The following is a 57,671-nucleotide window of genomic DNA, read 5'->3' as shown; positions in this document are numbered from 1 at the left end:
TCGGCTTGATCGTCTGGGTGCAGTTCATGACCCAGGCGTGGCTGCCGCTCAATCCCGATGACATCCCCAACATGCGCTGGGACCTGGCGCTGCACACGATGGTGTCGTTCCTCACCAACACCAATCAGCAGCACTATTCCGGCCAGGCGCAGCTGTCCTACCTGTCGCAGATGGTTGGCATCGTCGGCCTGCAGGTGGCGACGCCGATGATGGGCTTGGCGATGGTCGTCGCGACCTTGCGCGCCCTGTTTGGCGGCCGCCAGGAAATGGAGCGCGACGCCGCCGAAGCCACGCACGGGCACGCCGCTGAGAACGAAGACCGCGACGTCGGCAACTATTGGGCCGACGTGACCCGCGCCACGTTCCGTTTCATGCTGCCGCTGTGCCTGATGCTTTCCGTGCTGCTGACCGGCCAAGGTGTTCCGTCCACGCTGGAGGCGGGTCCGCAGGTGACGCCGGTCGACGCGGCTGCGGACATGAAGACGCAGAAAATTCCGCTCGGTCCCGTCTCGCCGATGGTTGCGGCCAAGCAGCTAGGCTCCAATGGCGGTGGCTGGTACGGTCCCAACAGCGCGGTTCCGCTGGAAAACCCGACGCCGTTTTCCAATGTCCTGGAAATGGTCGGCATCCTGCTGATTCCGATCGCAGTCGTCTTCATGATCGGCCCGTTCACGCGCCGGCGCCGCCTCACCGCTATGGTGTTCGGCACCATGTTGTTGATGTCCTTGGCGTCGACCGGCCTGTCGATCTGGTCGGAAGCGTATTCGGCCACCAGCGCGGATCCTGCGTTGATGGAAGGCAAGGAAGTGCGCCTGGGAGTGGAGTCGTCGGCGCTGTGGTCCTCGATCACCACGCAAGTCAATAACGGCTCGGTGAATTCGATGCACGACTCGCTGGCGCCGCTCACCGGCATGGTAGCGATGGCCAACATGCTGATCAACTCGATTTGGGGCGGCATCGGCTGCGGTTTGCAGCAGTTCCTGGTTTACCTGCTGCTGGCGGTTTTCCTGGCTGGATTGATGACCGGGCGCACGCCCGAACTGTTCGGCCGCAAGATCGAAGCCCAGGAGGTGAAGTTGCTGGCGCTGTTGATCCTGCTGCAGCCCTTGGTGCTGCTGGGCTTCACCGCCGCGACGATGGCGCTGCCGCAATTCACCGGCAACTCCAATCCGGATTTCCACGGCATCAGCCAAGTGTTCTACGAGTACGCCTCCGCCTTCGCCAACAACGGTTCCGGCTTCGAAGGGCTGGGCGATGCCACTTACTGGTGGAACCTCACCTGTTCGCTGGTGCTGGCCCTGGGCCGATTCCCGGCCCTGATCGTGCCGCTGGCGGTCGCCGGCCTGATGGCCCGCAAGCGCGTCGCGCCGGAAGGCATGGGCACGCTGCGTATCGAATCGTCCACGTTCTCGCTCACCCTGATCGCGGTGATCGTGATCCTCACCGTGCTGCAATTCACGCCGGCGCTGGTGCTGGGCCCGGTCGCCGACCACCTCACGCTCGTCGCGCACTGAGCGGAGAACTCATATGTCCGAGATTGCTTACAAGACAAAAACCCGCGCCGATCATCCGGCGCTGATCGACGCCGACGCGTTCCGCCAGGCCTTGGTCGAATCCTTCGTCAAGCTGGCGCCGCAACACCTGGTCAAGAGCCCGGTGATGGCGGTGGTGATGATGGGCACGATCCTGTCGGCGCTGATCGCCATTTTCGGCGAAGGCAGCTCGGCCTTCGGTTGGGCGGTGACCCTGATCCTGCTGGTGACCGTGCTGTTCGCCAACTTCGCCGAAGCGGTGGCCGAAGCCCGTGGCCGCGGCCAGGCGGCATCGCTGCGCAGTGCTCGCCGCGATCTGACGGCGCGCAAGCTGGACGGCGGCGTCGGCAGCGAAAAGAGCATTCCCGCCTCGCAGCTGCGGCCGGGCGACCTGGTGATCGTGTCGGCCGGTGAACAGATTCCCGCCGACGGCGAGATCGAACGCGGCGTCGCCACCATCAACGAATCGGCCGTCACCGGCGAATCCGCGCCGGTGCTGCGCGAAGCCGGCACCGACCGCTCCGGCGTGATCGGCGGCACCAAGGTGCTGTCCGACGAAATCATCGTGCGCGTCACCGCAGAGCCGGGCCACAGCTTCCTCGACCGCATGATCGCGCTGGTCGAAGGCGCGAACCGGCAGAAGACGCCGAACGAGATCGCGCTGACCATGCTGCTGGCGGCGATGACGCTGACCTTCCTGATCGTCTGCGCCACGCTGCCTGCGCTCGGCGCTTTCGTCGGCGTCAAGGTCGACACGCTGTTGCTGATCGCGCTGCTGGTGTGCCTGATCCCGACCACGATCGGCGGTCTGCTGCCGGCGATCGGCATCGCCGGCATGAACCGCGCGCTGTCGGCGAATGTGTTGGCGAAATCCGGCAAGGCGGTCGAAGTCGCGGGCGATGTGGACGTGCTGCTGCTCGACAAGACCGGCACCATCACCCACGGCGACCGCCAGGCCACCGCGTTCCATCCGCTGGCCGGCGTCGACGCCTCGCAACTGCGCGATGCCGCGCTGCTGTCGTCGCTGGCCGACCCGACGCCGGAAGGCAAGTCGATCGTCAAGCTGGCGCGCGAGCAGGGCTGCACGGTCTCCGAGCCGGAACGTGCCGACTATGTGCAGTTCAGCGCGCATACGCGCATGTCCGGCGTCGACGTCGACGGCCGCACGATCCGCAAAGGCGCCGGCGATTCGATCGTCAAGCACGTGCAGTCGCTCGGCGGCCGGGCCGTGCCGGAGCTGATGGCGCGCATCGACCAGATCGCGCGCAGCGGCGCGACGCCGCTGGTGGTGGCCGAAGGCAAGCATCTGCTCGGCGTGGTCGAGTTGTCCGATGTGGTCAAGCATGGCGTCAAGGAACGCTTCGCCAGGCTGCGTGCGATGGGCGTGCGCACGGTGATGATCACCGGCGACAACCCGCTGACCGCCGCCGCGATCGCCGCCGAAGCCGGCGTCGACGATTTCATCGCCGAGGCCACGCCCGAGGACAAGCTCGCCCGGATCCGCGCCGAGCAGGCCGGCGGCAAGCTGATCGCGATGGTCGGCGACGGCACCAACGACGCGCCGGCGCTGGCCCAGGCAGACGTCGGCCTGGCGATGAACTCCGGCACGCAGGCGGCGAAGGAAGCCGGCAACATGGTCGACCTGGACAGCGATCCGGCCAAACTGCTGGCCGTGGTCGAAGTCGGCAAGCAGCAGCTGATCACGCGCGGCGCGCTGACCACGTTCTCGCTGGCGAACGACGTGTCGAAGTATTTCGCGATCCTGCCGGCGATCTTCGCCGCCGCGATCCCGCAAATGGCGGCGCTCAACGTTATGCATCTGTCCAGCCCGGCCAATGCGGTGCTGGCGGCGCTGATCTTCAATGCGCTGATCATCCCCGCGCTGATTCCGCTCGCCCTGCGCGGCGTGCGTTTCAAGCCGGCCAGCGCAGTGTCGCTGCTGCGCCGGAACATGCTGGTCTACGGCATCGGCGGCGTGATTCTACCTTTCATCGGCATCAAATTGATCGACCTGCTGCTGGCGGCGGTCGTGGGAGCCTGAGATGAGCACTCGTAATTCCGCATTGGGCAACGGCTACGACCTGCGCGGGTCGATCGGGCTTTCGCTCGTCGCCGTCCTGGTAATGGGCCTGTTGTATTCGCTGGCCGGCGCCGGACTGGGCCGAGTGCTGTTTCCGTACCAAGCCAACGGCAGCATCATCGAACGCGACGGCAAGGCGGTCGGCTCAGCGCTGATCCCGCAACCTTTCGTCGCCGATGGATATTTCCAGGCGCGTCCGAGCGGGCCGAATTACGATCCGATGGCGGCGGCAGGCAGCAACCAGGCACGCACCAACCCCGATCTGCGCAAGCGCATCGACGAAGCGCGTGCGGCCGTCGCAGCGCGCGAGGGTATCGTCGCTGCCGACGTGCCGATCGAATTGATCACGCAGTCCGGCAGCGGCCTGGATCCGCACATCACGCTGCGGGGTGCGCAGGTGCAGGCCGCGCGGGTGGCCAAGGCGCGTGGAATGGAAGTGGCGCAAGTCGAGCGATTGATCGCGCAGCACACGGAAAGGCCGCAATTTGGGTTATTCGGACTGCCGCGGGTAAATGTGCTGGAATTGAATTTGGCGCTGGACTCGAGGAAATGAAACCTCTTCGTCCGTCATCCCGGCGAAGGCCGGGATCCAGTGCCTTTGCTCTCAGCCGTCATTCCCGCGAAGGCGGGAATCCAGCGACTTTGACGCCGCCACAGATGCAGGCGGCGCTATCGGCGATATCGCGCGCCCTCACCCAACCCTCTCCCGCAAGCGGGAGAGGGCTTAAGCAAGCCGCTGGATTCCCGCCTTCGCGGGAATGACGGCTCATAGTGCAACGGTGAACCGGCCCGGTGAATGGCGACCTGCCCAAGCGCACAATAGGCTCATGACCGACCCCCGCGAAACCCAGGCCAACGCCCTGCTCGACGAATTGCAGCGTGAGCGCGGCGGGCAATTGAAAGTGTTCCTGGGCGCGGCGCCCGGCGTCGGCAAGACCTACGCCATGCTGTCGCGCGCCGCGGAGTTGAAACGCCAGGGCACGGACGTAGTCGCCGGCATCGTCGAAACCCACGGCCGCGCCGAGACCGCCGCGCTGCTGCAGGGGCTGGAAGTGCTGCCGCGCAAGCAGATCGGGCATCGCGGCCACACCTTGCAGGAATTCGATCTCGACGCGATGCTGACGCGCAAGCCGCAAGTCGCGCTGATCGACGAACTGGCGCACCGCAACGTTCCCGGCAGCCGTCACGAACGGCGCTGGCAGGATGTGGTGGAGCTGCTCGACGCCGGCATCGACGTCTACACCACGATCAACATCCAGCACTTGGAAAGCCTCAACGACGTCGTCCACCGCATCACCGGCGTGCGTGTCGGCGAGACCGTGCCGGATGCGGTATTCGACCGGCTGCGCGACATCGTGCTCGTCGACCTGCCGCCGCGCGAGCTGATCGAGCGCCTCAAGCAGGGCAAGGTGTATGTGCCCGAGCAGGCGGCGCACGCGTTGCAGGCGTTCTTCTCGCCGTCCAACCTCACCGCGTTGCGCGAGCTGGCGATGCAAACCGCCGCCGACCGCGTTGACAGCGACCTGCGCGACGCCAAGGCCGCGCGCGGCCTCGGCGGCATGGGCGTGCGCCGCGGCGTGCTGGTGGCGATCGACGGCCTCGGCCAGTCCGAATACATGGTCCGGGTCGGCCGACGGCTGGCCGAACGCCGCGACGCGCCCTGGACGGTGGTCACGGTGCAGGCCGGGCGCGTGCTCGATCCGCAACGGCAATTGGAATTGGACCGCGCCTTCGCGCTCGCACGGCGCCTGGGCGGCAACGCCGACGTATTGCAGGGCGGGAATATCGTCGACGGCCTGCTCGACCACGCGGCGCGCATCGGCGCGTCCACCATCGTGCTCGGCCGCACCCGCGAGCGGCCGTGGGCGCGCATGTTCAATCGCACCCTGACCCAGCAGCTGATCCAGCGCGGCGCGCACTACGAGCTCACCATCGTCAGCACCCCCGAAGCGCGCGCCCGCGCGCGGCGCTCCTGGCGCGATATGCGCAGCCTGATGAGCGGCAGCGATGCCGCGCTCGCCGTCGCCGCCGCCGGCGGCGCGGTAGGCTTGGCCTGGCTGGCCGAGCGCTGGGTTGGGCTCGACGATCTGTCGTTGATCTTCATCGTCGCGGTGGTGCTGGTCGCCGCGCGCACGCGCATGGTCGCGGCCGTGCTGGCGGCGATGCTGTGCTTCCTGGCGTACAACTTCTTCTTCATCGACCCGCGCTACACCCTGTACATCGGCGCTCGCCAGGGCGTGGCGACGGTATTCCTGTTCCTGCTCGCGGCGCTGGTGGCCGGGCGCCTGGCGTCGAAGCTGCGCGCGCAAGTGCTGGCCTTGCGCGCAGCCAATGCGCATGCCACGGCCTTGCAGGATCTGAGCAGGCGACTCACCGGCGCGGCCGACCTCGGCCAGGTAGTGCGCGCCGGGCGCGAGGCGTTCAAGCGCGCGCTCGGCATGGAGGCGTGGGTGCGCATCGGCGGGCAGGACTTCATCTCGTCCGGCGTGCCGCCGCCGGATGCGAAGGCGATGGCGGCCGCCGACTGGAGCCAGCGCAACCAGCAACCGGCCGGCCGCCATACCGATACGCTCAACTCGTCCGACTGGTGGTTCCTGCCGCTCTCAGACGAACGCGAAGCGCTCGGCGTGGCCGGCTTGCGCTTCGGCGAAGGCATGCGCAAGCCGGGCATCGAACAACGCCGGCTGGCCGAAGCCATGGCCCAGGAAATCGCGCAGGCGATCGTACGCACGCGCCTGGTCGACGACCTGGAGGACGCGCGCGTCGGCAACGAAACCGAACGCCTGCGCTCGGCGCTGCTGTCGTCGGTATCGCACGATCTGCGCTCGCCTTTGGCTTCCATCATCGGCGCCGCCAGTAGTTTGGACAATTACGCCGCGTCGTTGAGCGCAGACGACCGCCACGCGCTGTTGGAAACGATCCGCCTGGAAGGCGAACGCCTGGACCGCTACATCCAGAACCTGCTCGACATGACCCGCCTCGGTCACGGCGGCCTCACCTTGAACCGCGACTGGATCGGCGTCGACGAGCTGATCGGGTCGGCGGTGGCGCGGTTGCAGCGCTATCAACCGAGCGTGCGTTTCGAGCTGTCGATCGAAGCCGGGTTGCCCCCGATCTGGGTGCATCCGGCGCTGGTCGAGCAGGCTTTGTTCAACGTGATGGAGAACGCCGCCAAATTCTCGCCGCCGGGTGCGGCGGTAGGCATCGACGCGCGCATGGCCGATGGCGCTCCCGGATCAAGTCCGGGACAGGTCCTGCGCATCGATGTGCGCGACCGCGGCCCCGGCATCCCCGAGGACGAGCGCAAACGCATCTTCGACGTCTTCTACAGCGTGGAACGCGGAGATCGCGGCCGCGAAGGCACCGGCTTGGGCCTGACCATCTGCCAAGGCATGATCGGCGCGCACGGCGGCAGCGTGGAGGCCCTGCCAGGGTCGGATGGCCATGGCACCACGATCCGCATTACCCTGCCGCTGATCGAGCCGCCGCCCGGCGCTGCGGCCACGGAGGATTGAGCACCGCGTGAACGACGAGCGCGCCACTCCCGCAACGGCCGTACCATCGGCGCCGGCGCCGCGCGTGCTGGTGATCGACGACGAGCCGCAGATCCGCCGCTTCCTCGAAATCAGCCTGCGCGCGCAAGGCTACGCGGTGACGCTGGCCGAAAACGGCGAAGCGGGGCTGGCGGCATTGGCCACGCAGGGCGCGGACCTGGTGATGTTGGACATCGGCCTGCCCGATCGCGACGGCCACGAGGTGCTGCGCGAATTGCGCGGCTGGTCGCAGGTGCCGGTGATCATGCTCACCGTGCGCGCCGGCGAGGCAGAGAAAGTCGCCGCGCTCGATGCCGGCGCCAACGATTACGTCACCAAGCCCTTCGGCGTGCAGGAATTGATGGCGCGCGTGCGCGGACTGCTGCGCATGCATGCGCAACCCGCCGAGGTTGTGCCGGTGTTCGACGACGGCCGCCTGCATATCGACCTGGTCCGGCGCGAAGTGAAACTCGACGGCGCGCCGGTCGCGCTGACCCGCAAGGAATACGCGCTGCTGGCCATGCTGCTGCAGCACGCCGGCCGCGTGGTCACCCAGCCGCAGCTGCTGCGCGAAGTGTGGGGGCCGACCCATCAGGAAGACACGCACTACTTGCGCATCCTGGTCGGCAAGCTGCGCCACAAGCTGCAGGACGATGCCGCCGCGCCGCGTTATATCGCCACCGAGCCCGGGGTGGGCTTGCGCTTCATCGGCGATGCCGGTTCGCGCGAAGCCTGAAGTCGGTTCCACCGGGGCCGCGATAGGATCGGTTTCGACCGGATGCTCCGGCTTGGACGACTGGCCGGTATCGCCACGTGCCGGCGTTTTACCGGATAGGCTTGCGCGCGCCATCGCGCAGTGCCTCGCATGGGAGACGCAACGATGAGATTCCTACTCGTACTGTTCCTCGCAGCCGGATTGTCGAGCGGTTGCGCCACCACCAGCGGTCCCTCCGCCGACATCAGGACCGAAGTGGCCCCGGATGCGGTGTTCAGCGCGTACAAGACCTATTCCTGGCTGACCCAGCCCGAAGGCGCCACGCCGGAAGGATCGCAGTTCATCGTCGGCGCGATCGATGCGCAACTGCAGCAGCGGGGTTGGCGGAAAACCGCCGATGGCGATATCGCGGTGCGCGTGCAGGTGGCGACGGCCAACAAGCAGACGCTGGAAAGCGTCTACAGCCCGGGCGGCGGCGGCCGCGGTCCGATGGCCGGCATGGGCACGATGACCACGCGCGCGGTCGCCTATCGCGAAGGCACGCTGGTCGTGGATCTGTTCGACCTGTCCGCCAAGCGCGCGGTGTGGCGCGGCACCGCGACAGGCGTACTGCCTCCGTCGCAGGATCAGGTCAAAGGCGTGGTCGACAGCGTGATCAAGGATATGTTCGCCCGGATTCCGACGGCGCCTTGATCGTTGCGCCGGCTACCGCGCCGGATACACGCGATAGCGCAGCAATTGCAGACCGATCTCGCTACCGGCGGCGGGTACTGCGGCTTGCGACGCCGCCGGCCAATCGAACTCCAGCGGCTTGGCCTGCCCCTGGACGCGCAATTCCAGCGTGGTGCGGTCGGCGCGCCGGTGCACGGCGGCAACTTCGGCGCGCAGGCCCGTATCGAGCGCCGTGGGGGCGAGATCGTGCGGGCGCACGTACAACTGCGCGGGTCCGCTGTCGTCCGTATCCGCGGGCAGGCGCAAGGCATGGCCGTCGAGCACGAACTGGCCGCCGTCGATGCGACCCTCGAGCGTATTGGCGCGGCCGATGAAGTCGAACACGTAGGCCGAAGCGGGTTCGCCGTAGATTTCGTCGGGCGTGCCGACCTGTTCTATACCGCCGTCCTTCAGCACCACCACGCGGTCGGCCAATTCGAGCGCTTCTTCCTGGTCGTGGGTGACGAACAACGTGGTTTGCCCGGTCTGCTCGTGCAGGCGCCGCAGCCAGCGGCGCAGTTCGACGCGGACCTTGGCATCGAGCGCGCCGAAAGGTTCGTCCAGCAGCAGCACCGTCGGGTCGATGGCCAGCGCGCGCGCCAGCGCGACGCGCTGCTTCTGGCCGCCGGAGAGCTGTTCGGGATAGCGCGCGCCGAATTCCGGCAGCTGGATCAGCGTCAATAGTTCGTCGACGCGGCGTTTGATCGCGGCCTTGTCCGGACGGCGTCGCCGCGGCCGGCTGCGCAGGCCGAATGCGATGTTCTCGGCCACGGTCATGTGCTTGAACAACGCATAATGCTGGAACACGAAACCGACGTTGCGCTCGCGCAGGCTCAGGCTGGTCGCATCGTTCTCGCCGAACAGCACGCGGCCGCTGTCAGGATGCAGCAGGCCGGCGATTACGCGCAATAGTGTGGTCTTGCCCGAGCCCGACGGGCCGAGCAGCGCAACCAGTTCGCCCGATTCGACATCGAGATCGATCGCGTCGAGCGCGGCGACGTTCGCATAATGCTTGCTGAGTTGGCGGATCTTCAGGTCCATGCCGTGTCTCGTGTGGGCGTGCCCATGATGGCCTATTGCCGGTGAAGCAGGCGACGGGGCGGCCAACGGCGCGGCATTCCAGTCGGATCGGATAGCGGCTCTGGCGAGGTTCATGGGTGGCGCCTGTGGGATTTGGCGAGAGCGTCGCCGTGGCGCGCCTCCAACCAAAATTTAACTATCAACGTGATCAAGGCCAGGCCGGTCAGCAGCGAGGCCGCAGCGAAAGCGGCGGTGCTGTCGAACTCGTTGTAAAGGATCTCGATGTGCAGCGGCAGCGTATTGGTCAGACCGCGGATGTGCCCGGAGACCACCGATACCGCGCCGAATTCGCCCATCGCGCGGGCCCCGCACAGCAGCACGCCGTACAGCAGGCCCCATTTGATGTTGGGCAGGGTGACGCGGCGGAACATCGTCCAGGCGCCCGCGCCGAGCGAACGCGCGGCCAGTTCCTCGTCGCTGCCTTGCTGTTGCATCAGCGGGATCAATTCGCGCACGACGAACGGAAAGGTGATGAACAGCGTCGCCAGCACGATGCCGGGCCGCGCAAACAGGATCTTGACGTCGTAATGCGCCAGCAGCGCCGCGAACCAGCCGCTGGAACCGAACAGCAACACCAGGCACAGGCCCGCGACCACCGGCGATACTGCGAACGGCAGGTCGATCAATGACAACAGCACCTGCTTGCCGCGAAATTCGAAACGGGTCAGCGCCCATGCGGCGAGCAGGCCGAATACCGCATTGACCGGAATCACGATCGCGGCGGTGAGCAGGGTGAGCTTCAGCGCGGCGACAGCGTCCGGTTGTGCGAGCGCGGCGAACCAAGTCTTGAAGCCTTCGCCGAAAGCGGCGCCCAGCACCATCAGCAGCGGCATCACCACCAGCAGCGCCATGACCGCGATCGCCAGCACGATCAGCGCCCAGCGCAACCAGGCCGGGCCCTGGAGTTCGTCGCGGTCACTCACGGCGGCGCCCCCGGCGTTCGTGCGCGAACAGCGAGGGGATCGCATTGATCGCCAACAGGCACAAGAACGATGCTGCCAGCAGCAGCGCCGCGATCGCGATCGCGCCGTTGTAGTCGTATTCCTCCAGCCGGATGGTGATCAGCAGCGGCGCGATCTCGGTCTTGTAGGGCAGGTTGCCGGCGATGAAGATCACCGATCCGTATTCGCCCAGGCCGCGCGCGAACGCCAGCGAAAAGCCGGTCAGCAGCGCCGGCAGCAATTCGGGAAGGATCACGCGGCGCAGCGTGGTGAAGCGCGACGCGCCGAGCGAGGCCGCCGCTTCCTCCTGTTCGCGGCCCAGCGCTTCCAGCACCGGCTGCACCGTGCGCACGGCGAACGGCAGGCCGATGAAGACCAGCGCGATCACGATGCCCGTCGGCGCGTAGGCGATCTTGAATCCGGCAGGCTCCAGCCAGCGTCCCATCCAGCCATTGGCCGAATAGATCGCGGTCAGCGCGATGCCGGCCACGGCCGTCGGCAGCGCGAACGGCAGATCGACCAGGGCATCGAGCAGGCGCCTGCCGGGAAAGCGATAGCGCACCACCACCCAGGCCACCAGCGCGCCCGCCGCCGACGCCAACAAGGCGGCGATCAATGCCGCGCTGAAGCTGAGCTTCAACGACGCCATCACGCGCGGATCCTGGATTGCGCGCAGCCATCCGTCGACGCCCAAGCCTGCGGCGCGTATCGCCAATGCCGCGAGCGGCAGCAATACGATCACGCTCAACCACGCCAATCCCAGGCCCAAACTGATGCCGAAGCCGGGCAGGGGGCGGCGCCAGCGGGATGCGGGTAGCGATAGCAAAGCGGCGCTCATCGGTCAGATGTTTCCATAGCTCTTGCTTTTAGCCGTCATTCCCGCGAAGGCGGGGATCCAGTGACTTTCGCTTTCTTGGCGACTTGACGCGATCTGCCACTCCGCGCGCCCTCGCCCAACCCCGCTCCGCGCCCCGGCCCGCACTTGCGTGCGGGCGCTCAGCTGCACGCGCGGCGGTGCCGCGCAAGCGTGTGCAGCCTCGCCCCGCAAGCGGGAGAAGGCTAAAGCCAAATCGCTGGATTCCCGCCTTCGCGGGAATGACGGTTTTGGAACTCGTGGGATCGTGGGTTTCATGGAATGTTCGCATCACTCCGGCCGGTATATCTTGTCGAAGAACCCGCCGTCCGCGAAATGCGCGGCCTGCGCTTTCTTCCACCCGCCGAAAGCGTTGTCGATGGTGACCTGCTTCACCTGCGGAAAGCGGGCAAGCTCGGCCGCCGATACCTTGTCAGGTTCGGCTGGACGATAGAAATGCTTGGCCGCCAACCGCTGGCCCTCGGCCGAGTACAAGAAGCGCAGATACGCTTCGGCTTGCTTCTGCGTGCCGTGCTTGGCGACGTTCTTGTCCACCCACGCGACCGGCGGTTCGGCCTTGATGCTCAAGCTCGGCACTACGATTTCGAACTTGCCGCGGTTGCCCGGTTCGGCCAGCGCCAGCAGCGCTTCGTTTTCCCATGCGATCAGCACATCGCCGATGCCGCGCTCGACGAAGGTAGTGGTGGAGCCGCGCGCACCGGTGTCCAGCACCGGCACGTTCTTGAACAGCCGGGTCATGTAATCGAGCACTTCCGGCGCTTGGCGGTATTGCGTCGACGCCCAGGTCCAGGCGGCGAGATAGTTCCAGCGCGCGCCGCCGGAAGTCTTCGGATTGGGCGTGATCACGCCGACGCCGGACTTGACCAGGTCTCCCCAATCGCGGATCTGCTTGGGATTGCCCTTGCGCACCAGGAACACGATCGTCGAGGTGTACGGCGCACTGTTGTGCGGCAGGCGCGACTGCCAGTTCGCCGGCAGCAGCTTGCTGTTATCGGCGATAGCATCGATATCCGCGGCCAGCGCCAGCGTGACCACGTCGGCTTCCAGCCCGTCGATCACCGCGCGCGCCTGCTTGCCGGAACCGCCGTGGGAGGTGCGTATCTTCAGCGTCTCGCCGGTCTGCTGTTTCCATTGCGCCGCGAATTTTTCGTTCGCTTCGGCGTACAGCTCGCGGGTCGGGTCGTAAGACACGTTGAGCAGCTCGACGTCCTTGGCGACGGCATTGCCGGCGACGAAGAGGGAGAGAACGAACAAGAATGCGGAGGTCTTCATGGGAGTTTCGCCTGTGTCAGAAGGAGAACTGAGCGCGGGTGAAGAAGGCCTTTTCGTCTTCGCGGTCGGCGCCTGCGGCTGCGCCGCCTTCGAATCGCGTTTGTGTGTAGTTGGCGACGAGCTTGAGGTTGCCGGTGAGATACCAGTTCAAGCCCAATCCCCAACCGCTGGCCTCGGCGGCGGCAGCGGCGGGGTCGGCGAAACGCGGGAATGCGCCGTCGTCGATCGCCAGCCGGCCGTAACGCGCGACCAGTTCCAACGCGCCCCAGCCTGCACTACCCAGCGTAAAAGGTTGGTTAGGCTTGACCACGCCGCGGTAGCTCGCGTTCTCGCCGGTGAGCACCCAGCCTGCGGTGAGTTGCCATGCGCTGTGATCCAGGTCGGCGCGCTCGCCGCTCGCCGTCAGCAGCACTTCCTGCTTCGAACGGATGTATTCGCCCATCAAACCGAACGCATTGCGGTAGTAGTAGGCTTGCGGCGACCAGCGCGTATGGCCGCCATCGGCCGTCACGGCGCTGCGGTAATTGAAGAAGGTCGCCTGCCCGGGCGTCCGGTAGCGCGGCAGGAAGTTGTTGCCGCTGCCGCGCTTTTCGCCCGAGCTGGCGCCGATGCCGAAACCCAGTCCGGAGAGCGCGTTGTCCGCGTTCTTCCACGGTTCGGCGAAGATCCGGCCGGCCCATTCGAAATCGTTGTCGGGATTGGTGGTGGCGCCATCGCGTCCATCGACCGTACCGTTGTAGGCGCCGAGCGCATAGCTCAATGCGGAATCGGCGAATTCGCCCTGCAACTGCACGCCGATATCGCGCCCTGGCGCCAATTCGGCCGGGAAGGCCTGCTCGACCATCGCCAGCGAGCTGCTGGATTGCAGGCGCTCCAGGCCGACCGGCACTTTGGTCTTGCCGATTCTCAGCGTGGCCCGCGGGTCGAATTTCAGGTCTACATAGGCGTCGTTGAGCGTGGCGCTATCGCCGGCAAGCTGCGCATTGAGACGGAATCCGATCCATTCGCCCCAGCTGCCTTCGACGGTCGGCTCCACGCGGCGGAACAAGAACGTGTCGTTCTGCGGGTCCTGCCCGTCGTCGAAATAGAAGCGCCCATCGCCTTGCACCAACGCGCGGAACTTGATTTCCGCGCCGCTCGGCGCAGGCGATTTCACCGACAAGCCCTTGTCGGCGCTCAACGCCACGGCCGGTGCCGATGCGGTTTTCGCGGAGGTCTCTCCCGCATGCGATTCCAGCTTGCGCTCGATGATGCGCAGGCGCCGGTCCAAGTCGGCCGCGGTCGTCGCATCGTTAGGCTGCGGCGCGGCGCCGAGCCGCTGTTCGACGGCCTGCAGGCGGCGCGAGATGTCTTCGAGCGAAGGCGCTGGCGACGTTTGCGCCTGGGCGCCGGATGCGGCCAAGGCCAGCGCAAGACCGGCGGGAAGGCGCGAGCGCAGAAGCGAAGGCTGGATCATGGCGAGGGTATCCAGGATGCAGAAGAGAGGGCGAACGAAACGATATGCCGTTCGGGCGAAATCCGCCGCTAGCGCTTTCGCGGGAGCGGCTTCAGCTGCGAGCTTTTGATCTTACCCATTGCCAGTCGGAAGAGCTCGCGGCTGAAGCCGCTGCTAGAAAAGCCCGCTTCAGGCCGCCTCCTGGGCGGCTAAGGATTCCAGCCAGGCATCGTCGGAACCCTCTGCGACGTCCTCGAACAGGAACGTCGACAGGTAGCGCTCTCCGGTATCGGGCAACGTCGCCAGCAGCACCGATCCGGGCGGCGCCCTTTCGGCGACTTGCAGCGCGGCGGCCACGGTAGCGCCGGCGGAGATGCCGACGAACAATCCTTCCTCGGCGGCAAGACGCCGTGCGGTGTCGCGCGCGACGACGTCGTCGATCGGTCGGATCTCGTCGGCGACGTTGCGGTCGAGCACGGCTGGCACGAAATCCGGCGTCCAGCCCTGGATCTTGTGCGGCTGCCATTCCTTGCCGCCCAGCAGCGATGCGCCGGCCGGCTCGGAAGCGACGATGCGCACCTCCGGCCGCGCCACTTTCAACACCTGGCCGACGCCGGTCAACGTGCCGCCGGTGCCCCAGCCGCTGACGAAGTAATCCAGCCGCTTTCCGGCGAAATCGCGCAGGATTTCGGCCGCCGTGGTTTGGCGGTGATAGGCCGGATTGGCCGGATTCTCGAACTGCCGCGCGAGGAACCAGCCATGCTTCTTCGAGAGTTCCTCGGCTTTGCGCACCATGCCGGTGCCGCGTTCGGCGGCCGGCGTCAGGATCACCTTCGCGCCGTAGGCGCGCATCAGCTTGCGGCGTTCGATCGAGAAGGTTTCGGTCATCACCGCCACGAACGGATAGCCGCGCGCGGCAGCGATCAGCGCCAATGCGACGCCGGTGTTGCCGGAGGTGGCTTCCACGATCGTCTGGCCCGGCTTGAGCGCCCCGCTGCGCTCCGCGTCAAGCACGATGGCCAACGCCAGCCGGTCCTTGACCGAACCGCCGGGGTTGAAGGATTCGACTTTGGCGTAAAGCGACACGTGCTTGGGTGCGAGCCGATGCAGTTTGACGATAGGCGTGTTGCCGATGGTGTCGAGGATGCTGTCGTAAAGGGCCATGGGGGTATCTCGCAGACGTGGGGGTTTTTTAGCCGTCATTCCAGCGAAGGCGGGAATCCAGTGACTTTGGCTTTTGTGGGAGCTGCTTCAGCCGCGAGCTTCTTCTCGAAGTTCGCTCACTTCTGGCAAAGCTCGCGGCTAAAGCCGCTCCTACAAAGAGTCGAGCAAAGTCGATGGATTCCCGCCTTCGCGGGAATGATGTTCGCGGGGACGTGCGGCGATACATGTTTCATGCGGCCTTCTCCATGTGATCCGCAAGGCCCGCTCCGAGCGGCTTCTCGCCAAACCAATGCAGCTCTTCGGCAAACCCAGCGACTTCGCCGACGATCAGCAACGCCGGCGACCGCGCCTCGTGCGCACGGGCGCACTCGACCAGTTCCGACAGTTTCCCGACGACGACGCGCTGCTCCGCACGCGACCCGTTCTCGACCAACGCGAACGGCGTATCCGGCGAACGGCCATGCGCGATCAGCTGCGTTTGCAGCGCATCGAGCATCGCCACGCCCATGTAAACCGCGAGCGTTTGCTTATCCTGCGCCAGCGATCGCCAGTCGACGGCATCCAGCGAATCCTGACGGTGCGCGGTGACCAGGCGCAGCGATTGCGCATGGTCGCGGTGGGTCAGCGGTATGCCCGCGTAGGCGGCGCAGGCCAGCGCTGCGGTGATGCCGGGGACCACCTCATAAGCGATGCCGTGGTCGCGAAGGAATTCCAGCTCCTCGCCGCCGCGGCCGAACACGAACGGATCGCCGCCCTTCAGGCGCACCACGCGCTTGCCGGCGCGGGCATGTTCCAGCATCAACGCGTGGATGCCCTGCTGCGTAACGCCGTGGCCGCCTGCGCGCTTGCCTACTTCGATGCGCTCGGCGTCGCGTCGCGCCAGGCGCAGCACGTCGTCGCTGGCGAGGCGATCGTGCAGGATCACATCGGCCTCGTTGAGCGCGCGCAGGCCGCGCAGCGTCAGTAGGCCCGGGTCGCCGGGGCCTGCGCCGACCAGCACGACCGAGCCGACGCTGCGTGGCGGGCGATCGCCGGACAACAGCGCCTCGAATGCTTGCTGCGCCCGTCGCGTGCGCTGCTGGCGCAGCAGTTGCGGCAACGGTCCGGCCAGCAGGCGGTCGAAAAAGCGCCGTCGCTGTGCGATCTCCGGAAAGGCCTTGCGTATGCGGGCGCGTTCGCGGGTCAACAGTTCGGCCAAGGCGCCCAGTGAACTGTCCAATTGCGCTTCCAAGGTTTCGCGAAGGCGGCGTGCCAGCATCGGCGCGCCGCCGCCGCTGGAGATCGCGATCTGCAGCGGACCGCGTTCGATGCGTGCCGGCACATGGAAAGCAGAAGCGGCCGCGTCGTCGACCACATTGACCCACACCCGACGCGTCTCGCCGGCCGCCGCGACCGCGCGGTTGGCCGCCGCATCGCCTGTGGCGGCGATCGCGAGCCAGACGTCGTCGAGCCAGGCCGGATCGAACGCGCCAGAATAAGTATCGATGCGTCCCTCGGCCGCCCACGCCATCAGCCCAGGATCCAGCTGCGGTGCGCCGACCACGACCCGGGCGCCTGACTCGAGCAGCGCCAGAGCCTTGCGCCTGGCGACCGCGCCGCCGCCGACTACGAGCACGGTACGGCCGCGCAGATCGACGAACAGCGGATAAAGACCGGAAGAGGAGGCGGGTTCAGGCATGGCTACGACGCTAGGGCGGCCGGCCTGTTCGGGGAAATGGCGCCCTCGCCTGTACTCATGCGGTTTCGGCATAAGCCAGCCGGCGCTGGACAAGCGCAAAGGTTCGAGCTATGTTCATCCTTATATCCGGATAAAGAGATATTTGAAATCATGACCGGTTCCCGCCATCCGATGTCGATGTGTTGTCGCGGCGCATGCATCGCCTGCCGCCAGGCATCGCCATCGCCATTGCCAGGAACCCGCCGCCATGACGCTCACGCAACTCCGCTATCTCGTCGCCATCGCTGACTCCGGACTCAACATCACGCTCGCCGCCGAGCGCGTGCACGCCACCCAGCCAGGCCTGTCCAAACAGCTCAAGCAATTGGAAGACGAACTCGGCTTCCATCTGTTCGTGCGCAAAGGGCGCAGCCTGGAAGGCATCGCGCCGGCCGGAGAGCGCGTGCTCGAGCACGCTCGCCGCATCCTGGACGAAGCCGGCAACATCCGTGCCTACGCCGCCAACGAGCGCGGCGAGCACGCCGGCCGGCTGGTGCTGGCGACCACGCACACGCAGGCCCGCTATGTATTGCCGCCGCTGATCGCCGCGGTGAAGCGCGAGTTCCCGCAAGTCAGCGTCGACCTGCAGGCGGCCGCCGACGGCGAAGTGCTGCAGCGTTTGGCGCGCGGCGATGCCGATCTGGCGCTGATCAGCACCGCCGGCGCCGAACCGCCCGGCGGATTGGCCGTGCCGCTGTTCCGGTGGCGGCGTTTGCTGCTGGTGCCGCGCGCGCATCCGCTGGCATCGTTGGGGCGCGCGCCCACGCTGGCCGAATTGGCGGCGCATCCGCTGATCAGCTACGAATCGTCCAATCAGCCCGATTCTTCGCTGCAGCGCACCTTCGCTGCGGAAGGCGTGCAGCCGCAGGTGGCGATGACCGCGCGCGACGCCAATCTGATCAAGACATATGTGCGCGCTGGCCTCGGCGCTGGTCTGCTCGCGGAAATGGCGGTCGGCACGCGCGAGGATGCCGATCTGCAGGTGCTGCCTGCACCGACGGCTTTGCCCGAATGCGTCACTTGGGCCGTGATCCCGCGTGGCCGCGTGCTGCGCGAGTATGCGTTGACGCTGCTGCACGGCCTGGCGCCGCAACTGGATCGCCGCGATCTTCGGCGCGTGCTGGAAGGCAACCAAGAAGCCGATTGGCCCACGCCGCCGTATTGGGTGGAGTTGAGCCAGCCGATCACGGTGTGATGAATCCCTTTGTAGAGCGTGGCTTGCTCCACTGCATGCCCCAAACCCGTCATCCTCCGCGAAGACGGAGCGACTTTTCTCAATCTTTGTAGAGCGGGGCTTGCCCAGCTGCTCTTGTTCCGGCTCTGTAGAGCGGAGCTTGCTTCGCTGCTCTTCGCTCTTAAGCCGTTCGCTCTTAAGCCGTTCGCTCTTAAGCCGTTCGCTCTTAAGCCATTCGCTCTTAAAGCCGTCATCCCAGCGAACGCTGGGACCCATGTTGCCCTTGCTCTTAGCCGTCATCCCGGCGAAGGCCGGGATCCAGGCCCGCGTCCTGGCGGCCTGCGCTGCGACTCGCGCCATGGACAAAAGCTTCCGGGCTGCGCCCGGGTCACTTTCTTTGCTGGCCCAAAGAAAGTAACCCAAGAAAGGGCCTGAACTGCGGTGCGATGCGCCGCGATTAAAAATACGCCAGCGGACCTGGCTTTCGTCGCGACTGACCTTCTTACGCAGGTACTAGATTTTGATTCGTAGCCTATGGGTGACGTGGCTTTTGCGGAGTTCGCTAAGGAGGCGTTCGGGTCGATCGCCTCGAATCTGAATGTCGAAGCGACGGAGGAATCCCGAGGGCTGGCGAGCAGTGGCCAAGAACACGACGGGGTAACCCCATCGCCGGGATCCCTTCCAAAGGCCCTTTTTCTTTGGTTACTGTTCTTTTTGGGCCCACAAAAAGAAAGTAACTCGGCCGCGGTTTTAGCGGACGAAACCCCGGCCGGAACGGCCGGCAGATCGCGACGAACCCGCAAGCGAAGGCAGCGGAGCAAGTTCCGCTCTACAAATGTAGGTGCGAATTCATTCGCACGCTCTTGCTATGCCGAAAAGCGTGCGAATGAATTCGCACCTACGAAAAGCTAGAGCAGCGGGGGGGCAAGGCGCTGGATTACTCGCTTCACTCGCCCTCGGGGCCATCTGCTGACGCAGATGTTCGCTACGGCCTTCGGCCTCCGCAGTCCCGCCTTCGTAGGGGGTGACAGCTTTGAGGCATAAGCAGCGAAGCGGGCTCTACGCATAAAAGCCGGTCAGGCGGCGATGCCGTCGTCGAAATGCAAGCCGCATTCGCGTTTGAGGCCGAAGAAGCGCGTGTCTTCCTCGCTCATGCCCGGTTCGAGCCGGCGCGTGGTGTGCACGTCGCCGATCGAGACGTAACCGTCATGCCACAACGGGTGATAGGGCAGGTCGTGCTTGCGCAGGTAATCCCATACGTCGCGGTCGCTCCAGTCGGCGAGGGGATGCAGTTTCCAGCGACCGTCGCGCAGTTCGATGAAATCGATGCCGGCGCGGGCGCGCGTCTGGCTGCGGCGCAGGCCCGCTATCCAGGTGCGTACGCCAAGCTCCTTCAAGGCGCGTTGCATCGGCTCGACTTTGCGCAGGCGGTTATAGCGGTCGATGCCCTCCACGCCCTGTTCCCAGATCCGCCCCAGCCGCGCTTCCATCCAGGCGATGCCGATCTGCGGACGGTAAACCTTGAGATTGAGTGCCAGCCGTTCGCCGAGCGCGTCGATGAAGCGATAGGTTTCGGGAAACAGATAGCCGGTATCGACCAGGACCACCGGAAGATCGGCCCGCAGTCGTGTCACCAGATGCAGCGACACCGCTGACTGAGCGCCGAAGCTGGACGACAGCGCATGCGCGCCGGCGGTGTTTTCCAACGCCCACGCGACGCGTTCTTCGGCGCTGCGCTGCGAGAGCCAGCGGTTGAGTTCGGCCAGCGCCTGCGCGGATTCGGCGGCGGTGAGCGGATCGGGCGGCGTCATGGACCTGTCTCGGCAACGATGCGTTCGATGGGAATGTTCTTGCGGGCGCTGCGCTCTGGAATTTCGACGATCGCGTTGCGGACCAGGAAGTCGCCGAAACGTTCGTCCGGCCGACGGTCGCCGGCGTAGCGGGCGAACAGCGGATCGAGGGCGGCCAGGATCTGCGCCTCGTCGATGTTTTCGCGATACAGCGCATTGAGCCGCTGCCCGCGGTGATCCGCGCCGAGCATCAGGTTGTAGCGGCCGGGCGCCTTGCCGACCAGGGCGATCTCGCCCAGATACGGCCGCGAGCAACCGTTCGGGCAGCCGCTGATGCGCAGATGGATCGGCGCGTCGGCGATGCCGTGCCGCGCCAGCAAGGCTTCGACTTTGGAGACGAAGTCCGGCAGGTAGCGCTCCGCTTCGGCCATCGCCAGGCCGCAGGTGGGCAACGCCACGCAGGCGAGGGCGTGCCGGCGCAGCGGGCTGGCGCTGCGGTGGCCGTCGAGGCCGTATTGCGCCGCCAGCGCGTCGATCGCATCGCGCGCATCGGCATTCACGCCGGCGATAACCAGGTTTTGGTTCGGCGTCAGGCGGAATTCGGCGGCGCCGCCGTCCGCATCGAGCAGGCGCGCGATTTCCCGCAATCCGCTGAGATGGCGGACGCTTTCGCCGCGGCCGTCGAGCGCGCCGTCGACGATGCGGCCGGCCGGAATCCGCAAGGTCAGGTGCGCAAGCCCGTCCTCGCTCTCTACCCAGCCGAAGCGGTCGCCGTTATGGCGGAAGGCGAACGGACGCGGCGGAGGCAGGGAGAAACCGGCGCGCCGTTCGACTTCCGTTTTGAACCAATCCAAACCGCGGTCGTCGATGGTGTACTTGAGCCGGGCGCGCTTGCGCACGGCGCGGTTGCCGTAATCGCGTTGCGCGGTGACCACCGCCTCGGCGACGGCGATCACCTGTTCGGGCGCCACGAAACCGATCGCATCGCCCAGGCGCGGATAGGTTTCGGGATCGCCGTGCGTCGCGCCCATGCCGCCGCCGATGCTGACGTTGTAGCCGCGCAGTTCGCCGTCTTCGACTATGGCGATGAAACCCAGATCCTGCGCGAACACATCGATGTCGTTGTAGGGCGGTACGGCGAAACCGATCTTGAACTTGCGCGGCAGATAGGCGCTGCCGTAGATCGGCTCGCTTTCCTCGCCGCTGCCGGCCACCCGTTCCTCGTCCAGCCAGATTTCGTAATAGGCGCGGGTATTGGGCAGCAGGTGCGCGGACAGGGCCGCGGCTTGCGCGTACACCGCAGCATGGATCCGCGATTGCCGCGGATTGGCCGCCACCGCCACGTTGCGGTTGACGTCGCCGCAGGCGGCGAGCGTGTCGATCAGGGCGGCGTTGATCGCCTGCATCGTCGCCTTCAGTCCGGTCTTGACCACGCCGTGGAACTGGAAAGCCTGGCGCGTGGTGATGCGCAGGCCGCGTTCGGCGAACGTGGTGGCGATGGCGTCGAGTTTGAGCCACTGCGCCGGCGTCACCACGCCGCCCGGCGTGCGGGTGCGGATCATGAAACTGTAGGCGGGCTCGAGCTTGGCCAGGCGGCGCTGCTCGCGCGCATCGCGGTCGTCTTGCTGGTAGCTGCCGTGGTATTTGATCAGCGTCTGGTCGTCTTCCTGCAGCGCGCCGGTGACCGGATCGGCCAGGCTCTGCAGCAGGGAGCCGCGCAGCCGGCGGCTTGCTTGCTTGATGCTTTCTACCGCGCTCATCGCCACGATTCCCGTAGCCCGGATGGAGGCCGCAGGCCGATACCTGGGGCGCGCGCGCCGCATGAAGGAGGAGCCCCGGGCATCGCCTGCGGCTCCACCCGGGGTACGGATCTTGCGTTCATCAGTACACGTCCCGGGCGTAACGGCCCTGCCGTTGCAAGCCGTCGAGATAATCTTCGGCGTCTTCGTCGCTGCGTCCGCTGTGCGCGGCGACGATATCGCGCAGCGCAGCGTGCACGTCCTTGCCCATCGCGATCGCGCCGCAGACGTAGAGGTGCGCGCCGCCTTCGAGCCAGTCGTACAGCTCGCGGCCGCGTTCGCGCAGGCGATGCTGCACGTAGATCTTCGCGGCAGTGTCGCGGGAAAAAGCCAAGTCAAGGCGCTGCAGCTGTCCGGCCTTGAACGCGCGCTGCCACTCCAGCTGGTAGAGGAAATCGCGGCGGAAATGCGGATTGCCGAAGAAAAGCCAGTGACGGCCGCCGGCGCCGATGGCGGCGCGTTCCTGCACGAAGCCGCGGAACGGCGCGACGCCGGTGCCCGGGCCGATCATGATCGCGTCGCGCGAATCGTCGGCGGGCAGGCGGAAACGCTCGTTGCGCTCGATGTAGACCGGCAGCGAAGCGCCTTCTCCGCTCGTCGCCAGCAGATGGGATGCGACGCCCCAGCGCGGATCGCCATCGCCGCTGGCGTATTCGACATGGGCCACGGTCAGGTGCGCTTCGTCGCCGACGGCTTTCTGGCTGGAGGCGATCGAGTACAGCCGCGGCGTCAGCGGCCGCAGGGCCTCGACCAGCGCATCGCCGGACCAGCCGGCGCGGTATTGCCGCAGCAGATCGATCACCTGCCGCCCCTCTCGCCAACGTCCGAAGGCGGCGGCGTTCTCTGCGGCCAGCAAGGCCTGCAAGTCCGCGTCGCCCGAGCGCTGCGCGTGGGCGGCGACGAAAGGCCGCGCAAGTCTGGTCAGTTCGCGCTTCTCGCCGAGCCAGTCGCGCAAGGGCAGGGATAGTCCGGCATGCGAGATTTCGGCGTCGCCGTCCAGCGCCAGCAGCGCCAGGATCGCATCCACCAGCGTTGCGGAATTGCGCGGCCAGACGCCGAGCGCATCGCCCGGTTCGTAACGCAAGCCGGAATCGCCTAGCGACAGTTCGATGTGGCGGATGTCCTTGTCGCCGAGCGCGATGCGCTGGTTGGCCAGCAACTCGGCGGCGAACGGCCGTTCGCGCGTTGCGGCCGGCTCTGCGCCGGCGACGCGCAATGGCGTGACGGTGGCGAGCGGCGGCGCGGCCTTCCATGCATCGCGGGCGGCATCCAACGCGCGCTGCAGCCACGGCGCGGCCACGGCATCGATGTCCAGATCGGCTTCGCCGCGTTCGAACAGGCGCGTGGCGCCCAGTTCGGCCAGGCGCTGGTCGAGGCGATTGCCGACCGCGCAGAACTGCGGATAGCTGGAATCGCCCAGGCCAAGCACCGCGTACTTGAGTTGCTTGAGCGGCGGCGCGCGCTTGCCGGCGATGAATTCGACCAGGCCGCGCGCATCGTCCGGTGGATCGCCGTCGCCCTGGGTGCTGACGACCAGGTAGAGATAGCGTTCCTGTTTCAGCTCGCGCGTGGCGTAGGCGTCGGCGCGCAACAAGCGCACGGGCACGCCCGCGTCTTGCGCCTGTTGCGCCAGGCCTTCCGCCAAGCGCTTGGCGTTGCCGGTCTGGCTGCCGTAGACGATGGTCAGTTGCGCGGCCGGTGGAGCTTCGGTTTGCGCGGCCAGTTGCAAGGCGCGCGCCGGCGCGCCACCGGCGCGCGCCAGGCCAGCGACGTAGCCCGACAGCCACCACAGCCGTTCGCTATCCAGCCCCTCCGTCAGCCGCACCAGCAATTCCGCCTTGTCATCGGCGAGCGGCGTGGGGAACAGCGGTGCGACGGTGGACGACATCTGCGGACTGCGGCCAGGAGCTTCGGAAAACTACGTTAAGCCCTGGCTGCGGGCGGACGGAAAGCACTATCGGGCATACGCATATGCCCTGCGCGAATGTGGCGGGTGCCGCTAGCTGCCGACGCGCAGGTTGGCGCCGGTCACCGGTTTGGCGTCGCCGGACACCAGATAGAGCAGTACCTTGGCCAGTTCGGCCGGCGGAATCCAGCCGCGGGTATCGGCATCGGGCATGTCGGCGCGATTGCGCGGCGTGTCGATCGTGGTCGGCGATACCGAGTTGACGCGGATGCCGCGCGGTTTGAGTTCTTCGGCCAGGCTCTCGGTGAAACGCAGCACGCCGGACTTGGCGGCGGTGTAGGGCGCCATGCCCTTGGCCGCTCGCGCCGAAGCCGCGGCGGCGGCGATGTTGACGATAGCGCCGCCGGCCGGCATCAGCGGCAGCGCCGCCTTGCTCGCGCCGACCGCGGTCAGCACGTTGGCGCGGAACAGGTTCTCCCACACGTCGCTGCCGGCGTCGGCAACGGTATGCCATTCGAAGGCGCCGGCGATATTGAACAAAGCATCGACGCGGCCGAAGGCCTCGCCGATTTGCGCGAACGCCTTCTCGGCTGCGGCGAAATCGGACAGATCCACATCCGGCAGCGACAGCCCGGCGTCGGGCAGGCCGGGAGGACGCGGACCGCGATCGATCGACGCCACACGCGCGCCGGCCGCTTGCGCCGCCGCGGCGGCCGCCTGGCCCAATACGCCGAATCCGCCGGTGACGACCACCACCTTGCCGGACATCTCGTTGGAACTGGCCATGCGCGTCGCTCCGATCCGCTGTATTGCGGCTATTGTCGCCGATCGGCGCCGGGGCGTCTGCCGTAAGCCGCCGGCGCGATCCGATCGTCGTCAGGACGACGTCCGACAGCCAGCGCGCGATGGCAGACGATGCGGGAAGAAACGCCTGTCACGATGGTAGGGTCAGGCCAGGACAAGCGCGTGCTGATATCTTGCGCAGATATCCTTCGGGCAGAAAGTCGCCTCCGGAAGCGGAATCATGCGCAAACACCGAGTACTCGACCCGCGCATGCGATGTCCGCGCGACAACACGAAGACGGCATGGTTCCGCCTTGCGGTACGGCGTTTGATGGTGTTCGCGTCCGTTCTCGTATGCGCGGGCAGCCCGGCCGCATCCGCTGAAACGGCGCCGCTTTCCGAATACCAGAGCATCGTCCGCAACTACGGGCCCGAGGACGGCTTCTCCCAAAACGACGTCAGCGCGCTTTTGCAGGGTCGCGACGGCTATTTGTGGGTCGGAACTTTCGGCGGATTGGTGCGGTTCGACGGCGACAAGTTCACCACGCTCCGCGCGGTTCGCGGCAATCCTGCCCGGCGCGATCCGACGGACACGGGCGGCCCCGGCAGCAACCGCATCATGGCGCTGCGCGAAGATGCCGACGGCCGTATCTGGATAGGGACCGAAGACGGCGGCCTGAGCCTCTACGATCGCGGACGCTTCAGGCAACTTCCGATCTGCGGCGGAACCTGTGGGGTGCGCGCGCTCTCGCCTCAGGTCGCCGGAACCCTATGGGTGGCCACCGACCGGGGTGTATTCCGCATAGCGACGGACACGCTTCGGGCGATGCCCATCAGGAGCCAAACAACCGGGGTTTATGCCGATATCGCGATCGCGAAGGACGGCCGTGTCTATTTGACCGGGCCGGGAAAACGCATGGGGGTGGTGGCAGGCGAAGACATCGTCCCCGTTCCGCTCCCGCAAGGCGTCACTACGGCGGGGCAGATGGCTGCGGTGGGGGACCATATCTGGATCGAGACCGATGCCGGGTTTTATCGATTCGATCCCGTGCAGGCTTCGTGGACGCTGAAGCCCGTCGAGCCGATCCTGCATTTACTGGAATCCCCGGACGGACTTTGGATATCCACCCAATCGGGGAAGCTGCTGCGTGCCGATCCTTCGGGCGAATTGCGGCCTTTCCCGGGCCTCCCCGCGATGCTGGTCAATGCATTCTGGCGCGATCGCGAGGGCGTCCTCTGGATAGGCAGCGCCGAAAAAGGTTTGTGGAGCGTGCAAGCCAGTAAGGCGATGCTACGGAACAATGTCGACAATCTTTTGCTGTTCGGAGGGTCGGCACGGGCGGTGGCCGGCGACGGCATGGGCGGTACTTGGCTTGGTTTCGCCTGCGGCGGCATTCGTCATCGCCTCGAAGACGGAACCTACGAAACGCCGCGCGCCTCCATCGTAAGCAAAAACGAATGCATCACCAGCTTGCTGCACGACACCGGCGGCAATTTGTGGATAGGCACCGGATACGCGGGATTACTGCGGATCGCCGACGGGGTGAAGGAGGCGGTCCCGCTGAAGCCGGGTGTATTCAATCTGCAGATTTGGCAGTCCGACGACGGCGAATACTGGCTGGCCGCCGATGGGCATACCTTCAAAGTCCGCAAAACGGACGCTGGGACGTTCGTTCTCTCGCAACCTGTTGCGGCATTGGAAGGCCTCACCGTCAGGAAAATGGTCGCCGCCCGCAAGGGAGGCGTGTGGTTCGTGGGAGATCATGGCGCGTCGCGTCTGGATAAGGACCGGATCGTGGAGCGCTGGACGCCCGAGCAGGGCTTGTCGAGCCGTTTTGCCCGCTCCCTATACGAGGACAGCCGCGGTGTCTTGTGGATCGGCACCTATGGCGGCGGCCTGAACCGGATCGAGAACGGCAGGATTACCCACTACGATGAGAGCAACGGTTTGTTCGACGATGCCGTCTCGTGCATCCTCGCCGATCGGTCGGGACACCTGTGGCTGGGCGGGAATCGCGGCATTTCCGTTCTGCCGGAGGCGGCGCAGCGCGGCGGCAAGTTCGAGACCATACCCTTCGCCGTCAGTTCCGGATCGGTGTCGTTCGAACTCAATGGCGGGACGCAGTCCGCCTGCTACCAGGATGCGAAGGGGCATCTTTGGTTCGCATTGGTGAAGGGATTCGCCGAGATAGATCCCGCCAAGCTCGACGAGGTATCGACACTTCGGCCGAAGACGCACATCGAGCGCGTAGCAAGCGCCGGCCTGAAGCACGATCCGCTCAAGACCGTCGTGCTCGACGCTTCGGTACGGCCGCTGGAAATCGAATATACCGCCATCAATCTCACCAGCCCGGATCAGCTGAGTTTCCGCTACCGCATGTCAGGCGTCGGTCCGCAGTGGACCGACGCCGGCGCTACCCGGAGCATCATTTTCCAGAACGTGCCGTGGGGCGACCATGTGTTCGAGGTGCAAGCGCGGAATCGGGGCGGATCCTGGTCGCCGTCGGCGACGCTGAGGATCTCGCGGCCCATTCCCTGGTATCAGCGCCAATGGCTCTGGCCTTTGGTCGCGTTGCTGGCGTTGCTGACATTGATGTGGCGTACCCGCGAACGCAACCCGTCCGGCAGGCACGACGCGCGCTTGAGCCGCATCACCGGGAGAAGCTCGGGCGACCGGAAATAGTCGCCGGCGTCGGATGGGTTTCTTGTCCGGCGTCGGGAAGGTCGATGAGTATGGTGGTGCCATCGGCAGCGCTGCTTTCCACCTTGACGGTGCCTCCCGCTTCGGTGATCGATTGGTAAACCACCGCCATTCCGATCCCGGTACCGATGCCTTCGGGTTTGGTGGTATAGAACGGCTCGAAAATCCGCGCGCTGACTTCCGGCGCCATGCCGTGCCCGGTGTCGGTGAGCCTCACCGTTACGCGCGTTCCCTGCCTGTCGATGGCCAACTTGAACGTGCCGTCCTCGGGCATGGCATCGCGGGCATTGCCCGCGATGTTGAGGATCGCCAGTTCGAACTCGTGCCGGTCCATGCGGACGAGGAAAGGCCTGTCCGGAAGGTCGAGGAGCACACGGGTTCTCTTGTTGAACAACGATCGCACCAGCGGCGCCAGTTCGTTCAGCACCGCGCCCGCTTCGAAGGTGACGGCGAGTCCGGGACTGCGGCTGAGGGAAAGCAGGCGCCGGATGACTTCGCTGCCGCGGCGCGCGGCCTTTTCGATCTTTCCCAGGTTGTCGGCCGCCTGCCGCGGACTGACCACATTCATAGGATCGGTCGAATAGCCGAGGATCACGCTGAGCAGGTTGTTGAAGTCGTGGGCGATGCCGCCCGCCAGTTGTCCTAACGCATCCATTTTTTGGGAATGGATCAGCTGGGCCTGCTTCTGTTCCTTGGCGCGGATCTCCGCTTCCAGTTCGTCGCAGACCAAGTCCAGGTCCAGGCTGCGCTGGCGGCCATGGTCGGATTTGGCGATCAGGCGATCCAGGATCAGCGCAATGAGCAGGCAGGCCAATGCGGGCTGGGTCAGGTTGGTCAGGTTTTCGCTCCAGCCCGCTGCGGCGCTGCGGAAATCGGCCGCCGCGCCGATCAGGATCGCGCCAACGCTCGCCGCCGCCGTCAGCCAGACCGCTGGCCTGCCCAGCATCAGGCCGGCGAAAAGCAGCGGAATCATGTGGCTCAGTTGCAAGAACGCCTGGGCTTTGAGCCCGTACTGCCAATAACTGGCGCCGATGAACAATACGCTCGCCGTGATCAGAAGGATCGCGATCAGGCGTGGATAGCCACGAAGCTCCATAACCCTCGATCCGTCCGAATGGGAAACGTCGTCAGCCAGCATGTGGCCGGACGTTTCAGTATGTTTGTGACGCCGTGCGAAATTCAACACACGCGGATAAGTGAATTTTTCTAAAGAATTTGCAATATTTTGATATCGGACTACTCTGGCCGCTGTAAAGTTTGTGTTAAAGGACGGAGGGGATGTCCGATCGCATCGCAGCCGCGATGCGGTCTTCAATCCAGCGCTGGGAGCTAGTGCGGAAAGTGGAAGGCATTTCTGCGAATAGGCCATCGGAGCTCGAATGCGTTCTCGTCGTCGAAGACGACGCGGAGTTGCGCGACGAAATACTGTTGCCGGGCTTGCGGCGTTTCGGCTTCGAGCCCGTCGGCGTAGGCAGCGCCATCGAGCTCTACAAATGGCTGATGAACAATTCTTGCGCGCTGATCGTGCTGGATGTGGGGCTCCCGGACGACGACGGCTTCGCTGTCGCCAAGCATCTGCGCGAGACTACGAGCGCGGGAATCATCATGCTGACCGGCCGCGATTCCCAATCCGATCACATCCGCGGGTTGACCGAAGGCGCCGACGCCTACTTCACCAAGCCCCTGGATGTCGAGTTGCTGGCTAGCGCCTTGCACAGCCTGTCGCGCAGGATGTCGACCAAGTCCCAGCTTCCCGCGGCATCGGCCCCGGCCGAACGATGGCGGATCGAAGCCGACGGCTGGCGGTTGGTCGCGCCCAATGGCAACGTGATCGCGCTGTCGCAGGCCGAGCGGGCGGTCATGCGGAAACTCGAAGCCGCCGACAAACCCGTTTCGAGAGAAGAGCTCGTTACCGAGTTGGACAAGCTCATCGAAGATTTCGACCCTGGCCGCCTGGACATGCTGATCCACCGACTCAGGCGAAAGGCGGAAACCAAGGCGGGCCGCGAATTGCCGCTTTCGGCCGTGCGCAAGACGGGCTATATGCTCTCGTTCTGAGCAACGCCGCGCCGCATCCCGCGGGAGATCCGCCCCGTCGCGAGCCTCTGTCCATTCAAGATGAGACGAGCGTCACGATCCGCATCCGCGCGAAAAAACGCAGCACCGAACAGAACGAAAACAACGGTTAGTTTCGGCAATCTTGCGTACGTGACGCATCCATGCCTCGCGATTAGAGTTCGCGCATAGGGAAGGCCGGTGCGATCGCAAGATCGCAGCTATATGAGCAGCGGATTCCGTTTCGCTTTCCCTTAAGGGGCGCGGCATGCGCGCCGGCGACAGGCCGGTCGTGCGTGCGCGTTGGCGAAGAGCCAGGGAAGCGGTGATGAAGCAATCAAGTTACAGGACCTCGATGTCCTGCGCGCAACGGACATGCGCGCGGCTGGACAAGCCTTTCGGCCGCTTCGCTGTCCCCCGCCTTTTCCTATCGCCCGCAGGCCGGTCGGTTTTCGCGCAGACGACTACCAATAAAAAATCGGCACGCGGCGCAAACCGAGCGGGATCCTTAGGCGCGACAACGATCGCGCAGCGCGCGCAATCGGGACTTGATGCCGGTTGGTGCACGCACCGCTTCGGCTACGGCAGGTGGCGCGACCCTTATCGAGAGGGTTCATAGCGCGTTGCCGTTTTTTCTTCGCGCAAAACATCGTATTTCGCTTGTAACGGGGGGCAGTCAATGAACAAGATCTATTGCGTGGTATGGAACCGCTCGCTGAACCAGCTGGTGGTCGCTTCGGAGCTGGCCACGCTGGACGGCAAGGCAGCCGGAGGCGGAAAGAAAGCTTCGCGCCCGGCGACAACACCGAAGGTGCATGGCCTCGCGGGGGTCATGATCGCGCTGCTGGCGATGGGCGGGATGGGATGGGCATCGAACGCACAAGCGCAGGCGAACTGCACTGCGGCGCCGTACAACCAATACAACGGCAGCGCGACGTGCGCGGGTTTGCTGTCCCAAGCAACTGCAGGCGGAGCCACTGCTCTAGGCTATAACGCCCAAAGCACGGGGCTGAATGCCACGGCTGTCGGCTACCAAGCCATTGCCTCTGGAGTTAATTCCATTTATATGGGCGCGCGCACCGCCGGAGGGACCGGTGCGCTGGGCGAAGGCGCCATCGGCATCGGCACCGACGTGGCCGCTACCGTCGACGGCACCGTCGCCATAGGCATCCAAGCCAGATCGACAGGCACGAGCGCCGTGGCCATGGGCACCTCATCCAGGGCCTGGGGTAACCAGTCCATCGCGCTCGGCCTGGGCGCGAACGCGGGCGTCGAAACCAACACGGCCTTGCCCAACGACATCGCGATCGGCGTCAATACGCGCGCGACGGGTGGTTTCAGCGTCGCGCTCGGCACTGCCGCCACTGCGACCGCCCAAGGCGGCGTTTCAATGGGTAACTCAGCCGATGCCACGGGGATCAACGGCACCGCATTGGGGTCCGGAACGAACGCGAGCGCCACCAATGCGACCGCAGTCGGCGCGTCCGCTGAGGTCACCGGCGTCGGCGCCAGCGCCGTGGGTTCTTTCGCCAACGCCAGTGGCGGGAATTCCGCTGCGATAGGTTCTGGTGCCAACGCCAGCGGTGCCGATGCGTTCGCCGGCGGCCGTTCGGCAACGGCAAGCAACGCCGCAGCCACCGCCGTCGGAAACAGCGCTCGGGCGCTAGGGAATAGTTCGCTTGCGCTCGGAGCGGAAGCGGCCGCTTTCGGGGCCAGCACCGTTGCGGTCGGTCAGGGCGCAGGTGCGGGCTCGACGATCGCCAATACCGGTTCGGTCGCAGTGGGTGTCGCCGCCGGAACGCTGGTCAGCGGTGCGCAGAACACGGCCATGGGCGGAGGCGTTGCGAGCGCGATGCGGGGCGCGGGTTCGGGCGTCACCGGAACGCGCAACGTCGCCTTCGGCACCGGCGACGGCACGGTCGCCTACGATGCTAGCTTGGACGCTGCGGCAGGCAGCCTGGTAAGCGGCGACGACAATATCGCCATCGGCACCAACGCGGGCATTGGCGTCGCGGCAGACGCAACGACGTCGATCGGCGTGAACGCGAATGCGAGCGTGGGCAATGCGATCGCCATCGGTACCCTGGCAAGCGCTTCGGCACTGGATGCCGTCGCGCAAGGCAGCAGCGCCAACGCAGCCGGCCGGAACGCTGTCGCCATAGGCTTCCAGGCGGTCGCGACCCAACTGAATTCGATCAATATCGGCGGCCGCACGGCTCCAGGAGCGGGCGCCACTGGGGTGGGCTCTATCGCCATCGGCACGGATGTGACGGCATCGGAGGAACACGCCGTTGCGGTGGGGCTCGCGAGCCGGGCGACCGGTACGGACGCCATCGCCGTGGGCCAAAGCGCCGCAGCGATCGACCAGAGCGCCATCGCTATCGGTCGCAACAGCACTTCGGACGCGGTCAACGCGATAACGCTGGGCGTCGATACCGATGCGACCGCTACCAATGCCGTAGCGATCTCGGCCTTGGCTCAAGCGACCGGCATCAATGCGCTCGCGATCGGAACCGAAGCCAACGCGGCCGCCGACAACGCGATCGCGATGGGCCGTTCAGCGCTCGCGGACGCGGCCGGCGCCGTGGCGATCGGCAACGATTCGACCGCCACCGGCGGCAGAGCGGTGGCTATTGGCGAAGGCAACTTCGCCAGCGGCAACGGCGCGGTGGCCATCGGCGATCCCAACACCGCCAGCGGCAACGGCGCAATCGCGAGCGGCCTGGACAATACCGCTACCGGCAATGGTTCGGTGGCGATGGGCAACACCAATATGGTCGGCGGCGGTGGCCAGGCGGTCAGCACGCCCGGCATCGCCGCGCAGGGCGCGGTCGGCATCGGTTACCAGAACACAGTCGTCGGCCAGGGCGCCGTCGCGATCGGCAGCACCAACAGCGCGTTGGCGGCCGGCGCCGTTGCTTTGGGCGACACGGCGATCGCCAATAATATCGGCGACGTGGCGCTGGGTTCTGGTTCCGTCACATCAACGGCAGTGGGGACGCCGAGCGTCGTGATCGGTGGTACGACATACAACTTCGCCGGTACTACGCCGACGTCGACGGTTAGCGTAGGCGTGCTGGGTGCGGAGCGCACCATCACCAACGTCGCGGCCGGCCGCATCGACGGGAACTCGACCGATGCGATCAACGGTTCGCAGCTGTTCGCCACCAACCAGGCGCTGCAGTCGGCCATCGCGGCCGGCGAGATCCACTACTACAGCATCAACGACGGCGGCGCTCCTGCGGGCAACTACAACAATGACGGCGCCACCGGCGCCCTAGCGCTGGCAGCCGGCGTAGAGACCGTGGCCACCGGCAACAATTCGGCCGCGGTCGGCGTGACTTCGACAGCCTCGGCCGATGGCGCGTTCGTTTTCGGCAACGGATCCACCGCCTCCGGCGTCAATTCCCTCGCGCTGGGCACCAGCACCGTCGCGGGCGATATCAACGCGATCGCGATCGGCACAGTCGCACAAGCGTCGGGATCGGAATCGATGGCGATCGGCGGGTTCGCGCAGTCGGACGGCGATCTGTCCATCGCGATCGGCCGGATCGCCAGCGCGGCCGCCGAAAGGTCCACGGCCCTCGGCACGCTCGCCCAGGCAAGCGGCGCCTACGCGACGGCACTCGGAAGCGGCGGCATCGACGCGGCGACCGCCGTGCACGCTTCCGGCGCCGGTGCGCTTGCGCTCGGCGGCAATGCGACCGCAGGCGCGAACGCATCGGGCGCCAATGCTATCGCCATCGGTGGCGAAGCCGTCGCCGACGCCGATGAGGCGGTCGCCATCGGCCGGGGTTCCACGGCTACCGGGGGCAGGGCAGTCGCGATCGGTTCGGGCAACGTCGCCAACGGCGACGGCGCAGTGGCCATCGGCGATCCCAACACCGCCACCGGCAATGGCGCGATCGCTTCGGGCCTGGACAACACCGCGACCGGCAACGGTTCGGTGGCGATGGGCAACACCAATATGGTCGGCGGCGGCGGCCAGGCCGTGAGCACGCCCGGTATCGCGGCTCAGGGCGCGGTCGGCATCGGTTACCAGAACACGGTGGTCGGCCAAGGCAGCGTTGCGATCGGCAGCACCAGCAGCGCGCTGGCTGCGGGCGCAGTCGCATTCGGCGACACGGCAATCGCCAACAACGCAGACGATGTAGCGTTGGGTTCGGGTTCGGTAACGGATGTGGCGGTAGCGACCACCAGCACGACGATCGACGGCGTCACCTACAACTTCGCCGGCATCGCGCCGACCTCGACGGTCAGCGTTGGCGCTGTCGGTACCGAACGCACGATCACCAATGTCGCGGCCGGCCGGATCAGCGGCTCTTCGACTGATGCCATCAACGGCTCGCAGTTGTTCGCGACCAACCAGTCGATCGAGAATCTCAGCAATACGGTGGACGCGAACGCGATCCATTATTTCAGCGTCGACGACGGCGGCGTGCAGACGGGCAACTACGCCAATGACGGCGCCAGCGGCACCAACTCGGTCGCCGTCGGTCCCAACGCCGCCGCTTCGGGCGTCGGCGCCATCGCCATGGGCGCCAATGCCGCCGCGTCGGGCCCCAATGCCATCGGCATAGGCTTGAGCACTGTTGCGAGCGGGGGGCAGAGCGTCGCCCTTGGCGACGAGACACGGGCTACGGGTCTCGAAAGCACCGCCGTCGGTTACCTGAGCGCGGCGAGCGGCGTCAATGCGACGGCACTCGGCAACCAGGTCACCGCTGCCGGCGACGGCAGCATCGCCATCGGCGCCAACACCGGCCTCGCGGTCGATGCGGCATCCACCAACGGCATCGCGATCGGCTGGGCGGCGACGACGATCGGCGCGCCCTCGGGCATCGCCATGGGCGATGGCGCGGCTTCGCGCGCGCAGGATGCGATCGCGTTCGGCACCGGTGCGCTGGCGAACCATGCGGACGCTGTGGCGCTCGGTTCCGGCTCGGTCACAGGGGCGGCGGTGGGCACGGCCAGCACGACGATCGACGGCACGGTCTACAACTTCGCCGGCACCACGCCGGGCTCGACGGTCAGCGTTGGCAACGCTGGCGCCGAGCGCACCGTCACCCATGTGGCGGCCGGCCGGATCAGCGATTCGTCGACCGATGCGATCAATGGATCGCAATTGTTCGCGACCCATCAGTCAATCGAGAACCTCAGCAACGAAGTCGATGCAGGCGCCATCCATTACTACAGCGTCAACGACAACGGCGTGGTCGGCGGCAACTACGACAACGACGGCGCCACCGGGGTCAACGCTGTCGCCGCAGGCGTAGGCGCATCCGCCTACGGCAACGGCTCGCTCGCGCAGGGCTTCACTGCGGTGGCCGGTGCGAGCGGCAGCGCTGTCCAAACCGCGAACGCCATCGCCATCGGCACCGGCGCGCAGGCGCTGGCGCTCAACAGCATTGCGCAGGGTACGAATGCCAGAGCGTTGGTCTCCGACTCGATCGCGCTGGGCTCGGACACGGTAGCGAACGGGTCGAGCAACGTCGCGATCGGCCGCGCCGCGAGTACGGTGGGCGGCGGCAGCGTCGCGGTGGGCAACGAATCCCGTGCCGTGGACTTCAGCGCGGCGCTGGGCAGCCGCGCCCGGGCGCTCGGTCCCTCCAGCCTCGCGGCGGGCGATCAGGCGACCGCCTCCGGCCTCCTCTCGACGGCGCTCGGCACGAGCGCGCAGGCGGGGGCGACGGACGGCTCCACCTCGCGCGATCTGGCGCTCGGCTTCAATGCGGAGGCGACCGGCGGCGACAGCATCGCGCAGGGCTCCAATGCCGTAGCCAGCGGCGCCAATGCGATCGCCATCGGCAACGGCGCGCAGGCGAACGCCATGGACGCGATCAGCATCGGCAACGGCAACATCGTGAACGGCGCAGGTTCCGCAGCGATCGGCGATCCCAACCTCGTCAACGGCAACGGTTCCTACGTTCTCGGCAACAACAACACGGTCAACGCGAACAACGCCTTCGTGCTCGGCAGCAATGTGACCGTGGCCGCCGGCCTCGACGGCGCGGTCGCGCTGGGCGCGGGAAGCGCCGTGACGGCAGCGAGCCCGACCCCGAGCGCAACGATCAACGGAACAGCCTACGCCTTCGCCGGCGGCAGCCCGGCGGCGGGTGCGGTGGTGAGCGTCGGCGACGTGGGCGCCGAACGGCAGATCCAGAATGTCGCGGCGGGCCGGATCAGCGATACCTCGACCGACGCGATCAACGGCTCGCAGCTGTTCGCCACCAACCAGGCGGTGGAAGCCCTGGGCGACGGCTGGACGGTCAGCGCCGAGGGCGCCAACGCCACCGATGTCGGCCCGAACAGCGCCACGGGCAACAGCATCGACCTGAATAACGCCGACGGCAACATCGTGGTGTCCAAAGATGCGGGCAGCAACGACGTGACCTTCGACTTGGCCGACGACATCGCGGTGAACAGCGTGACTGCGGGCGGCACGGTGCTGAACAACAATGGATTGACCATCGCCGGCGGGCCGAGCGTGACCACCACGGGTATCGATGCCGGCGGCCTGACGATCACCAACGTCGCGCCCGGCGTGAATCCTACCGATGCGGTCAACGTCAGCCAGCTCGACGATGCGACCTCGGCCGTGCAGACGCACTATTACAGCGTCAACGACAACGGCGTGCAGGGCGGCAACTACGACAACGATGGCGCGACCGGCCTCAACGCGATCGCCGCGGGCGTCGGCGCTTCCGCGGCCGGCGCAAGCTCGCTCGCGATGGGCAATGCCGCGAACGCGAGCACGCAGAATGCGATCGCACTGGGGTCGGGCGCCGCCAGTTCCAATCTGGACACGGTGGCGATCGGCACCGGCACGGTGGCGTCGGGCCAATGGTCCATCGCCATGGGCGTCGGCGCGGATTCGCTCGGCACGGGCTCCATCGCCATCGGCAGGAACGCGAATGCGCCCGGCACCGGCGCGCTGGCGATCGGCTTGAACTCAAGCGCCAACAACGCCAACGACGTGGCGCTCGGCGGCAGCAGCGTGACGCAGGCGGCGGTCGCGACGAGCGGAATGACGATCGACGGCACGAACTATGCCTTCGCCGGAACCAATCCGAACGCCACGGTCGGCATCTCCGGCGGATTCGTCTCCCGCACGCTGACCGGCGTGGCCGCGGGCCGGATCAGCGGCACTTCGACCGACGCCATCAACGGCTCGCAGCTGTTCGCCGCGACCCAGGCCATCGAGAATCTCAGCAACGAAGTCGACGCGGGCGCCGTCCATTACTACAGCGTCAACGATGGCGGCATCGCCGGCGGCAACTACAACAACGATGGGGCGACCGGCGGCAATGCGTTGGCGGCCGGCGTGAACGCGACGGCCGCGGGCAGCAGCGCGGTGGCCATGGGTTACGGCGCATCGGCGGATGGCCAGCAGTCGATCGCCATCGGCGAAGGCGCGACGGCCGGGACGCTGCAAAGCATCGCCATCGGCTACAACGCGCGAGTAGTGGGCGGCGCGTTCCCCGGAAGCGACCACTCGATCGTGGTCGGCGATTCGAGCACGATCGACAACAGCACAAATTCCTGGATCTTCGGCCAAAGCAACACCATCACCAACGCGTTCCAAGTGGGCGTCCTGGGCGGCGACAACACCGTCATCGGCGGCGCGGGTTCGATGGTCCAGGGCTCCAACAACCGGCTGACCAACGGCATCGGCGCGCTCGTCACCGGCGCTTCGAATACGGTGGAGGATTCGAGCCTCGCGGTGGTGCTCGGCCTGGGCAACAACGTGGCCGATTCCGACACGAACGTGGTGATCGGCAGCAACAACACGCTCGATACCGCTACCGAAAACCTGGTGATCGGCCATCGCAACACGCTCGGCGCCGGCATCGCCGGCAACCAAGTTTTGGCGCGCGACGGCACGCTGGCCGCGGGCGTCCAGAACGGCGTGCTGATCGGCACCGATGGCACGGTGAGCGCCAACGACGGCATCGCCGTCGGCACGGGCGCCGTGGCCACTAACGTCGGCGACGTGGCCTTGGGCGCGGGCAGCGTGACCGCGGCTGCGGTGCCCACCAGCAGCGCGACGATCAACGGCATCACTTACGCCGGATTCGCGGGCACAGCGCCGACCAGCGTGGTGAGCGTCGGCGCTGTCGGCGCCGAACGTCAGATCACCAACGTGGCAGCGGGCCAGATTTCCGATACGTCCACCGATGCGATCAACGGCTCGCAGCTGTATGCCGTGGCCGACACCTTGACCGGCCAGATCGCAGCGGCCGAAACCCACTACTACAGCGTCAACGATGGCGGCATCGCCGGCGGCAACTACGCGAACGACGGCGCCACCGGTCTCAACGCGATGGCGGCGGGCGTGGATGCCACTGCCGCGGGCGACTCCTCGGTCGCCATCGGCTTCGGCGCCACCGCTTCCGACCTCAACAGCGTGGCGCTGGGCGCGAATGCGGTGACGGCGGCGGCAGTCGGAACGTCGAGCATCGTGCTCGACGGCGCGACCTACAACTTCGCCGGCGTCGCGCCGATCGGCACCGTAAGCGTGGGCAGCTCGGGCGCGGAGCGCACGATCACCAACGTCGCGGCCGGACGGATCGCCGGCGACAGCACGGATGCGATCAACGGCTCCCAGCTGCATGCGACCAACCAGGCATTGGAAAACCTCAGCACCACCGTCAACCAGGGTTCATCGCACTACTACAGCGTGAACGACGGCGGCGCCGCGGCGGGCAACTACAGCAACAACGGCGCGACGGCCGCAGGCGCGATCGCCGCGGGCATGAATGCCGGCGCCAGCGCGACCGATGCGGTGGCGATCGGTGCGGGCGCAACGGCGGGCAACGCCAACAGCGTGGCGTTGGGCGCGGGATCGACCACCGCAGCCGCCGTCGGCACCGCCGGCGCAACCATCGCCGGCACCACCTACAACTTCGCCGGCGCGACACCGACCGGCACGGTCAGCGTGGGCGCCGTGGGCGACGAACGCACGGTCACCAACGTAGCGGCCGGGCGGATCTCGGAGGACAGCACCGATGCGGTGAACGGCAGCCAGCTGCACGCGACCAATCAGGCGGTGAACCAGATCGATGCGCGCGTCACCAACATCGAGGACTCGATCACCAACATCGGCAACGGTTCCGGCGGCATGTTCCAGGTCAGCCAGGACAATACCGTGGCGCCGTCGCCCACCGGCACCAACTCGGCAGCCGGCGGCGCGAACGCGATCGCTTCGGGCGACAACAGCACATCGGTCGGCAACGGCAGCACGGCGTCTGGCGACAACAGTTCGGCCTTCGGCAACGGTTCGGTGGCCTCCGGCAACAACAGCGTGGCGATCGGCGCCGGTTCGGTCGCTTCGGCCGACAACACCGTGTCGGTGGGCACGGTCGGCGGCGAGCGCACGATCACCAACGTCGCGGCCGGCGTCAACGACACCGATGCGGTCAACGTCTCGCAGCTGAAGGGCTTCACGGCCGGCGGCGTGCAATACGACAAGAACGTCGACGGCACGGTCAACAACAACAGCATCACGCTGAATCCCGGCGGCACGGGACCGACGACGATCCACAACGTCGCCGCCGGCGTCGCGGGCACGGACGCGGTCAATGTCACCCAGCTGCAGACCGGCTTGACGAACACGCTCAATCAGGCCAACAGCTACACCGACGCGCGCATCGACGAGCTGCGGGACGACATCTGGAGCGCGAACCGCGGCTATCGCGGCGGCACCGCCTCGGCCATGGCGATGGCGGGCATGCCGCAAGCCTACCTCCCGGGCAAGAGCATGCTGGCGGTCGGCGTGGGCGGGTACCAAAGCGAATACGGCATGGCCGTCGGCCTGTCCGGCATCACCGACAACGGCCGCTATGTCTACAAGGCGCAGATCAGCGGCAATACCACGCGCGAAGTCGGCTTCTCGGCCGGCGCCGGTATCCAGTGGTGAACAAGGACGGCAGGCTGCGCGATCGCCGCGCAGCCTGCCGCCGCCAGAATCCAACAGGGGCAGCCGAAATGAAAGAATCGAACAACGTCATGCGCGGCATTCCGCTCGCGCTCTGCGCCGTCGCGATGGCCGCGGCCTTCGCCGGATGCACGCGGCATGTGAGCCGCGACATCACGCCTCAGGGCCAGGCGGAAGAAGTCGTCTTCCCGGCCCTGGATCGGATCGTGCTGAAAGAGGGCACGTTTCCCACCAAGGAAGCGCTGCGGCAGATCGGTCCGGCCGTCACCAAGGATCAGCTGTACGATCTCGTCGGCCGACCGCACTTCCGGGAAGGCTTCAGCGCGCGGGAATGGGACTACCTGTTTCATTTCCGCAATGGGGATCAGGTCGTCACCTGCCAGTACAAGGTGATTTTCGACAACGGGTATCGCGGGCAAAGCTTCCACTGGTCGCCTGCGTCCTGTGCGGATCAGTTGAAGGATGGGCCGAATACCGCCGATCCGAAGCGTTTCCGGATTTCGACGGACGCGCTCTTCGCATTCGGCCGGTCCGGCCTGGACGATATGCTGCCCGGCGGCCGCGATGAGCTGCTCAAGATGGCCGAGGAGTTGAAGTCGTCGGACGCGAGCATCGTCCAGGTCGTCGGCCATACCGACTTCATCGGGAGCGACGCCGACAATCTCCGGCTTTCGCGGCAGCGGGCGGAAACCGTTCGCGACGTGCTGGTCCGGAACGGCGTGTCGACCGACGGCTTGTCCGCACACGGGGTCGGGGAGGCCGAGCCGGTCAAGCAATGCGACGGCAAGCTTCAGCACGATGCGCTGGTGGCCTGCCTTCAGCCCAACCGCCGCGTGGAAGTGATCGTGAAAGGCTTCAAATGAGGTAGCTGGCCACTACGGCGGCAATGCTTACCAGGCTGGCGACGTCGATGTCGCCCGCCCTATCCCTGCGTAAAGCATCTTGGAGAGCGATGCTCGAACGTCGTGCAGCCCGTCTTGGGATTCAACCAAAGCGCTCCAATCTTTCATTCCCTCTATTTTGCGGACGATTCCGGCTTCGGACCGGCTGCCTCCGCGGCCCCAACCGTGAACTGCGTGGCGCCGAATACTTGATCCGCCGTTTTCGACAGGTCGGCCTTGTAGGCGGATTCCCTGGTGTCGGAACGCTGAGTCAGTTCCATTTGGATCATTTTCTCAAAAGAGGCCGGGTGGCGGCACAGCTGGCCCCTGACGCTGACGAAAGGCAAAGCTCCGGCTGTTTTGTCTTCGAAAATGCCATCGTAACGGACGCAGGGAACGCCTTGTTCGTGCATCCCATAGTAGTAATGGCCGCTCACTTTTTTGAGCTTGGAAAACGTCTGCTCCTGCCTGGCTTCGGCGAATCGGAAGAACGCTTGGTTCTCCGGCTGGGGTCCGATGGTTGAGCTTGAAAACGTCAACTTAATAGCGGGATGGCCTTGAGCTTTGCGTTCATAGGCGATCTGCTGGGCAGCGCCTTTGATCCGATTCCATCCGGAATCCGGCGGCAACCCGATCGTCAGGCCGTCGAGCTCTGAGGATTGGATAGGAATCGCTGCATGCAGCGGGCTTTGCAGGCCGCCGAGGGCCAGCAGGGTTACGGCGAGAAATCGTATGCGCATTGGACGTTCCTAGGGCTCTTGCTATCGCATCGGCGCGCGCTGCCAGGTTCGCAACGATATGCAACGAGGCTTGGCCAAACTTACATGCGATTTGCGAACGGCAAAAAAGACCTACAGCCGAGGGGTTTGTTCGACTGCAGGTAGGGTAAGGGGGTTACAGCAATGGCACCATATATGGCGCTCTATTTAGCTCATGCGTAACGGTGGATCTTGCTGGTACTCAAAAGCCGAGGAGGCGCTGAAAATGCCGGCAGCTTGAGCGTTTGGCTCGGATATAGAAGCTAGGTGCGATCAACTAACCGTACTCACCGCCAACGGCCTTTGCCGATTGAAGAAGTCGTGGGCCGCTTCGATGAATCGGCCCACGACTGGCCATGCTACAAACTGAAATCGTAGCCAACGCTCAAGCGGACCGAGCGCGGCGCCTGCCAGGTGAGCGGCTGCAGATGGCGGTTTCGGGGCGATTGGCGCTCGCGAACCGAGGTCACCGTGCTCTCGTCGGTCACGTTGAACACATCGAGCTTGGCCCAAAGGCCCGCCGCCCACTTCGGCTCGTAAGCGACCTGCAGGCCCAGGTTGCGCGTCCAGTCCAGGCGCCCGCGGGTGCCTCGCGGCGCGGCAACCCCATCGCAAAAGAACGACGAGTTCGTATACAGCGTCTTTTCTTTGCTTCGTCCCTCGGGAAAATCGCCAAAGCAGTTCAAAGGACGGCCGCTTTGGACGATCAGGTTGGCGCCGATCCGCCATTCGTCGGCGATTTGATACGAACCGAATATCTTGAGGGCGTGGCGGCGATCGTTCGGCAGGTAGCCGTAGCTGTTCTCCATCAATTCCGCAAAATCGAAGTCCTGGGTCAAGCCGGCATCGGGCTGGGCGATGTCCGATTTCACATAGCCTTCGGTATTGCCGATGCTCTTGGACCAGGTGTAGGAACCCTGCATCGTCCACTTGCCGTCCCAAACGCGCTCGAAAAAGAACTCGAGCGCGTTGTAGGTGCGGGTCGGCGTCGGCAGCCGCAGCGCACTGGCCGGAATCTTGATCTTTTCGAGAGTGCCGTCGCCGTTGATGTCGATATTCGCCGAAAGGTCCTGGCCCGGATTCATCAGGAAGCAATGCGCCGTGCCTTCACCGATGGCATCCGCTTCGCTCGTGATCTCGCCGTCCACCTCGTCGTCTGGAGTGCTGGAGAACCCGTTGGCCGCAGCCCAATCGTGCGGGGCTTGGTAAGCGCAGTAGTCGTCCATGCCCGAACTCATCTTGCGATGGATCGCGCGGATACCCGCCGACCACTTGTCGGTCAATTGCTGCTGGAAGCCCAGGATGTACTCGTCCTGGAACAGCGGCGACAGGTTGTCGTCGACCACGCTGCGCGGATCGGCGGCCACGCCAGTGGACTGCACCACGCGCGCGATCTGCTGGCCGAGCACGGGCGTGTCGAAACGGCCGCCGCTGAAAGTGCCGTCGAAGACGAAGTAGGTCTGGATATCCCGCTCGGCGCCGGACAAGCGAACATTGGTGTTGGTCATGATCGGGATGTAGTAACGGCCCGCATTGCCGAACACCTTGGTGGTGGAATCGCCGTTGACGTCCCACGAGAAGCCCAGGCGCGGCGCCCAGGTGTCGTCCTTTTTGGCGAAGACGATGCCGTCCGCGTTCAAGTTCTCGAACGATTCGTTGCGGATGCCGGCATAGGCCAGGAAGGTATCGGAGATCTGCCAGCTGTCCTCGAGGTAGTAAGCCTGGTTCTTGGTAGAGAACTCGCCGCCGTTGCTGAACTCTCGAGCTGTGACGATGGCCGTCGTGCCCGGCGGCACGATCGTGCCGGGCGGCAACGGCGCGTCGCCGACCGGATCGATGGTGAAGCTGATGCCGCCCGAGGATTCGTTCTTGGCGATGGAGTTGATCTCCTCGCGATCCAGGCCGAAGCGCAGCGTATGGTCGCCGAGCACCCACTCGGCATCGATGCGGTAAGCGTCGCGATCGTCGCCGGCGTCTTCGGTCGAGAACGCTGCGGCGACCGCGCAGCCGCGGCGGGATGGCTGGCCGGGCCGGTTGTCCTGGACGAACGGGCAGTCCGTATTCGGCGTGATCGACGCATTGCGGTACTCGCCTCGGCCAGCCAGCGCAGACAACGTGAAATTGTCGCCGAAGTAGCCCGTCCATTTCGCGATGTAATTGTCGCCGCCGGTGACGAAGCTCTGGGTGCCCTGGAAAGCTCCCAGCCGCTTGCTCCAAGGCTCAAGCAGCTGAAAGACGTCACGCGTGGTCTCTTCGCGGTCGCGGAACGCGGTCAGCTCGATCACGTGGCTGTCGGTGATGTTCCAATCGATCTTCACCAAGCCCTTGTCGTTGTTGCTCTTGTCGAACTGGCCGCGGCGCAAGTTGGTGAAATTGGTGCCGTACAGGTCGGTTTCGGTCTTATTGCCTTGATACAAGGCAAAGAGGAAAAGCCGATCCTTGAGGATGGGGCCGCTGCCGTAGACGTTGTATATGAGCTCGTCCTGCTCGTGCTCGGCGTCGACCAAGCCCCAGCGGCCGTCGGAGCCAAGGTCCTCGCGGCGAAACGAGCTCCGCAAGCTGTTGGGCGTGTAGTAGGCGCTGCCGCCGAATGTCCACTCGTTAGTGCCGCGTTTGGTAATGACGTTCACGACGCCACCCAGCGAACGTCCGAATTCGGCGCCGTATCCGCCGGTTTTGACCTGCGTTTCGGCGATGCCTTCGAAGGGCACCTCGTTGTACGCCAAGCCGTTACGGATATTGGTGACGTTGAAACCGTTGATGTAGTACGCGTTCTCGGCCGCCGAAGATCCGCCGAATGAGGCCACGTTGCCGAAGCTGTCGCTGCGAACGGTGCCTGGCGCGAGCAAGGCGACCGAAGTCGTATCGCGGCCGACCGGCAAGCGATCGATGGCTTCTTCGGTGAGGATGGTCGAAGACTCGACCGAGGACACGTCGATGGGGTTGATTGCGCCCGTGCCGATCACGGTCACGGTCTCGAGCTGGGCGGCATCGCCAGCGGAGGGAGCCACGAAATCGACGTTGGAGGCGGTGCCGACATTGACTACGACGTCGCGCGTATTCGTCGCCCCGTCGCTGCCTTTGCGCGTGACCGTGTATTTGCCCGGAGGCAGCTGCGACAAACGGTATCCGCCGTCTTGGCCTACGCTGATGGTTCGCGAGAATCCCGTATCCGAACTGGTCACGGTGATGGTGTCGCCCGAGGCGGCCCGGCCCGAAACCGTGCCTGCCGTATTGCTCTGCGCCTGCACGCCGCCGGCGAAGCATAGTGCTAAGGCCGCGCCAAGCGTGCTGCGTTTAAGAAGCTGATAATGATTGCGCATAAGTATGAACCTCCCCATATTGAATTGTTTGTTGCTTAGGTCGCTATGCGTCGGGTACGACGGCTAACCATCGGCAGTGCTGGTCCAGATGCTTTCAGGGAAAAAAAGTGACGGCCGCCAGCGGCAGATGGCGATATCGGATCCTCATCAATGCCCTTCGTGTGGATGGGCGCGCCGGTTAGCTCGAATGCCCGCGTCTATGCCCCGCCGTGCGATTTCAGTTCTGCCTTAGGCTTTTCCCAAGAAGCAATTAACCGGCGATCGTCTGCATGAGGCTGTGGCTTCGGGCGCATCGCGAAGCCTGGCGATGCGCCAATCTCCTCGATCGGCCAATCTGAATAAATGGGGCAAATGGCAATACACTTCTTCAGTTATCGGATTAATGCTTCGCCCGCTCGCGATCGAAAACGCTCTCGGCGTTCCGCATCAACGTGTCGCGAACGCGTCCTGACCTGATCGAAGCGAACATGGGCAGTGCCGCGCATCCATCGAGTCGCCAGGATCGGCTTTGGTCGCGATTGGACTTCACGGATCGCGAGCGCGCCGATTCAAAACCCGCAATCGGCCGGCGGTTCCTGCGGGGTCATTACTTCAGAAGATAAAGAGGTGTAATGCCTGGCGATGCATTTATTAGGCGCTACGAATAAGCGAGATTGACGCCTCGCTTGTCGAGCCGATGTTCAGGCGGATTCGATGAGTCGCTGTCCGGGCGATGGGAGCGGGAGAGATGCTGGCAAGAGCATTCATCAATACTGGCGTGGTTGCAGTATTTCTGGTTGGCGGATTTTTGCTGGGTTCCAACTTGCGCCGGACGTACGACCGGTTGTTCCCGGAACCCGATTACGTCATCGGCAATTATGAAGAGCTATACGATCAAGCCGCGAAGCCGGTCGTCATATTCTCGACTTCAATCTGCAAGTACTGCCAATACGCACGGGAATTGCTGCGGCACGAGAACGTCGCTTATCAGGACTTCGTCATCGATAAGTCGGCCGACGCAAGGCGGAAATTCGAGGCGCTCGACGGTAGCGGCGTGCCGATGCTGTTTATCGGAAATCGCCGTATCGTTGGTTTCCGTGAAAATGTAATCCGCGACTCTCTCGCATGCATTCGGCAATAGGATCGCGTCTCGCCAGGGATTCGCCGCATATGGAGATGCGGCTAAAAAGGCCGAACGGCGCTTAATTGGTTCGGCCGGCGGCGGCTCGCAGTGGGAATCTGCAGCTGCTCACTTTCACTGATGGATTGAGGAAAAGGCGATGAAAACAAGGTATCGCACTAGCGTACTGCTGGCGGGTTGCGCACTGCTCCTGGGGATCGGCGTCAGCATGACAGCCTTCGCGCGCCCATGCTGCAGCCAATGCCCTATCGATGATCCCGATTCGCATTGCTGGAACATTTGCGTCGAATGTCCGGAACCTACGGAATAGAGGCCGCAGGTCGTCCGTTGAAAGGGGGCGGAACATCGCCCCTTTTCTTTCTGGCATGCGATTGAAAAGAGCCTTTGTGTTGTTAAGAAATATTCGGGTGGATGCTGCGATTTAAAGGATCGTTCGTAGTTTCTTGCTGACGGCGCATTAACGAGCGCGCGCGCGGTGTCATGCAAACGGATGCTTCGGCCGAAAGTTCGAAGTACCCAGGAATCGGATCGGATCGTAGCGGCTCGTGATCCGGCTTAATTCTGAATTAGGCCGCATAGGGGGAGTGCCGCATGTTGGAAATACCGCCGAATCGATGGCTGGAAAGCGATCGATACGATTCCTATATCGGCCGTTGGAGCAAACTTGTTGCGAAGAGATTTATCGATTGGCTCGATTCCGCTCCCGCTCTGCGTTGGCTGGACGTCGGCTGCGGAACCGGCGCCCTGACGGCTGCGATACTCGATAGGGCCGAACCGACGGCCGTTATGGGGTTTGATTCGTCTTATGCGTTCGTCAACCATACAAGAGCGCGCTACATTGACCGTCGTGCATCGTTCGAGGTGGGTCAGGCCCAGGCGCTTCCTTTCAGGACGAATTTTTTCGACATGGCGGTCTCCGGCCTCGTTCTGAACTTTGTCTCGGATCAGAAGGCTGCGTTGAAAGAAATGCAACGCGTCGTCAAACCCGGAGGAATGACCGCTCTCTATGTGTGGGATTATGCCGGCAAGATGGAGATGCTTCGCTATTTCTGGGACTCTGCTATCGCGCAAGACCCCGATGCCTTGCCCTTCGATGAAGGAAGGCGTTTCCCCATCTGCGACCCCGATCGGCTGAGAACGTTATTCGAAAGTACCGGGTTTCAGGATGTTGCCGTTCGCGCAATCGATGTCACTACGTTCTTTCGCGACTTCGACGATTATTGGCATCCCTTCCTCGGCAGCCAAGGTCCGGCGCCGGCCTATGCCATGTCGCTCAGCGAAGAGCGCCGCAAGTCGCTCCGCTTCCGGATTAAGGGTAGCCTGCCGAGTAATCCGGGTGGAGGCATAAGCCTTACCGCTCGTGCCTGGGCAGTGTCCGGCCGGGTGCCGTAGGCAGGTGTGCCGCAGCCCTCGGCGGATTCGCGACTAAAGGTATGCGTTGGTGTCGGATTCGGGTCGATAGCCGGCTTGCACCGGGGGGCATCGCAATCATTAGCGTCTATGCGCTCTTCTCGATGGATTCTGAAACATCTTGCAGCGTCGTGGCGGTTTGCATACTCCGGGCCAGCTTCTTGGCGCCCGCAAGTTCCTTGCCCTCTGCGGGGAATTCTCGGTGGCCGAAGCGGGCATTTTGATTAATTCATTTTATGGAGCAGTGTATTACCTGGCAGCCCATTTATTCAACATTAGCAATCGGGAATATTGGCGTTTCTGCCTAGGCACTCCGAGTGCCTATGGAATACGGAGAAATGCATGTTGAAGCATCTGCATCTGTGGTTGTTGGCGTGTTCGGTTTGTGCTTTTTCGACGCCGGCTTTTTCGGCCGATGCGATCACCGATTGGAACGAGAAGGCGGTTGCTCTGGTCAGCGAGCAGAAACTGCTGCCGCCGCAGGCGGAGCGGGTGATGGCCTGCGTGCATGTGGCCATGTTCGATGCGGTCAACTCCATCGGTCCCCGGTATCGGCCCTACCGCCATGCGATTCCGGCTACGGCGAACGCCTCGAAATCGGCAGCGGCAGCCGCTGCTGCCGCAACCGTCCTGGTCGGATTGCATCCGGAACGCGCCAAGCAAACGAACGCGGATCTGGCCGCATATTTGGCCAAGCTCCCGCAGGGCGCGGCCAAATCCGAAGGCATCAAGCTGGGGCGCGAAATCGCGGCGCGCACCCTCGCAGACCGCGAAAAAGACGGTTCGGCCGTGCCCGATGCTTATCGGCCCAAGACCCGGCCAGGCGTGTATGTACCCACGCCGATCACCGCCTCCTCCATGTGGCCCGAGGTCAAACCGTTCGTCATGACCGGCCCCGCGCAATTGCGTCCGCCGCCGCCGGTCTCGCTCGCGAGCCGGGAATGGGCGGCCGACTATAACGAGCTCAAGCGTCTGGGCGGTAAGAACAGCTCCGAGCGCAGCGCGCAACAGACCGAAGACGCGCGCTTCTGGCTCATTACCGGCCCGGCGAGTTACTACCCGATCGTGCGGCAGCTGACGGTCGCAAAAAAAATGGATCTGGTCGACAGCGCGCGTTATATGGCCTTGGTGGCCATCGCCACGGCCGACGCCTATATCGCGGTGTTCGACGGCAAGTACCACTACGATTTCTGGCGGCCGATCACCGCGATCCGCAACGGCGACATCGACGGCAATGCCGCCACCGAACGCGTGGCGACCTGGCAGCCGATCGACAATACGCCGATGCATCCGGAGTATCCCTGCGCGCATTGCATCACGGCTGCCGCCGTCGCGACCGTGAGCAAAGCGGTGATGGGCGGCGCGGATATACCGGAGGTCGCGATGACCAGCGCCACGGCGCCGGGCGTGACGCACCGCTGGAGAAACCTGGATGCGTACGCCGACGAGGTTTCGATGGCGCGCATCTACGCAGGCTTCCACTACCGGTTCTCGACGCGCGTGGGGCAGGACATGGGCCGCAAGGTCGGCCGGATGGCGGTGCAGAACGCCTTGCAGCCCAAATCGGCACTGCCCGCCCACCGGCCATGAGGATTGATCGTAGGCGCAGGCGCATGCACGATGCGGCTGCCAAACCCACACTTCGAGCTGAGGAGGCCACCATGGAGCGCCTTGCGGCAAGCATGCTGCTTGCCTGTGGATTCTGCGTGATGCCTGGCGCCGCGGCGCAGGCGCAGCATCCGGTCGAGCATGTCATGTTCGAACCGTCCGAGCTGGTCTGGCGCGACTTGCCTTCGTTGCCCGGTGTCAAGATCGCAGTGCTCGAGGGCCCGCTGGACCAGCCGGTGCCGATCATGTTCCGGTTGAAATTTCCGGCCAACTACAAGATCCCGCCGCATTGGCACCCGGGCATCGAGCACATCACGGTACTTTCCGGAAAACTGCACATGGGCTTCGGCGACGAGTTCGATCGCGCTAAATCGCATCCGCTAGCGCCTGGCGCCGCCGCGATCATGCAGCCACGGACCCACCATTTCGCCTGGACCAGCGAAGAGACCATCACTCAGATACACAGCATCGGGCCGTGGTCGGTAACTTACGTCAATCCGGCCGACGATCCGGCCAGGAGGCGCTGACCCATGTAACGGCCGCACGCTTATAGGGCGAGCTTTGCTTCCGGTATGGACAAGGTTCGCCCGCTTTGTTTTGTGAGAGCGCTCAGTCGAAGGCGACCAAACGAAGCTTGTCGACGCACTCGTCGACGAACGTGCGTACTTTGTTCGACAGCATTCGCGTCTGCGGGTAGATCACCTGTACCGGTATCGGTTCGGTCTCGTAGCTCTCGAGCAAGTATTTCAGCCGGCCATCCTTGCGGTACGGCGCGACCATATACGAAAGGAACATGCCTACGCCGAGGCCATTGGCGCAGGCCTCCAAGGCACTGTCTATTTCGTTGCAGGTGACTACGCTGGAAGTGGGTACGGATGTCTGCCGGTTGCCTACCCGGAAACGCCATTCGCTGCGCGGATTGAGACCGACATGCCTGACGCAGTTGTGTTCGCGCAGATCCGCCGGCACTTTCGGAACGCCGTGACGGCGCAGGTACCGATCGCTTGCGCAGAGCACGCGCCGCACCCGGCCTACCGGAATGGCCACCAGCGACGAATCCCTGAGGTGGGCGATGCGGACCGCCACATCCATGCCTTCTTCGATCAGGTTCACGACGCGGTCTACGAACAACATGTCCGCGCTTACTTTCGGGTGGCGGCGCAGGAAGTCGTGCACGATCGGCGCGATGTAGTGGCGCCCGAAGGCTACCGAGGCGGTGACGCTCAATTTGCCTACAGGCTCGGTGCGGCGCGCGACCAAGATGTCTTCCGCCTCCTGCGTAGCGGCGAGGATGTCGCGGCAGCGTTCCAGATACTGCACGCCTTCGTCGGTGAGGTTGATCCGCCGCGTCGTGCGTTTGAGCAGCGAGACGCCGAGATGGCGTTCGAGCGCGGCCAGGGAGCGCACCACGGTCGGTAGCGAAGTGTCGAGCGATTCGGCGGCTGCGGTCAGGCTGCCGTCCTCGACGATCCGCACGAAAGTCCTCATCGCAGCGAGTTTGTCCATGGCCTCACGTCGCAAGAATTAATTCATCGGGTGCAGCAGTGTATTGCCTTTTAACCCATTTATTCAATGCAGCGAATCGTCGAAATTGGCGCATCGTCGGCCGCGCGCCCGCGTTCGGACCACGGCGTATCTGGCGCCAACATTCGCAAGGAAAGATAAATGAGGATTCGACATCTCGCGCGATACCGCGGTGCTGGAGGCGGGCATCGACATGCAGCTGAGCCCGCTCGCCACCTTGGGCGTGAGCTATAGCGGCCAGCTCGCCGACGACGCACAAGAACACAGCGCGCAAGCGCAACTGCAGGTCAAGTTCTAACCACGGCAACATGCATCGCGTTGTAGCGGCTCATCCCCCGGGCCGTTGCTTCACGCCACGCAGGCTCCTTGCCCTGCGTGGCGTTCTTCTTTTGGCGTCGCCATCGTGGCGCCTCCGACATTGCTCGAATGACCGAATGTAGCTAGGCCCACGGCGAAGCGCTCATGGCTACCGTCAAAATCACGGAGGGGCTGCAGAGCTTGGGAGGCAAGTCCCGGGAGGCCCTGGCCCGTGCAGGAATCACCACCGATGCCCAGCTGCGCCATCTCGGCGCCGTCGAAGCTTACGTCAGAGCGAAGAAAGCCGGCCACGGTGTTAGCCTGAACTTGCTTTGGGGGCTGGAGTCGGCGCTTACCGGAATTCCTTGGCGGGAAGTTGCGCGGACTTATCGAACCTATCTCTTGCTTGCCGTTGAGGACAGGGAAAGAAATGGCTAGCGACTCTACGAGGCGTCGAGCTATACCGCGACGCCTCTGGCCGACGCGCATCCGCCATTCTTGCGGGACGCATCAATTTCGATGAAGAACGGGAGCAAAAATCCGTTTCGGCTGATTGCGATGCCGCGTGTCCACGCCGCGACTCAGTGGCTCGCAGCGACGGGCGCTAGATGTTTCGCAATCCGGTCGGCCAGCTCCACCAGGCGGTTCTGCGCTTGCGGGTCGGATTCATTCGCCAGCAGCGAGATGCCGAGCCCGCGCTCGGGATATAGCACCACGTAGCTGCTGAAACCGAAGGTTCCACCGGTGTGCCAGATCGTGCGTCGCCCGTGGACGTCGGTGTCGACATGCCAATTCAACGCGATCGTATCGTGTTCGGCAACGATGGTTGCACGGTGGCTCAACGCGATGGCGGCATCGCTTTCGTCCATCTGCAGCCGCAGGTACCGGACCATGTCCGTACTGGACGAAAGCAACCCGCCGGCTTCGCGCAGGTCGCGCATGTCGGTGATATAGGGCATCGCTTTGCCTCTATCGTCATATCCGCGCGCCAGGAAGGCGGAGGCGGAGGTGGGGTCGAAGCCGGTCTGCCGCATGCCTAGCGGGCGCAGGATGCGTTCCTCCAGCAGTTCGGTATAGGAACGGTCGAAGGCGCGCTCCAGTACTCCGACCAACAACTGCGCGGCGACGTTGGAATGGCGGGGCCGGCTGCCCGGCGCAGCCTTCAATGCTACCTGGTGCAGATCACGGTAGAAGTCTTCGCGGCTATAGTCGCGATGGAGCGCGAGCAATGCGTCGGGAATCTGTTCGGGCTTAAGTCCGGTCAATGCATCGGGACGATCCGGCAGCCAGTTCGGCAATTCCGAGGTCAGATTCGCCAGATGCACTACGCGGATCGGTTGTCCTTCGTACTCGAGGTTCGGATAGGGTTCGGGCAGATAGCGGCGAATGTCATCGTCCAGCTTCAACCGTCCTTCCTGCACGGCGTAGGCCAGCAGCGTGCTGGTGAAGGTCTTGCTGTTGGACCCGATTTCGTAGCGGGTGTTCGCCGTTGCCGCACTGCGGGAGGCCTTATCCTGCTGGCCGAAGCCGTAACAGGTCGCGCTGCCTTTGTGCAGGAGCCCGACGGAAAGCCCGATGGCCTGCGGCGATTGCAGGAACTCCGCTCCCATCGCCTGGATGGCGGCATCTTCGCCATCGGGACAGTCGCTTGCCCGTGCGGGCGATTGCAATGCGAGCAGACACAAACCGCTTCCCAGCCACGCCAATGCACGCATGCGGCAATCTCCAGAGCGGCGCCGAACGATCCGGCATCGACTCCGACGCTAGCATGGTGCCCATGGTTGTACATATGTCTGATGGACTAGTGATGCCATGGTGTCGCCGGCCCCACTGCGGGGCGACATAACTCGCGAATGCTGCTTCGGGCAGCCCATGGCGTGCTGCAGATCGTCATTCCAAGAAATCCGGAAACCATGCCGACGCAGGAAAGGTTCCTGCTGCTGTCCGGGTTCCGTTTGCGTGGGCGACGCCATCTCCGCGCCAGCTTGCTTCGTCTTGAGAATTGCCAGTCCTTAATCTCCCTCCCGTCGCGCCAGCTCGTCGCTGATGAAATCGTCGATGATGAGCTGATCACGATCAGCCAGTGGATAGGGATCGATCCGCGCTACCGATCAAGACGATCGCTACGTGCATTCGACGAGCTTTGGGTCGGCTTCAGCGGCGATTCGCCAGGATCCACCCCGACGCTCGATCGAGGCGTCCCATTCCCGCGCGTCTTCATGGCGCGGGAAGGTCCGGCTGGCATACGATTGTTCGCGCCTAACCTGGCCCGGCTGCGGCCGGAGGCAGGTGACGTCGCCATTTTCCATGCGCTATGCGTGCACTGGGCGGCGTAGAAGGGCGCAATCGAGTGCACGCGCTTGTTCGTGGGTTTATTTACTGGATAAATAGTTGAATTACAACGATAAAATTCTTGCCGTAGCGCCCATGATGGACTGGACCGACACGCATTGCCGCGTGTTCCATCGTCTGCTGGCGCCGCACGCCCGGTTGTATACCGAAATGGTGCACGCCAATGCGGTGGTGCTGGGCGATCGCGATCGGCTGCTGGCGATGGATCCGGTGGAGCACCCGGTCGCGCTGCAATTGGGTGGCAGCGAGCCGGCGCTGTTGGCGCAGGCGGCGCGGATCGGCGCCGAGCGCGGTTTCGATGAGATCAATCTCAATGTCGGCTGCCCGTCGGATCGGGTGCAGGCGGGACGTTTCGGCGCCTGCCTGATGCGCGAGCCGGCGCTGGTCGCCGACAGCATCGCCGCGATGATCGCCGCCTGCACGGTGCCGGTGACGGTGAAGTGCCGACTAGGCGTGGACGACGACCACGATTACGGCCGTTTCCTGGCCTTCATCGATACGGTCGCACAGGCCGGGTGCCGCGCCTTCGTCGTGCACGCCCGCAACGCCTGGCTGAAAGGCCTGTCGCCGAAAGAGAATCGCGAAGTGCCGCCGCTGCGTTACGACTGGGCATACGCGCTGAAGCGCGAACGGCCGGCATTGGCGGTGATCGTCAACGGCGGCATCGTCACCGAAGCCGAAGCGATGGCGCACTTGGCGCATGCCGACGGCGCCATGCTCGGCCGCGCGGCCTATCACGATCCTTACCTGCTGCACCGGCTGGACGTCGCCTGGTTCGGCGGCGAGCTGCGCACCCGCGCCGACTTGCTGCGGTCGATGCGGCCTTACGTCGAAACGCAGCTCGCGCAAGGCAAGGCGCTCAAGCACATCACCCGCCATATCCTGGGCCTGTTCCACGGACAGCCGGGCGGGCGCGCGTTCCGGCAGATCCTCAGCGAAGGCGCGCATCGCGACGGCGCCGACTGGACGCTGGTGGAGCGCGCCATCGCGGCCACGTCGCCGCCGTCGCGCATCGCCGCTTGAATCGGCAGGCACGCCCATGATCACGCGCGATACCGACGCCTTCCTCGCCTTCGCGCGCGGATGCGCGCCGGACTTCGGCCCGGCCACGGCGAAGGCGGCGTTCCTGGTCGCGCCCGACGGTTTCGCGCGCGCGGAACAGTCGGCCGGCGACAACCGCTACATGGCCGATGCCGCCGCGTTCGACGCCGCGCGCGCATCGGCCGAACATCGCGAACTGCAGCGCGCCTTGTCGCGCAGCCTGCCGACGATCTGTTTTCCCGGCGATCCCGAAGCGCCCGATGCGCTCTTTCCCAACAACGTTTTCGCGACGGTGCCGGGGCGCCTGATCGTCGGGCGCATGCGCCATCCCGTGCGCCAGCGTGAAGCCGCGCGCAGCGATATCCGCGCCTGGTTCGCGGACGTGCTCGGTTATGCGCAAACCGACCTGTCGCAGCAACCCCATCCCTGCGAACTGACCGGCGCGCTGGTGATCGACCGTGCCCGCGGCCTGGGCTTCTGCGGTCTGTCCGAGCGTTGCGACGAAGCCGGGGCACGGTTGATGCATGAGGCTTTCGGCCTGCGCGCGACGCTGCTGTTCGACCTTGCGCCGGGCGAATACCACACCAACGTCGTACTGGCCGTGCTGGCCGGCCGGACCGCCCTGATCTGCGCAGATGGCATGGCCGATGCCGCCGTGGCCGATGCCGTCGCCGCTTTGTACGCCCCTCACGCGGTCTTGTTGACGGAAGCCGAACGCGCCGCCTTCGCCGGCAACGCCATCGCTTTGTCCGGCCACGAAGTTTGGATGAGCGCCGTAGCCGCCAACGCCCTGGAGCCCGCCCACCGCCTGGCTTTGCGGGAGGCGGGCTTCGCGCTGCGCAGCGCGGATCTGGCGGCGATCGAGTCCGCCGGCGGCTCGCTGCGCTGCTGCGTGGCGGAGCTGTTTTGAACGCCCGCGCGGCCTCGGGACTGAACCCAGCCCTGCTGCAATCGCAAAAGTTAAGGACGGATTCACCGCTCCCTTTTGAGAATCGTCCCTGCCTCGGGCCGTCCGGCCCTTCCCATGTCCTGGATTGACTGCGAGATCGCGATGTCGCTGCTGTGCCGTCCCCTGCTGCTGGTCCTGCTGACCGCCCTCGCCGGAGGCGTGGCCGGGACCGTTTTTGCCCAGGCCGTGCCCCAGGCTCAGCAGCGCGACCGCGGCCAGCACGAGGACCGCCCGCGCGGCAATCCGCAGGCCGACCGCCGCCGGTCGGAATTGTCCGATTCGGTGCGCAGGGTGGAGCGCGAGACGCGCGGCCAGGTACTCAGCGCCGAACGCCTCCAGTACGATGGCCGCGAACTCAATCGCGTCAAGGTGGTCGATGGCAACGGTCGCGTCCGCGTCTACGTCGACGATCCCGCCCAACGCGGCCGCGATCGCGGCAACGCCCGTACACGCCGCGATGACGAAGACGAGCCCAATCTTTAGCGCGTCGAATTCGTTCCGAAATCTCCGGCAGGCGCCGGTCATTCCCTCTCCTGGAGTTCGCTGATGAGAATCCTGCTCGTCGAAGACGAAGCCCCCTTGCGCGAAACCCTGGCCGCGCGCCTGAAACGCGAAGGCTATGCGGTGGACGCCGCGCAAGACGGCGAGGAAGGCCTGTACATGGGCCGCGAAGTGCCGTTCGACGTCGGCATCATCGACCTCGGCCTGCCGAAAATGTCGGGCATGGAGCTGATCAAGGCGCTGCGCGACGAGGGCAAGCAGTTCCCGGTGCTGATCCTCACCGCGCGTTCGAGCTGGCAGGACAAAGTGGACGGCCTCAAGCACGGCGCCGACGACTACCTGGTCAAGCCCTTCCACGTGGAAGAGTTGCTGGCGCGCATCAACGCGCTGGTGCGCCGCGCCGCGGGCTGGAGCAAGCCGACCCTGGAATGCGGCCCGGTCACGCTCGACCTGGCGGCGCAGACGGTCAGCGTCAACGGCGGCAACGTCGATCTGACCAGCTACGAATACAAGGTGCTCGAGTATCTGATGATGCATGCCGGCGAATTGGTCTCGAAGGCCGACCTGACCGAGCACATCTACCAGCAGGATTTCGACCGCGATTCCAACGTGCTGGAAGTCTTCATCGGCCGCCTGCGCAAGAAGCTCGACCCCGACGGCGCGCTCAAGCCGATCGAAACCGTGCGCGGCCGCGGCTACCGTTTCGCGATCGCGCGCAGCAACGAAGGCTGAGCGCGCGGCGCGCACGGCCGTGGCGGCCCATTCCGTTGCCGCCATCGTCCTCATGCTGCACGCTAGCGCCGTGCCGATGATCGATTACTCCCGGAACCGCAAGCATGGCTGAGGTCTGGCGACCGCGCTCGCTGGCCGCGCGGCAATTGCTGGCGGCCAGCCTGGGCCTGATCGCGTTCCTGGCCTTGGCCGGCTATGCGCTGGATCGCGCCTTCGTCGACACCGCCGAAAGCAATCTGCGCCAGCGCCTGGAAAGCTATGCGCTGGCGTATGCCGCGGGCACCGAGTTCGACGTGGCCGGCGGCATCGAGCCCCCGTTCCAAGCGCCGGATCCGCGCTTCGACCGTCCCGGCAGCGGCCTGTACGCGGAGATCGTGTACGGCGACAACCGCTGGGATTCGATGTCGGCGCAAGGCCCCACGTTGCCGAGCGGACGCATGCTGGCGGCGAAGGAAGAAACCTTCGACGGGCCGATGCCGATCACCAAGATCGGCGGCGACCCCGGTGAGGTGTACCGCTACGGCACCGGTTACGTGTGGGCCGAGCTGTCCACCGCCACCGAATTCCCCTACACGATCTACGTGATGGAGGACACGCGACAGCTGGAAGCGCAGCTGACCGTGTTCCGCCGTGCGCTATGGGGCTATATGAGCATCGGCGGCGCGGTGCTGCTGTTGCTGCAGTTCGTGATCCTGCGCTGGAGCCTGTGGCCGCTGCGGCGCGTGATCGCCGAGCTCAAGCGCGTGCAGCGCGGTCTGGCCACGCGCATGAGCGAGCGCCATCCGCGCGAGTTGGAGCCGCTGACCGACAGCATCAACGCCTTCATCGAAAGCGAACGCGAAAACCTCGACCGCCAGCGCAACACGCTCGCCGACTTGGCGCACAGCCTGAAGACGCCGCTGGCGGTGCTGCGCACGCGCCTGGACGACGGCGCCCCGGCGGGCGAACTGCGCGAGGAGCTCGACGTGCAGCTGCGGCGCATGAACAGCCTGGTGTCGTACCAGCTGGCGCGCGCGGCGTCGGGCGGGCATACGCTTTTCGCCGCGCCGATCGAGATCGAACCGCATGCCGAGCAGATCGTGCGCGGGCTGGAGAAGATCTATTCGAGCAAAGGCGTGGTCTGCGAATTCGACATCGAACCGCAGGCGCGCTTCCACGGCGAAGCCGGCGACCTGCAGGAACTGCTCGGCAACCTGCTGGAGAACGCCTTCAAGTGGGCGCACAAGCGCGTGCTGCTCACCGCGCATCGCGGCCCGGCCAGCACCAACCGGCGTCCGGGCCTGCTATTGGCGGTGGACGACGACGGCCCGGGCATCCCGCCCGAACGCGTCGCGGCGCTGCTGCAACGCGGCGTGCGCGGCGACGAGCGCGTGCAGGGCCACGGCATCGGCCTGGCGATCGTGCAGGACATCGTGCACGGCTACCGCGGCGAACTGGAAGTCGGCGTCTCGCCCGAGCTGGGCGGCGCGCGCTTCGAAATAAAATTGCCGCCGGGCCTTTAATGCCTGCTCCGCAAGGGTGGAACTCGAACGCCGGAACCCAACGCTTGCCTTGCTCTGTAGAGCGGGGCTTGCCCCGCCGCTCTTGCGTTAAAGCCGTCCTCCCCGCGAGGGCGGGGATCCAGCGCCTTGGCTTGTCTCCCCTCTTTGAAAAAAGAAGGGTCGGAGGAGATTTGCTGTTGCTCTTGTGGAGCGGAGCTTGCTGCGCTGCCTTGGCTTGTGGGTTTGTCGCGATCTGCCGGCCGTTCCGGCCGGAGTTTCGTCCGCTAAAACCGCGGCCGAGTGACTTTCTTTTTGTGGGGCCCAAAAAGAACAGTAACCAAAGAAAAAGGGCCTTTGGAAGGGATCCCAGCGATGGGCGCCCCCGTGTTCTTGGCCACTGCTCGCCAGCGCTCGGGATTCCTCCGTCGCTTCGACATTCAGATGCGAGGCGATCGACCAGAACGCCTCCTTAGCGCAAATCCGCAAAAGCCGCGTCAC

The 57,671-nt window shown here is 65.2% G+C and carries 39 protein-coding genes (1 of these 39 cut by a window edge); 23 read left to right on the top strand and 16 right to left on the bottom strand.

All coding sequences use genetic code 11. From position 1 onward, the window contains the following. The 6 genes from kdpA to M2650_RS08835 form a co-directional block, all read left to right on the top strand. Window positions 1-1,514 carry the 3' portion of a potassium-transporting ATPase subunit KdpA gene (gene kdpA, locus M2650_RS08860; RefSeq protein ID WP_249473358.1) on the top strand. It extends 214 nt beyond the left edge of the window, so only the last 1,514 of its 1,728 coding nucleotides appear in the window; its start codon lies off the left edge, out of view; its stop codon occupies window positions 1,512-1,514. Between the two features lie 13 nt (window positions 1,515-1,527). Next, on the top strand, window positions 1,528-3,573 hold the full coding sequence (kdpB, locus tag M2650_RS08855; protein ID WP_249473352.1) for a potassium-transporting ATPase subunit KdpB: 2,046 nt from the start codon (window positions 1,528-1,530) through the stop codon (window positions 3,571-3,573). A gap of 1 nt (window position 3,574) precedes the next feature. Continuing rightward, window positions 3,575-4,165: a potassium-transporting ATPase subunit KdpC gene (gene kdpC / locus M2650_RS08850; protein ID WP_249473350.1), complete on the top strand. Its 591-nt coding sequence runs from the start codon at window positions 3,575-3,577 to the stop codon at window positions 4,163-4,165. 274 nt (window positions 4,166-4,439) lie between these two features. Further along, on the top strand, window positions 4,440-7,127 hold the full coding sequence (locus tag M2650_RS08845; RefSeq protein ID WP_249473348.1) for a sensor histidine kinase: 2,688 nt from the start codon (window positions 4,440-4,442) through the stop codon (window positions 7,125-7,127). Between the two features lie 7 nt (window positions 7,128-7,134). Then, window positions 7,135-7,881 carry a response regulator gene (locus tag M2650_RS08840; protein ID WP_249473346.1) on the top strand — a complete coding sequence of 249 codons (747 nt, stop codon included), beginning with the start codon at window positions 7,135-7,137 and terminating at the stop codon, window positions 7,879-7,881. 144 nt (window positions 7,882-8,025) lie between these two features. Further along, on the top strand, window positions 8,026-8,553 hold the full coding sequence (locus M2650_RS08835) for a DUF4136 domain-containing protein (protein ID WP_249473344.1): 528 nt from the start codon (window positions 8,026-8,028) through the stop codon (window positions 8,551-8,553). Window positions 8,554-8,565: 12 nt separating this feature from the next. Here M2650_RS08835 and M2650_RS08830 read toward each other — a convergent pair whose 3' ends face one another. The 7 genes from M2650_RS08830 to cysG form a co-directional block, all read right to left on the bottom strand. Further along, the gene (locus tag M2650_RS08830) at window positions 8,566-9,612 is read right to left on the bottom strand and encodes a sulfate/molybdate ABC transporter ATP-binding protein (protein WP_249473343.1); all 1,047 of its coding nucleotides are present in this window, start codon (window positions 9,610-9,612) and stop codon (window positions 8,566-8,568) included. 110 nt (window positions 9,613-9,722) lie between these two features. Continuing rightward, entirely contained in the window at window positions 9,723-10,574 is an 852-nt protein-coding gene (gene cysW, locus M2650_RS08825; protein ID WP_249473341.1) for a sulfate ABC transporter permease subunit CysW, read from the bottom strand. Continuing rightward, window positions 10,567-11,430 carry a sulfate ABC transporter permease subunit CysT gene (gene cysT / locus M2650_RS08820; RefSeq protein WP_249473339.1) on the bottom strand — a complete coding sequence of 288 codons (864 nt, stop codon included), beginning with the start codon at window positions 11,428-11,430 and terminating at the stop codon, window positions 10,567-10,569. Before cysT ends, cysW begins: the two co-directional genes overlap by 8 nt. A 306-nt stretch (window positions 11,431-11,736) precedes the next feature. Beyond that, window positions 11,737-12,738: a sulfate ABC transporter substrate-binding protein gene (locus tag M2650_RS08815; RefSeq protein WP_249473337.1), complete on the bottom strand. Its 1,002-nt coding sequence runs from the start codon at window positions 12,736-12,738 to the stop codon at window positions 11,737-11,739. Between the two features lie 16 nt (window positions 12,739-12,754). Continuing rightward, a complete protein-coding gene (locus M2650_RS08810) occupies window positions 12,755-14,194 on the bottom strand; it encodes an OprO/OprP family phosphate-selective porin (RefSeq protein WP_249473335.1) in 1,440 nt (479 codons plus the stop codon). Window positions 14,195-14,362: 168 nt separating this feature from the next. Continuing rightward, a complete protein-coding gene (cysK, locus tag M2650_RS08805) occupies window positions 14,363-15,337 on the bottom strand; it encodes a cysteine synthase A (RefSeq protein ID WP_249473333.1) in 975 nt (324 codons plus the stop codon). Between the two features lie 229 nt (window positions 15,338-15,566). Then, window positions 15,567-17,015: a siroheme synthase CysG gene (cysG, locus tag M2650_RS08800; protein WP_249473331.1), complete on the bottom strand. Its 1,449-nt coding sequence runs from the start codon at window positions 17,013-17,015 to the stop codon at window positions 15,567-15,569. A gap of 247 nt (window positions 17,016-17,262) precedes the next feature. Between cysG and M2650_RS08795 the strand changes: the two genes are divergently transcribed. Further along, window positions 17,263-18,249 (top strand): LysR family transcriptional regulator, encoded by a 987-nt coding sequence (locus tag M2650_RS08795; RefSeq protein WP_249473329.1) that lies wholly within the window; start codon window positions 17,263-17,265, stop codon window positions 18,247-18,249. A 1,055-nt stretch (window positions 18,250-19,304) separates the two neighbouring features. Here the strand turns inward: M2650_RS08795 and M2650_RS08790 are convergent. The 4 genes from M2650_RS08790 to M2650_RS08775 form a co-directional block, all read right to left on the bottom strand. Further along, the gene (locus tag M2650_RS08790) at window positions 19,305-20,039 is read right to left on the bottom strand and encodes a phosphoadenylyl-sulfate reductase (RefSeq protein ID WP_249473327.1); all 735 of its coding nucleotides are present in this window, start codon (window positions 20,037-20,039) and stop codon (window positions 19,305-19,307) included. After that, a complete protein-coding gene (gene cysI / locus M2650_RS08785; RefSeq protein WP_249473325.1) occupies window positions 20,036-21,778 on the bottom strand; it encodes an assimilatory sulfite reductase (NADPH) hemoprotein subunit in 1,743 nt (580 codons plus the stop codon). The genes M2650_RS08790 and cysI overlap by 4 nt, the downstream gene beginning before the upstream one ends. A 121-nt stretch (window positions 21,779-21,899) precedes the next feature. After that, window positions 21,900-23,705, bottom strand: a complete 1,806-nt coding sequence (locus M2650_RS08780; protein WP_249473323.1) for an assimilatory sulfite reductase (NADPH) flavoprotein subunit — start codon at window positions 23,703-23,705, stop codon at window positions 21,900-21,902. A gap of 111 nt (window positions 23,706-23,816) precedes the next feature. Next, complete coding sequence (locus M2650_RS08775) at window positions 23,817-24,509, bottom strand: SDR family oxidoreductase (protein WP_249473319.1); 693 nt, start codon at window positions 24,507-24,509, stop codon at window positions 23,817-23,819. A 238-nt stretch (window positions 24,510-24,747) separates the two neighbouring features. Here M2650_RS08775 and M2650_RS08770 point away from each other — a divergent pair, with 238 nt between their 5' ends. After that, on the top strand, window positions 24,748-27,189 hold the full coding sequence (locus M2650_RS08770) for a ligand-binding sensor domain-containing protein (RefSeq protein ID WP_249473317.1): 2,442 nt from the start codon (window positions 24,748-24,750) through the stop codon (window positions 27,187-27,189). On the opposite strand, the gene M2650_RS08765 is transcribed toward M2650_RS08770, so the two are convergent. Further along, the gene (locus M2650_RS08765) at window positions 27,158-28,345 is read right to left on the bottom strand and encodes a sensor histidine kinase (protein WP_249473315.1); all 1,188 of its coding nucleotides are present in this window, start codon (window positions 28,343-28,345) and stop codon (window positions 27,158-27,160) included. The two genes, M2650_RS08770 and M2650_RS08765, sit on opposite strands and share 32 nt — an antisense overlap. 140 nt (window positions 28,346-28,485) lie before the next feature. Between M2650_RS08765 and M2650_RS08760 the strand changes: the two genes are divergently transcribed. From M2650_RS08760 to M2650_RS08750, 3 genes are all read left to right on the top strand, one after another. After that, on the top strand, window positions 28,486-29,265 hold the full coding sequence (locus M2650_RS08760) for a response regulator transcription factor (RefSeq protein WP_249473314.1): 780 nt from the start codon (window positions 28,486-28,488) through the stop codon (window positions 29,263-29,265). 676 nt (window positions 29,266-29,941) lie between these two features. Then, on the top strand, window positions 29,942-39,178 hold the full coding sequence (locus M2650_RS08755; RefSeq protein WP_249473311.1) for an ESPR-type extended signal peptide-containing protein: 9,237 nt from the start codon (window positions 29,942-29,944) through the stop codon (window positions 39,176-39,178). Beyond that, window positions 39,175-40,059: an OmpA family protein gene (locus tag M2650_RS08750; RefSeq protein ID WP_249473309.1), complete on the top strand. Its 885-nt coding sequence runs from the start codon at window positions 39,175-39,177 to the stop codon at window positions 40,057-40,059. Before M2650_RS08755 ends, M2650_RS08750 begins: the two co-directional genes overlap by 4 nt. Before the next feature lie 152 nt (window positions 40,060-40,211). On the opposite strand, the gene M2650_RS08745 is transcribed toward M2650_RS08750, so the two are convergent. Then, complete coding sequence (locus M2650_RS08745; protein WP_249473307.1) at window positions 40,212-40,817, bottom strand: hypothetical protein; 606 nt, start codon at window positions 40,815-40,817, stop codon at window positions 40,212-40,214. 377 nt (window positions 40,818-41,194) lie between these two features. Next, window positions 41,195-44,158, bottom strand: a complete 2,964-nt coding sequence (locus M2650_RS08740) for a TonB-dependent receptor (protein WP_249473305.1) — start codon at window positions 44,156-44,158, stop codon at window positions 41,195-41,197. Between the two features lie 727 nt (window positions 44,159-44,885). Between M2650_RS08740 and M2650_RS08735 the strand changes: the two genes are divergently transcribed. The 4 genes from M2650_RS08735 (at window position 44,886) to M2650_RS08720 (ending at window position 48,823) form a co-directional block, all read left to right on the top strand. Continuing rightward, a complete protein-coding gene (locus tag M2650_RS08735; protein ID WP_249473303.1) occupies window positions 44,886-45,278 on the top strand; it encodes a glutaredoxin family protein in 393 nt (130 codons plus the stop codon). Window positions 45,279-45,869: 591 nt separating this feature from the next. Next, window positions 45,870-46,670: a class I SAM-dependent methyltransferase gene (locus M2650_RS08730; RefSeq protein ID WP_249473301.1), complete on the top strand. Its 801-nt coding sequence runs from the start codon at window positions 45,870-45,872 to the stop codon at window positions 46,668-46,670. A 360-nt stretch (window positions 46,671-47,030) separates the two neighbouring features. After that, a complete protein-coding gene (locus tag M2650_RS08725; protein ID WP_249473299.1) occupies window positions 47,031-48,278 on the top strand; it encodes a vanadium-dependent haloperoxidase in 1,248 nt (415 codons plus the stop codon). Window positions 48,279-48,397: 119 nt separating this feature from the next. Then, entirely contained in the window at window positions 48,398-48,823 is a 426-nt protein-coding gene (locus M2650_RS08720; protein ID WP_249473298.1) for a cupin domain-containing protein, read from the top strand. Between the two features lie 82 nt (window positions 48,824-48,905). Here M2650_RS08720 and M2650_RS08715 read toward each other — a convergent pair whose 3' ends face one another. Continuing rightward, window positions 48,906-49,802, bottom strand: coding sequence for a LysR family transcriptional regulator (locus M2650_RS08715; protein ID WP_249473295.1), 897 nt, complete (start codon window positions 49,800-49,802; stop codon window positions 48,906-48,908). A 190-nt stretch (window positions 49,803-49,992) separates the two neighbouring features. Between M2650_RS08715 and M2650_RS16410 the strand changes: the two genes are divergently transcribed. Together M2650_RS16410 and M2650_RS08710 are read left to right on the top strand one after the other, a co-directional pair. Next, window positions 49,993-50,118 carry a hypothetical protein gene (locus M2650_RS16410; protein ID WP_283254636.1) on the top strand — a complete coding sequence of 42 codons (126 nt, stop codon included), beginning with the start codon at window positions 49,993-49,995 and terminating at the stop codon, window positions 50,116-50,118. 164 nt (window positions 50,119-50,282) lie between these two features. Beyond that, entirely contained in the window at window positions 50,283-50,555 is a 273-nt protein-coding gene (locus M2650_RS08710; RefSeq protein WP_249473292.1) for a TfoX/Sxy family DNA transformation protein, read from the top strand. Window positions 50,556-50,698: 143 nt separating this feature from the next. Here the strand turns inward: M2650_RS08710 and M2650_RS08705 are convergent, their stop codons facing one another. Next, window positions 50,699-51,832 (bottom strand): serine hydrolase domain-containing protein, encoded by a 1,134-nt coding sequence (locus M2650_RS08705; RefSeq protein WP_249473291.1) that lies wholly within the window; start codon window positions 51,830-51,832, stop codon window positions 50,699-50,701. A gap of 162 nt (window positions 51,833-51,994) precedes the next feature. Between M2650_RS08705 and M2650_RS08700 the strand changes: the two genes are divergently transcribed. The 6 genes from M2650_RS08700 (at window position 51,995) to M2650_RS08675 (ending at window position 57,194) form a co-directional block, all read left to right on the top strand. After that, complete coding sequence (locus tag M2650_RS08700) at window positions 51,995-52,453, top strand: hypothetical protein (RefSeq protein WP_249473290.1); 459 nt, start codon at window positions 51,995-51,997, stop codon at window positions 52,451-52,453. A gap of 55 nt (window positions 52,454-52,508) precedes the next feature. Beyond that, window positions 52,509-53,492, top strand: a complete 984-nt coding sequence (dusA, locus tag M2650_RS08695; protein WP_283254635.1) for a tRNA dihydrouridine(20/20a) synthase DusA — start codon at window positions 52,509-52,511, stop codon at window positions 53,490-53,492. Window positions 53,493-53,508: 16 nt separating this feature from the next. Continuing rightward, window positions 53,509-54,420, top strand: a complete 912-nt coding sequence (locus M2650_RS08690; RefSeq protein ID WP_249473288.1) for an arginine deiminase-related protein — start codon at window positions 53,509-53,511, stop codon at window positions 54,418-54,420. A 114-nt stretch (window positions 54,421-54,534) separates the two neighbouring features. Continuing rightward, window positions 54,535-54,942 (top strand): hypothetical protein, encoded by a 408-nt coding sequence (locus tag M2650_RS08685; RefSeq protein WP_249473287.1) that lies wholly within the window; start codon window positions 54,535-54,537, stop codon window positions 54,940-54,942. Window positions 54,943-55,005: 63 nt separating this feature from the next. After that, window positions 55,006-55,692 (top strand): response regulator transcription factor, encoded by a 687-nt coding sequence (locus M2650_RS08680; RefSeq protein WP_249473286.1) that lies wholly within the window; start codon window positions 55,006-55,008, stop codon window positions 55,690-55,692. 104 nt (window positions 55,693-55,796) lie between these two features. After that, window positions 55,797-57,194 carry an ATP-binding protein gene (locus M2650_RS08675; RefSeq protein WP_249473285.1) on the top strand — a complete coding sequence of 466 codons (1,398 nt, stop codon included), beginning with the start codon at window positions 55,797-55,799 and terminating at the stop codon, window positions 57,192-57,194. Window positions 57,195-57,671: the final 477 nt, after the last annotated feature.

The organism is Luteimonas galliterrae (genome assembly GCF_023374055.1).
Lineage (GTDB): Bacteria > Pseudomonadota > Gammaproteobacteria > Xanthomonadales > Xanthomonadaceae > Luteimonas_C > Luteimonas_C galliterrae.
Note: the sequence above shows the minus strand (reverse complement) of the source record. Positions and strands in the feature narration are given on the sequence as shown.

Excerpts from the sequence above, each read along its gene's own strand:
- kdpB (WP_249473352.1), top strand. The coding sequence starts at position 1,528 with ATGTCCGAGATTGCTTACAAGACAAAAACCCGCGCCGATCATCCGGCG.
- kdpC (WP_249473350.1), top strand. The coding sequence starts at position 3,575 with ATGAGCACTCGTAATTCCGCATTGGGCAACGGCTACGACCTGCGCGGG.
- M2650_RS08845 (WP_249473348.1), top strand. The coding sequence starts at position 4,440 with ATGACCGACCCCCGCGAAACCCAGGCCAACGCCCTGCTCGACGAATTG.
- M2650_RS08835 (WP_249473344.1), top strand. The coding sequence starts at position 8,026 with ATGAGATTCCTACTCGTACTGTTCCTCGCAGCCGGATTGTCGAGCGGT.
- M2650_RS08830 (WP_249473343.1), bottom strand. The coding sequence starts at position 9,612 with ATGGACCTGAAGATCCGCCAACTCAGCAAGCATTATGCGAACGTCGCC.
- cysT (WP_249473339.1), bottom strand. The coding sequence starts at position 11,430 with ATGAGCGCCGCTTTGCTATCGCTACCCGCATCCCGCTGGCGCCGCCCC.
- M2650_RS08815 (WP_249473337.1), bottom strand. The coding sequence starts at position 12,738 with ATGAAGACCTCCGCATTCTTGTTCGTTCTCTCCCTCTTCGTCGCCGGC.
- M2650_RS08810 (WP_249473335.1), bottom strand. The coding sequence starts at position 14,194 with ATGATCCAGCCTTCGCTTCTGCGCTCGCGCCTTCCCGCCGGTCTTGCG.
- cysK (WP_249473333.1), bottom strand. The coding sequence starts at position 15,337 with ATGGCCCTTTACGACAGCATCCTCGACACCATCGGCAACACGCCTATC.
- cysG (WP_249473331.1), bottom strand. The coding sequence starts at position 17,015 with ATGCCTGAACCCGCCTCCTCTTCCGGTCTTTATCCGCTGTTCGTCGAT.
- M2650_RS08795 (WP_249473329.1), top strand. The coding sequence starts at position 17,263 with ATGACGCTCACGCAACTCCGCTATCTCGTCGCCATCGCTGACTCCGGA.
- M2650_RS08790 (WP_249473327.1), bottom strand. The coding sequence starts at position 20,039 with ATGACGCCGCCCGATCCGCTCACCGCCGCCGAATCCGCGCAGGCGCTG.
- cysI (WP_249473325.1), bottom strand. The coding sequence starts at position 21,778 with ATGAGCGCGGTAGAAAGCATCAAGCAAGCAAGCCGCCGGCTGCGCGGC.
- M2650_RS08780 (WP_249473323.1), bottom strand. The coding sequence starts at position 23,705 with ATGTCGTCCACCGTCGCACCGCTGTTCCCCACGCCGCTCGCCGATGAC.
- M2650_RS08775 (WP_249473319.1), bottom strand. The coding sequence starts at position 24,509 with ATGGCCAGTTCCAACGAGATGTCCGGCAAGGTGGTGGTCGTCACCGGC.
- M2650_RS08770 (WP_249473317.1), top strand. The coding sequence starts at position 24,748 with ATGCGCAAACACCGAGTACTCGACCCGCGCATGCGATGTCCGCGCGAC.
- M2650_RS08765 (WP_249473315.1), bottom strand. The coding sequence starts at position 28,345 with ATGCTGGCTGACGACGTTTCCCATTCGGACGGATCGAGGGTTATGGAG.
- M2650_RS08760 (WP_249473314.1), top strand. The coding sequence starts at position 28,486 with ATGTCCGATCGCATCGCAGCCGCGATGCGGTCTTCAATCCAGCGCTGG.
- M2650_RS08755 (WP_249473311.1), top strand. The coding sequence starts at position 29,942 with ATGAACAAGATCTATTGCGTGGTATGGAACCGCTCGCTGAACCAGCTG.
- M2650_RS08745 (WP_249473307.1), bottom strand. The coding sequence starts at position 40,817 with ATGCGCATACGATTTCTCGCCGTAACCCTGCTGGCCCTCGGCGGCCTG.
- M2650_RS08740 (WP_249473305.1), bottom strand. The coding sequence starts at position 44,158 with ATGCGCAATCATTATCAGCTTCTTAAACGCAGCACGCTTGGCGCGGCC.
- M2650_RS08735 (WP_249473303.1), top strand. The coding sequence starts at position 44,886 with ATGCTGGCAAGAGCATTCATCAATACTGGCGTGGTTGCAGTATTTCTG.
- M2650_RS08730 (WP_249473301.1), top strand. The coding sequence starts at position 45,870 with ATGTTGGAAATACCGCCGAATCGATGGCTGGAAAGCGATCGATACGAT.
- M2650_RS08725 (WP_249473299.1), top strand. The coding sequence starts at position 47,031 with ATGTTGAAGCATCTGCATCTGTGGTTGTTGGCGTGTTCGGTTTGTGCT.
- M2650_RS08720 (WP_249473298.1), top strand. The coding sequence starts at position 48,398 with ATGCCTGGCGCCGCGGCGCAGGCGCAGCATCCGGTCGAGCATGTCATG.
- M2650_RS08715 (WP_249473295.1), bottom strand. The coding sequence starts at position 49,802 with ATGGACAAACTCGCTGCGATGAGGACTTTCGTGCGGATCGTCGAGGAC.
- M2650_RS08710 (WP_249473292.1), top strand. The coding sequence starts at position 50,283 with ATGGCTACCGTCAAAATCACGGAGGGGCTGCAGAGCTTGGGAGGCAAG.
- M2650_RS08705 (WP_249473291.1), bottom strand. The coding sequence starts at position 51,832 with ATGCGTGCATTGGCGTGGCTGGGAAGCGGTTTGTGTCTGCTCGCATTG.
- M2650_RS08690 (WP_249473288.1), top strand. The coding sequence starts at position 53,509 with ATGATCACGCGCGATACCGACGCCTTCCTCGCCTTCGCGCGCGGATGC.
- M2650_RS08685 (WP_249473287.1), top strand. The coding sequence starts at position 54,535 with ATGTCCTGGATTGACTGCGAGATCGCGATGTCGCTGCTGTGCCGTCCC.
- M2650_RS08680 (WP_249473286.1), top strand. The coding sequence starts at position 55,006 with ATGAGAATCCTGCTCGTCGAAGACGAAGCCCCCTTGCGCGAAACCCTG.
- M2650_RS08675 (WP_249473285.1), top strand. The coding sequence starts at position 55,797 with ATGGCTGAGGTCTGGCGACCGCGCTCGCTGGCCGCGCGGCAATTGCTG.